58 protein-coding genes and 4 tRNA genes (2 of these 62 only partly in view) are annotated in these 57,671 nt (G+C 39.6%); 24 read left to right on the forward strand and 38 right to left on the reverse strand.

Annotated features, from left to right (window positions below):
- The 8 genes from fdh3B to HCCG_RS04670 all read left to right on the forward strand — a co-directional run.
- Positions 1-327 carry the 3' portion of a formate dehydrogenase FDH3 subunit beta gene (gene fdh3B, locus HCCG_RS04635; protein WP_014666500.1) on the forward strand. Its footprint begins 309 nt before the window's first position, so only the last 327 of its 636 coding nucleotides appear in the window; its start codon lies beyond the left edge, outside the window; it ends in the stop codon at positions 325-327.
- Positions 328-344: 17 nt separating this feature from the next.
- Positions 345-1,373, forward strand: a complete 1,029-nt coding sequence (locus HCCG_RS04640) for a formate dehydrogenase subunit gamma (RefSeq protein WP_015453324.1) — start codon at positions 345-347, stop codon at positions 1,371-1,373.
- Between the two features lie 44 nt (positions 1,374-1,417).
- Entirely contained in the window at positions 1,418-2,197 is a 780-nt protein-coding gene (gene fdhD, locus HCCG_RS04645) for a formate dehydrogenase accessory sulfurtransferase FdhD (protein ID WP_015453325.1), read from the forward strand.
- A gap of 110 nt (positions 2,198-2,307) precedes the next feature.
- Complete coding sequence (locus HCCG_RS04650) at positions 2,308-3,726, forward strand: TolC family protein (protein ID WP_002956281.1); 1,419 nt, start codon at positions 2,308-2,310, stop codon at positions 3,724-3,726.
- Between the two features lie 35 nt (positions 3,727-3,761).
- Positions 3,762-4,460, forward strand: a complete 699-nt coding sequence (locus tag HCCG_RS04655; protein WP_002956282.1) for an efflux RND transporter periplasmic adaptor subunit — start codon at positions 3,762-3,764, stop codon at positions 4,458-4,460.
- The gene (locus HCCG_RS04660; RefSeq protein WP_002956283.1) at positions 4,460-7,528 is read left to right on the forward strand and encodes an efflux RND transporter permease subunit; all 3,069 of its coding nucleotides are present in this window, start codon (positions 4,460-4,462) and stop codon (positions 7,526-7,528) included. The genes HCCG_RS04655 and HCCG_RS04660 overlap by 1 nt, the downstream gene beginning before the upstream one ends.
- A gap of 71 nt (positions 7,529-7,599) precedes the next feature.
- A complete protein-coding gene (locus HCCG_RS04665) occupies positions 7,600-8,373 on the forward strand; it encodes a M15 family metallopeptidase (protein WP_002956284.1) in 774 nt (257 codons plus the stop codon).
- Between the two features lie 182 nt (positions 8,374-8,555).
- The gene (locus HCCG_RS04670) at positions 8,556-8,759 is read left to right on the forward strand and encodes a hypothetical protein (RefSeq protein ID WP_002956285.1); all 204 of its coding nucleotides are present in this window, start codon (positions 8,556-8,558) and stop codon (positions 8,757-8,759) included.
- 7 nt (positions 8,760-8,766) lie between these two features.
- Here the strand turns inward: HCCG_RS04670 and HCCG_RS04675 are convergent, their stop codons facing one another.
- The 4 genes from HCCG_RS04675 to nrfH form a co-directional block, all read right to left on the reverse strand.
- Positions 8,767-9,162: a diacylglycerol kinase gene (locus HCCG_RS04675; protein ID WP_002956286.1), complete on the reverse strand. Its 396-nt coding sequence runs from the start codon at positions 9,160-9,162 to the stop codon at positions 8,767-8,769.
- Positions 9,163-9,185: 23 nt separating this feature from the next.
- A complete protein-coding gene (locus HCCG_RS04680; RefSeq protein WP_230197904.1) occupies positions 9,186-10,190 on the reverse strand; it encodes a hypothetical protein in 1,005 nt (334 codons plus the stop codon).
- Positions 10,191-10,323: 133 nt separating this feature from the next.
- The gene (locus HCCG_RS04685) at positions 10,324-12,174 is read right to left on the reverse strand and encodes an ammonia-forming cytochrome c nitrite reductase subunit c552 (protein ID WP_014667533.1); all 1,851 of its coding nucleotides are present in this window, start codon (positions 12,172-12,174) and stop codon (positions 10,324-10,326) included.
- A gap of 24 nt (positions 12,175-12,198) precedes the next feature.
- Positions 12,199-12,711 (reverse strand): cytochrome c nitrite reductase small subunit, encoded by a 513-nt coding sequence (gene nrfH, locus HCCG_RS04690; RefSeq protein WP_002956289.1) that lies wholly within the window; start codon positions 12,709-12,711, stop codon positions 12,199-12,201.
- Between the two features lie 126 nt (positions 12,712-12,837).
- Here nrfH and HCCG_RS04695 point away from each other — a divergent pair, with 126 nt between their 5' ends.
- Complete coding sequence (locus HCCG_RS04695) at positions 12,838-13,698, forward strand: polyphenol oxidase family protein (protein WP_002956290.1); 861 nt, start codon at positions 12,838-12,840, stop codon at positions 13,696-13,698.
- Here the strand turns inward: HCCG_RS04695 and HCCG_RS04700 are convergent.
- The 17 genes from HCCG_RS04700 to HCCG_RS04780 form a co-directional block, all read right to left on the reverse strand.
- Positions 13,691-14,026: a hypothetical protein gene (locus HCCG_RS04700; RefSeq protein WP_034548125.1), complete on the reverse strand. Its 336-nt coding sequence runs from the start codon at positions 14,024-14,026 to the stop codon at positions 13,691-13,693. The two genes, HCCG_RS04695 and HCCG_RS04700, sit on opposite strands and share 8 nt — an antisense overlap.
- 22 nt (positions 14,027-14,048) lie before the next feature.
- Positions 14,049-14,651, reverse strand: a complete 603-nt coding sequence (locus HCCG_RS04705) for a class I SAM-dependent methyltransferase (RefSeq protein WP_002956291.1) — start codon at positions 14,649-14,651, stop codon at positions 14,049-14,051.
- Positions 14,652-15,506 carry a methyltransferase domain-containing protein gene (locus HCCG_RS04710; RefSeq protein WP_002956292.1) on the reverse strand — a complete coding sequence of 285 codons (855 nt, stop codon included), beginning with the start codon at positions 15,504-15,506 and terminating at the stop codon, positions 14,652-14,654.
- 23 nt (positions 15,507-15,529) lie between these two features.
- Complete coding sequence (locus tag HCCG_RS04715; protein WP_002956293.1) at positions 15,530-16,552, reverse strand: polysaccharide deacetylase family protein; 1,023 nt, start codon at positions 16,550-16,552, stop codon at positions 15,530-15,532.
- A 9-nt stretch (positions 16,553-16,561) separates the two neighbouring features.
- A complete protein-coding gene (locus HCCG_RS04720; protein WP_002956294.1) occupies positions 16,562-16,891 on the reverse strand; it encodes a hypothetical protein in 330 nt (109 codons plus the stop codon).
- An 8-nt stretch (positions 16,892-16,899) separates the two neighbouring features.
- The gene (locus HCCG_RS04725) at positions 16,900-17,382 is read right to left on the reverse strand and encodes a hypothetical protein (protein WP_002956295.1); all 483 of its coding nucleotides are present in this window, start codon (positions 17,380-17,382) and stop codon (positions 16,900-16,902) included.
- A gap of 100 nt (positions 17,383-17,482) precedes the next feature.
- Complete coding sequence (locus HCCG_RS04730) at positions 17,483-18,007, reverse strand: hypothetical protein (RefSeq protein WP_002956296.1); 525 nt, start codon at positions 18,005-18,007, stop codon at positions 17,483-17,485.
- Entirely contained in the window at positions 17,959-18,372 is a 414-nt protein-coding gene (locus HCCG_RS04735) for a class I SAM-dependent methyltransferase (RefSeq protein ID WP_002956297.1), read from the reverse strand. Before HCCG_RS04735 ends, HCCG_RS04730 begins: the two co-directional genes overlap by 49 nt.
- 32 nt (positions 18,373-18,404) lie before the next feature.
- Complete coding sequence (locus tag HCCG_RS04740) at positions 18,405-18,941, reverse strand: class I SAM-dependent methyltransferase (protein WP_002956298.1); 537 nt, start codon at positions 18,939-18,941, stop codon at positions 18,405-18,407.
- Between the two features lie 11 nt (positions 18,942-18,952).
- Positions 18,953-19,249: a hypothetical protein gene (locus tag HCCG_RS04745; RefSeq protein WP_002956299.1), complete on the reverse strand. Its 297-nt coding sequence runs from the start codon at positions 19,247-19,249 to the stop codon at positions 18,953-18,955.
- A 26-nt stretch (positions 19,250-19,275) separates the two neighbouring features.
- Positions 19,276-20,283, reverse strand: coding sequence for a hypothetical protein (locus HCCG_RS04750; protein WP_015453330.1), 1,008 nt, complete (start codon positions 20,281-20,283; stop codon positions 19,276-19,278).
- Positions 20,284-20,358: 75 nt separating this feature from the next.
- The gene (locus tag HCCG_RS11520) at positions 20,359-21,027 is read right to left on the reverse strand and encodes a class I SAM-dependent methyltransferase (protein WP_002956302.1); all 669 of its coding nucleotides are present in this window, start codon (positions 21,025-21,027) and stop codon (positions 20,359-20,361) included.
- The gene (locus HCCG_RS04760; protein ID WP_002956303.1) at positions 21,020-22,201 is read right to left on the reverse strand and encodes a glycosyltransferase family 9 protein; all 1,182 of its coding nucleotides are present in this window, start codon (positions 22,199-22,201) and stop codon (positions 21,020-21,022) included. Before HCCG_RS04760 ends, HCCG_RS11520 begins: the two co-directional genes overlap by 8 nt.
- Positions 22,202-22,283: 82 nt before the next feature.
- Positions 22,284-24,158: a glycosyltransferase gene (locus HCCG_RS04765; protein WP_230197926.1), complete on the reverse strand. Its 1,875-nt coding sequence runs from the start codon at positions 24,156-24,158 to the stop codon at positions 22,284-22,286.
- Between the two features lie 100 nt (positions 24,159-24,258).
- Positions 24,259-24,335 (reverse strand) — tRNA-Arg (locus tag HCCG_RS04770).
- A 63-nt stretch (positions 24,336-24,398) separates the two neighbouring features.
- Positions 24,399-24,475: transfer RNA gene (locus tag HCCG_RS04775), tRNA-Met, on the reverse strand.
- A gap of 66 nt (positions 24,476-24,541) precedes the next feature.
- Positions 24,542-24,616: transfer RNA gene (locus HCCG_RS04780), tRNA-Gln, on the reverse strand.
- A 244-nt stretch (positions 24,617-24,860) separates the two neighbouring features.
- On the opposite strand from HCCG_RS04780, the gene HCCG_RS04785 reads away from it, so the two are divergent.
- From HCCG_RS04785 to glf, 6 genes are all read left to right on the forward strand, one after another.
- The gene (locus HCCG_RS04785) at positions 24,861-25,298 is read left to right on the forward strand and encodes a Dps family protein (protein WP_002956305.1); all 438 of its coding nucleotides are present in this window, start codon (positions 24,861-24,863) and stop codon (positions 25,296-25,298) included.
- Positions 25,299-25,444: 146 nt separating this feature from the next.
- A complete protein-coding gene (locus HCCG_RS04790) occupies positions 25,445-26,500 on the forward strand; it encodes a bifunctional 3,4-dihydroxy-2-butanone 4-phosphate synthase/GTP cyclohydrolase II (RefSeq protein WP_002956306.1) in 1,056 nt (351 codons plus the stop codon).
- 350 nt (positions 26,501-26,850) lie between these two features.
- Positions 26,851-27,768 (forward strand): DUF4422 domain-containing protein, encoded by a 918-nt coding sequence (locus tag HCCG_RS04800; RefSeq protein WP_034548134.1) that lies wholly within the window; start codon positions 26,851-26,853, stop codon positions 27,766-27,768.
- Between the two features lie 12 nt (positions 27,769-27,780).
- Positions 27,781-29,223, forward strand: a complete 1,443-nt coding sequence (locus HCCG_RS04805; RefSeq protein WP_002956309.1) for an O-antigen ligase family protein — start codon at positions 27,781-27,783, stop codon at positions 29,221-29,223.
- Complete coding sequence (locus HCCG_RS04810) at positions 29,213-30,316, forward strand: glycosyltransferase family 2 protein (protein WP_034548136.1); 1,104 nt, start codon at positions 29,213-29,215, stop codon at positions 30,314-30,316. Before HCCG_RS04805 ends, HCCG_RS04810 begins: the two co-directional genes overlap by 11 nt.
- Positions 30,317-30,339: 23 nt before the next feature.
- The gene (gene glf, locus HCCG_RS04815) at positions 30,340-31,437 is read left to right on the forward strand and encodes a UDP-galactopyranose mutase (protein ID WP_002956311.1); all 1,098 of its coding nucleotides are present in this window, start codon (positions 30,340-30,342) and stop codon (positions 31,435-31,437) included.
- 89 nt (positions 31,438-31,526) lie between these two features.
- On the opposite strand, the gene HCCG_RS04820 is transcribed toward glf, so the two are convergent.
- From HCCG_RS04820 to HCCG_RS04895, 16 genes are read right to left on the reverse strand one after another with little or no spacing between them, the layout of a single operon-like run.
- On the reverse strand, positions 31,527-32,327 hold the full coding sequence (locus tag HCCG_RS04820) for a HesA/MoeB/ThiF family protein (RefSeq protein ID WP_002956313.1): 801 nt from the start codon (positions 32,325-32,327) through the stop codon (positions 31,527-31,529).
- Between the two features lie 3 nt (positions 32,328-32,330).
- A complete protein-coding gene (locus tag HCCG_RS04825) occupies positions 32,331-34,691 on the reverse strand; it encodes a DUF7494 domain-containing protein (protein WP_002956314.1) in 2,361 nt (786 codons plus the stop codon).
- A 38-nt stretch (positions 34,692-34,729) separates the two neighbouring features.
- Positions 34,730-36,193, reverse strand: a complete 1,464-nt coding sequence (gene nuoN / locus HCCG_RS04830; protein ID WP_002956315.1) for an NADH-quinone oxidoreductase subunit NuoN — start codon at positions 36,191-36,193, stop codon at positions 34,730-34,732.
- Between the two features lies 1 nt (position 36,194).
- Positions 36,195-37,781 carry an NADH-quinone oxidoreductase subunit M gene (locus tag HCCG_RS04835; protein ID WP_002956316.1) on the reverse strand — a complete coding sequence of 529 codons (1,587 nt, stop codon included), beginning with the start codon at positions 37,779-37,781 and terminating at the stop codon, positions 36,195-36,197.
- Between the two features lie 5 nt (positions 37,782-37,786).
- The gene (gene nuoL / locus HCCG_RS04840; protein WP_002956317.1) at positions 37,787-39,658 is read right to left on the reverse strand and encodes an NADH-quinone oxidoreductase subunit L; all 1,872 of its coding nucleotides are present in this window, start codon (positions 39,656-39,658) and stop codon (positions 37,787-37,789) included.
- Between the two features lie 3 nt (positions 39,659-39,661).
- Positions 39,662-39,964, reverse strand: coding sequence for an NADH-quinone oxidoreductase subunit NuoK (gene nuoK / locus HCCG_RS04845; RefSeq protein ID WP_002956318.1), 303 nt, complete (start codon positions 39,962-39,964; stop codon positions 39,662-39,664).
- The gene (locus HCCG_RS04850) at positions 39,961-40,482 is read right to left on the reverse strand and encodes an NADH-quinone oxidoreductase subunit J (protein WP_002956319.1); all 522 of its coding nucleotides are present in this window, start codon (positions 40,480-40,482) and stop codon (positions 39,961-39,963) included. The genes nuoK and HCCG_RS04850 overlap by 4 nt, the downstream gene beginning before the upstream one ends.
- Entirely contained in the window at positions 40,475-41,179 is a 705-nt protein-coding gene (gene nuoI / locus HCCG_RS04855; protein WP_002956320.1) for an NADH-quinone oxidoreductase subunit NuoI, read from the reverse strand. Before nuoI ends, HCCG_RS04850 begins: the two co-directional genes overlap by 8 nt.
- A 9-nt stretch (positions 41,180-41,188) precedes the next feature.
- The gene (gene nuoH, locus HCCG_RS04860) at positions 41,189-42,178 is read right to left on the reverse strand and encodes an NADH-quinone oxidoreductase subunit NuoH (RefSeq protein ID WP_034548324.1); all 990 of its coding nucleotides are present in this window, start codon (positions 42,176-42,178) and stop codon (positions 41,189-41,191) included.
- A gap of 5 nt (positions 42,179-42,183) precedes the next feature.
- Positions 42,184-44,706: an NADH-quinone oxidoreductase subunit G gene (locus HCCG_RS04865; protein WP_002956322.1), complete on the reverse strand. Its 2,523-nt coding sequence runs from the start codon at positions 44,704-44,706 to the stop codon at positions 42,184-42,186.
- Positions 44,703-45,539, reverse strand: coding sequence for a hypothetical protein (locus tag HCCG_RS04870; protein WP_002956323.1), 837 nt, complete (start codon positions 45,537-45,539; stop codon positions 44,703-44,705). Before HCCG_RS04870 ends, HCCG_RS04865 begins: the two co-directional genes overlap by 4 nt.
- A complete protein-coding gene (locus tag HCCG_RS04875; protein WP_002956324.1) occupies positions 45,536-45,763 on the reverse strand; it encodes an NADH-ubiquinone oxidoreductase subunit E family protein in 228 nt (75 codons plus the stop codon). The genes HCCG_RS04870 and HCCG_RS04875 overlap by 4 nt, the downstream gene beginning before the upstream one ends.
- A gap of 10 nt (positions 45,764-45,773) precedes the next feature.
- On the reverse strand, positions 45,774-47,003 hold the full coding sequence (gene nuoD, locus HCCG_RS04880; RefSeq protein ID WP_002956325.1) for an NADH dehydrogenase (quinone) subunit D: 1,230 nt from the start codon (positions 47,001-47,003) through the stop codon (positions 45,774-45,776).
- Positions 47,000-47,743 carry an NADH-quinone oxidoreductase subunit C gene (locus HCCG_RS04885; RefSeq protein ID WP_015453343.1) on the reverse strand — a complete coding sequence of 248 codons (744 nt, stop codon included), beginning with the start codon at positions 47,741-47,743 and terminating at the stop codon, positions 47,000-47,002. Before HCCG_RS04885 ends, nuoD begins: the two co-directional genes overlap by 4 nt.
- A gap of 25 nt (positions 47,744-47,768) precedes the next feature.
- Positions 47,769-48,278, reverse strand: coding sequence for a NuoB/complex I 20 kDa subunit family protein (locus HCCG_RS04890; RefSeq protein WP_002956327.1), 510 nt, complete (start codon positions 48,276-48,278; stop codon positions 47,769-47,771).
- A complete protein-coding gene (locus HCCG_RS04895; protein WP_002956328.1) occupies positions 48,260-48,664 on the reverse strand; it encodes an NAD(P)H-quinone oxidoreductase subunit 3 in 405 nt (134 codons plus the stop codon). Before HCCG_RS04895 ends, HCCG_RS04890 begins: the two co-directional genes overlap by 19 nt.
- 240 nt (positions 48,665-48,904) lie before the next feature.
- Between HCCG_RS04895 and HCCG_RS04900 the strand changes: the two genes are divergently transcribed.
- Positions 48,905-48,982: transfer RNA gene (locus HCCG_RS04900), tRNA-Pro, on the forward strand.
- Entirely contained in the window at positions 48,955-49,170 is a 216-nt protein-coding gene (locus HCCG_RS11675; protein ID WP_230197905.1) for a hypothetical protein, read from the forward strand. The genes HCCG_RS04900 and HCCG_RS11675 overlap by 28 nt, the downstream gene beginning before the upstream one ends.
- 132 nt (positions 49,171-49,302) lie before the next feature.
- On the opposite strand, the gene HCCG_RS12520 is transcribed toward HCCG_RS11675, so the two are convergent.
- Positions 49,303-49,542, reverse strand: a complete 240-nt coding sequence (locus HCCG_RS12520) for a hypothetical protein (RefSeq protein ID WP_002956329.1) — start codon at positions 49,540-49,542, stop codon at positions 49,303-49,305.
- A 483-nt stretch (positions 49,543-50,025) separates the two neighbouring features.
- On the opposite strand from HCCG_RS12520, the gene HCCG_RS04915 reads away from it, so the two are divergent.
- From HCCG_RS04915 to HCCG_RS04945, 7 genes are all read left to right on the forward strand, one after another.
- Entirely contained in the window at positions 50,026-51,039 is a 1,014-nt protein-coding gene (locus HCCG_RS04915; protein WP_172583201.1) for a flagellar basal body P-ring protein FlgI, read from the forward strand.
- A gap of 54 nt (positions 51,040-51,093) precedes the next feature.
- Positions 51,094-51,465 (forward strand): hypothetical protein, encoded by a 372-nt coding sequence (locus HCCG_RS04920; protein WP_002956331.1) that lies wholly within the window; start codon positions 51,094-51,096, stop codon positions 51,463-51,465.
- Positions 51,458-52,513 (forward strand): sensor histidine kinase, encoded by a 1,056-nt coding sequence (locus HCCG_RS04925; RefSeq protein ID WP_002956332.1) that lies wholly within the window; start codon positions 51,458-51,460, stop codon positions 52,511-52,513. Before HCCG_RS04920 ends, HCCG_RS04925 begins: the two co-directional genes overlap by 8 nt.
- A 278-nt stretch (positions 52,514-52,791) precedes the next feature.
- Positions 52,792-54,153 (forward strand): L-serine ammonia-lyase, encoded by a 1,362-nt coding sequence (locus tag HCCG_RS04930; protein WP_002956335.1) that lies wholly within the window; start codon positions 52,792-52,794, stop codon positions 54,151-54,153.
- A 51-nt stretch (positions 54,154-54,204) separates the two neighbouring features.
- Entirely contained in the window at positions 54,205-55,518 is a 1,314-nt protein-coding gene (gene aroA, locus HCCG_RS04935; RefSeq protein ID WP_002956336.1) for a 3-phosphoshikimate 1-carboxyvinyltransferase, read from the forward strand.
- The gene (locus tag HCCG_RS04940) at positions 55,518-56,339 is read left to right on the forward strand and encodes a 4-hydroxy-3-methylbut-2-enyl diphosphate reductase (protein WP_002956337.1); all 822 of its coding nucleotides are present in this window, start codon (positions 55,518-55,520) and stop codon (positions 56,337-56,339) included. The genes aroA and HCCG_RS04940 overlap by 1 nt, the downstream gene beginning before the upstream one ends.
- Positions 56,340-56,433: 94 nt before the next feature.
- Positions 56,434-57,671: the 5' portion of a 30S ribosomal protein S1 gene (locus tag HCCG_RS04945; protein WP_002956339.1), read on the forward strand. 415 nt of this gene lie beyond the right edge of the window; only the first 1,238 of its 1,653 coding nucleotides appear in the window; its start codon is at positions 56,434-56,436; its stop codon lies off the right edge, out of view.

Below are 57,671 nucleotides of genomic sequence, written 5' to 3' on the forward strand. Positions count from 1 at the left end.
GGCTGTGGATATTGCTTGTATGCTTGTCCTTTTGGCGCACCGCAATTCCCCAAATCTGATGTATTTGGCTCACGCGGCTCAATGGATAAATGCACATTCTGTGCTGGTGGTCCTGAAGAGACAAATAGTGAGGAAGAATATCGCTTGTATGGGCAAAATCGCATTGCAGAAGGCAAAGTCCCTGCGTGTGCGGCGATGTGCTCTACAAAGGCACTTTTAGCAGGTGGAAGCGATGATGTAAGTGCGATTATCCGTGAGCGTGCTTTGAAAAAAGGGCTAGATCCTGCAAGGACACCGCATACTTGGCAAAAAGCCTATGGTGATTAATCTATAAGGAGTGATGAATGAAACATATCTTTATAGTGTTGCTTGGGTGTGTATTATGTGTGCTTAGTGCGTATGGTGCGGGAGATTCAGTGAGTGTGAGTGAGCCAAAGGGTGCGATTACATTTAAGACAAATACTGACATTTATGGGACTGCACAAATTGAAGCCATTAAAAATTGGGGCTTAGGCACAAATACGGCTGGGGTGATAGAATCTAGTGTTGTTGAAGGTAAAGGCGGGAGTATAGAGCCACTCACTCACGGCGAAGATATTAGTGGGATTCGTGGCTGGAATGGTTTAGGAGAGCTTTTTACAATTCTGCAAGAGCAGTATTTTGCTCTTATCTTTTTGCTGATTGTGATTTTTGTGCCAATGGCGTTTTATGGGCACTATAAGATTGTTGGGAAGCGACACTATTCACACGATAGTTTTTTGGTTGTTTTTACAAAATACAATATTATCGTGCATTGGTGTGCGGCAGTGCCTTTTGTAATGCTCTGTCTCACAGGGCTTATGATGGTTTTTGGTGATAAGCTTGGTGGTGGTGCGTTGATACGCTTTGCACGAGATGTGCACGGGTTTGCTACTTTATTTTTTGCTGTGTTTGGGACATTGATGTTTTTGATGTGGGCGAAAGATTGTCTGTTTAAATCCTATGATATTAAGTGGATGATGATTTTAGGCGGTTATTTAGATAAGGTTAATCGCGAAGTCCCCGCACATAAATTTAATGCCGGGCAAAAGATGTGGTTTTGGGTGGCTACACTTGGTGGAGGCGTGATGGTTTTCACCGGAGCAGTTATGTTCTTTCAATGCACGGATATTAATACCTTGCGACTTATGGCGATTTTGCATAATGTGCTTGGTTTTGCTGTCATTGCCCTTTTGATAACGCATATTTATATGGCAGTCTTTGCCATTGAAGGTGCTATGGAATCTATCATCAATGGCAAAATGGGTGAGGAAGAACTCTCTATGCTTCATAGCCTTTATTACAAAGATTTAAAGGCTCAAGGTAAGCTAGATTCTATGCGGTTTAAACATTAAGGGTTTGTGCCACAAAAAGAGTGTATGTTGCAAAAGGGCTTGTGTTGAAAAAAGTCGTGCATAAAATGCGTATGTTAAGAATCCATAGAGATGGCAGGGCGGAGACATTACAAGATGATGTCATTGAGGAGCAACGCATAGCCTTTTATCTTAATGGCACAAAGCTTTTATCGGTGATGAGTTTGCCTTATCACCAAGACGCTCATTTGGTAGGATTCTTGCTTAATGAGGGCGTGTTAGAATCTGTAAATGATATTGTCTCGCTTGAGATTGCCAAAGATGGCTTAAGTGTGTATATGCAAGCTAAGATTGAAGAATCTAAACTCACTCATCTCCATAAGGAAAAAACTTTAACAACAGGTTGCTGTGTGGGGGTGAGTGCGAATTTTGATGGTGAGATTGCACAGAAGTTTATCGCTTCAACAATGCGAGTGAGTGTGGATAGAATCTTTGAGTTGATTGACGAGTTTAATGCCCCAAGTGAGCTTTTTTCACAGACAGGCTGTGTGCATAAGGCTATGCTTGTGTGTGAAAAAACGCTTATATGCGAAGATGTGGGGCGACATAATGCCATTGATAAAGTCATTGGTATGGCAAGACTAAGTCATTTAAGTTTGCAAGATTCTATTTTAATAGTGAGCGGGAGGCTCTCAATGGAGATGGTGATAAAAGCGGCGATGAGTGATATTCCTATGGTGATTTCTCGTGCAGCTACAACGCATCTTGGCATTAAATCTGCTCAACTTTTAGGTGTCAGTCTTGTAGGCTTTGCTCGTGGTGATACGCTGAATCTTTACACACATACTTCACGCATTGTATGTTAGAACCCTCGGCGTTTTTACCTATTTTGTAAATAGTTGTATATACAACTATTTACAAAATTTGGCTAAAATCTCACTCCAAATTTTTATAATCATCACTTAGGAGTTATTGTATGATGAGAAAAAGTATAGTATGTATAGCATTTGTATTCGCTTCGCAGATGTTTGCGGAGATTCAAAATGACAATTTTGAATCTGAAAAAGTATATCGGTTTGAAGAGATTGAATCTACAAAAGATGATCTACAAATCCAAGGGAATAGTCAAGCCCCAACAAATAAAGGCGAGGCGGATAAGACTTCAGGGCGACTTTTTACTTTAGCTGAATTATTAGAGGGGGCAAAGAAAAACTACAATCTTGAGGCTAAAGAATTGGCAATTTTACAAGCCCAAGCGGTAAATCGTGCGGCTTATGGGGAGTTTTTACCCACACTTGATGGGGCATATCAATACCAAGATACAGATAATCCAAGTATGCGTCTAAAAGCTCATACAAGCAGTGCCAAGGCGAATTGGGAGGTTTTCAGCGGATTTAAGACTTATAATAAAGTTCGTGAGAAAGACTCCTTGTATCGTGCAAGTATTGAAGATAAGGAGCATACAAAAGATCAATTATTTTTAAATATCATTGAGCAGTATTATGGGTATTTTACCAACCGCGCACAGCTTTTAAGCCTTGAGCAGAAACGCACACAACTTGAATCTAATATTAAACGCGTGGAGCGTTTGTATAATACAGGGCTTACGACTATTGATGATGTAGAATCTTTGCGTGCAGAAGTCCTTGCCACAGAACACGAACTTGCTAATATTAAAATGGAGATTGAAAAAAATAAATTTATGCTTTCACTTTTATCAAATACTGAAGTAGAGGCACTAGAGCGTAAGACTATCAAAACGCCACTTTTTAAGCTTGATGAGAATAGGCACGATTTGAATATGCTGAATTTCCAAGCCCAAAGTGCTAAATATCAAGCAAGACAGATTAATTATTTACCGATTGTAAGCGTGAGTGATACCTATGTGATTAATAGTGATATTACTAAAAATGGCTCTCTTGCATTCAAGGACTTGCCACCGGGTATGAGTGCAAATGATATGCTTCCTATGATTCAGCGTTCATTCCCACTCAATCAAAATCAAATTATGATAAGTGCAACCATTCGTCTTGATGCCCTAACAATCTATCATCAAAATGAAGCAGCACGACTTGGCTATATGAAATCACTTAAAGAGCTTGCCTATAAAAAAGAAGAGCAGAAAAAAGATGAAAGAATGTATCGTAAAAGCCTAGAGATTGCCGTAGCAAAGATTAAGGCAAGTGAGGCAGCACTGCGTTCAGCAAATATTGCTTTTGACAATGTGGCTAAAAAATATGACGCACAGATTCTAAACTTTACGGATTATTTGCAGTCTTTGACAAAAAAGGTAGAGGCGGAGGCGACTTATAATCAGGCGTTAAATAACTATGAAATGCAAAAAGCATATTATATTTATTACAGCGGACAAGATTTGGCTCAACACATTGAATAAAATTGAGTAGTAAGCAACAAAAAAAAGGAGAAAAGATGAGAAAGATTCTATTGGTGGGATTAATGTTATTATCGCATATGTATGCGGGTGAAGATATATATGCGATTTTTAATGCTGAAGCGATAAAAGATGCGAATTTGAATCTCGCAACGAGCGGGATTGTATCAAATATTTTAGTTGATGTGGGGAGTGAAGTAAAAAAAGGAGATTTACTTCTCACGCTTTTTAACCAAGATATAGAATCTCAAGCGCGTTCAACAGAGCAGCAATATATCTTTGCTAAAAAACAATATGAACGATATCAAAGAAGTGGTGGAGCTGTGGATAGAAACACACTTGATAGGTATAAATCAGAATATAAAAAGCTTGAGGCGGACTATTCTTACCAAATGGCGATGTTAAGCAAAACGCAGCTTAAAGCCCCTTTTGATGGTGTAATCGCTTCTAAAGAGATTGAGCTAGGCGATGGTGTGAGTGCTAATAGCACAAAGCTTTTTAGGCTGATAACTAAAGATGTAAAGCTTGTGCTTGAGTTTGATTTTAAATATATTAGCAAGGTTAAGGTTGGCGATAGATTTGATTTCCGCATTGATGGGAGAAAAGAGGATTTGCATACAACTATTAGCAAAATTTATCCAACTGCCAGCACAAGCACACGCAAAGTCAAAGCTGAAGCCATAGTCCAAGGTGTGATTCCCGGGACATTTGGTGATGGCTATATAAGGACAAAATAATGTATAAGTTTGCCATTACTCGTCCCATTACAACTTTAATGTTTGCTTTTGCGATTTTGTTTTTTGGGTTTTTGGGTGTAAAAAAAATGCCAACTTCACTTTTCCCGGATATTGATTTTCCTGTGGCTGTGGTGATTACAAGTTATCCGGGAGCAAGTGCGGAGATTGTAGAGACAAAGGTAACTGATAAGATTGAAGAAGCGGTTATGGGGATTGATGGGATAAAAAAAGTAACTTCAAGCTCTGCAAGAAATGTAAGTATGGTTATTGTGCAGTTTGAGTTAGAAAAGCCCCTTGATAGTGCAGTGAATGATGTGCGAGATAAGGTGGGGTCTTTGCAGCTAGATTCTGGAGTAAAGACACCAAGTATCAATAAATTTGATAGCTCTTCTATGCCGATAGTTTCAATTTTTCTTACAAGTGATAAGGTGAGTTCAGCCGAGCTTATGCGACACGCTAAGGATAATGTTAAGCCATTATTGCAAAAAATATCTGGCGTTGGTGGCGTGGAGATGAGAGGGCATAGGGAGCGACAGATTAGAATCTTTGTAAGCCCAAGTATGCTAAATAAATATGGGTTAACTTACACAGATATTTCAAATAAAATAGGACTAGAGAATCTTGAGATAGACGGCGGTAGGCTTATTGGTACATTGCAAGAGTGGGTGATTACCACAGATGCACAAAGCACGGATTTAAGCGATGTGGGGAATATCCGCGTGGCTGAAGGCATTAGATTGGGGGATATTGCAACTATTGAAGATGGGATTGAAGAAGATAAGACTTTTGCGTCTTTAAATAAAACGCCCGGTGTGATTTTTGAGGTGCAAAAAATTTCTGGGGCAAATGATATTGCCATTGCTGATGCGGTGATGAAAGTGCTGCCACAGATTGAAGCTATCAGCCCTGATTATGAAGTAAGGGCATTCAAAGATACGACACAAAATGTTCGTTCAGCCATTGCTTCTGTTGAATTTGATGTGCTTTTAGGGGTATTTTTGGCGGTGTTTGTTGTGTTTATCTTCTTAAGAAGTGGGACGATTACGCTTGTATCGGCTATCAGTATTCCTATTTCTATTTTTGGGACTTTTGCTTTGATGAATTTTTTTGGATTTTCACTCAATATGCTGACACTTCTTGCGGTGGCTCTTGCTATTGGGATTATCATTGATGATGCGATTGTTGTGATTGAGAATATCCATAAAAAGCTAGAATCTGGTATGCGTAAGCGTGAGGCAGCCTATGAGGGTGTGCGTGAGATTGGCTTTGCACTCATTGCCATTTCAGCTATGTTGCTTTCAGTATTTATCCCTGTGGGAAGTATGAGCGGAATTGTGGGGAGATTTTTCCAAAGCTTTGGGATAACCGTAGCCGCAGCTATTGGAATCTCATATATTGTTGTTATTACCATTATCCCTATGGTTTCTTCAATTGTGGTAAATCCCAAGTATTCAAGATTCTATTATCGCACAGAGCCATTTTTTAAAGCACTTGATGGCTATTATGTCAAAACCCTTGCTTTTGTGTTGCGAAATAAGATTAAGGTGATTGTGGGCGTTATTGGCGTATTTTTCTTATCTATTATGCTACTAGCTAAGATTGGTATGGAGTTTATTATCCCTGATGATAAGAGTGAGTTTCAAGTCTTTTTGGAGACAAAGCCCGGTATTAGTATGAGTGCGATGAAAGAAAAAACAGGAATCTTGCAAGATATTGTTATGGCAAATGAGAATGTGGAATTTACTTCATTGCAAATTGGCTATACAAATGAAAAAAATATCTTTAAGGCTCAAATTTATGCGCGTTTAAAGCCTATTAAAGATCGGAAACTTTCGCAATTTGAAATTATGGCAGAGGTGGGCGAAAAGCTTAAAAGTAGTGAGTTGGCTAATGAGTTTGTCATCTCACTATCAGAAGTCTCCGATATGGGTGGAGGGGATAACTCCCCTTATCAAGTAGCTATTCTCGCACCAAGTGATGAAGCATTGCATAAGTCAAAAGATAATCTCATTGCATTGCTTAAAAATGACCCTACTCTTGCAGGAAAGGTAGATAATATCCATATCAATGCTGCGGATAACTTGCCTGAATATCGTTTGCGGGTGCTAAAGCAGAATGCTAGTCGCTATGGTGTGAGTGCAAAAGAGATTGGTAATGTCGTGCGAGGGGCATTCTCTGGGGAAGCGGCGATTGGGTATTATAAAGAGCGTGGGAAAGAGTATGATATTACTATACGCGTGCCTGATACAGATAGAATCTCCATTAATGATATTAAAAAACTGCAAGTGAAAAATGGCAATGGTGAGTTGATGTTTGTAGAGGGGCTTGTGGAGATAGAATCTACAACCGCTCCTTCAGTTATTACGCGTCTTGATAGGCAAAGATCGCTAACCGTGTATGCTTATCCTGTAAAGTATTCTGGAATCTCTTTGGGCGATATGATGAAAATTACCGCTCAAAAGCAGGGTGAGTGGCTTGAATCTGGAGCGACTTTTAGACTTCAAGGTGAAGCAGAAAACGCACAAGAAATGATGATAGCTTTTCTTGTAGCGGTTTTAACGGCTATTGTGCTTATTTATCTTATCCTTGCGGCGTTGTATGAGAGCTTTTTGCAGCCCATTGTTATTATGATGACCTTGCCTTTTAGCTTTTCTGGTGCATTTATCGCACTCTTTGTTGTGGGACAGCCTTTCAGTATGTTCTCGCTTATGGGGCTTATGATACTTATGGGGCTTGTTGGAAAAAATGCGACTTTACTCATTGATGTGGCAAATGAGAAAAGAAAAGAGGGGTATAGCACTGATGAAGCACTTATCCTTGCTGGAGAATCTCGGCTACGACCCATTTTGATGACAACGATTGCTATGGTGTTTGGAATGATACCTTTGGCTATTTCTGTTGGCTCGGGTGCTGGTATGAAGTCGCCTATGGGGATTTGTATTATTGGAGGGCTACTTTTCTCTATGTTTTTGAGTTTGCTTATCGTTCCTGCGTTGTATCGATTGCTTGTGCCAATTGATGATTGGTTGCAGAGATTCTATAAGCCTAAGGCGGAAGATAAGTTTTAACAAAAGGGTGTGATACAATATACAAAAACAAGTTATAATTGTGATATAAGCGTAGATTCTAGGGTGGGGATATGAAGCGAATAGCGTGTTTATGTGTATGTATGTGTGTATGGCTTAAAGCTCAAGAGATAGATGACAATCTCGCACAAGAGTGTGTAAAAAGGCATTACCCGCAGGTGGTGAGGATTGCCGATAATGAGGTGGTGCTTGAATCTGGGGCAAGATTTGTATGGAATGATGGCAGGGAGAAGGACTATGATGAGAAGATTCTCTCCCCCGATATGAATGATGTTTTTACCTATCCCTACCCACTCCAAGGCAATGTGCTGGATCGTAATAAAGATACTTCTAGGGTAAGGCATTTGGGATTTTACAAAGAGATTTATGGGCATTCAGCAGATGAGGTGAAAACTCATCTTGTAAAGTTACCGTGGTTTCCACATCGTTTTGAAAAAGGTTTTGTTGTTGTTACAACGCTTAATGGTGTAAGTGAGGCTTTTGCTCGTGTAATGCAAAGGCTTGAGAATATACCGCAGGCGTATTATCAGTTTTTGAGTGATCAAGATGCTTTTTATTGGCGTAATATCGCAGATTCTCCAAATCTCTCCCCCCATAGCTTTGGGATTGCCCTAGATATTAATACGCAGTTTTCAAAATATTGGCTGTGGGATAGAAAAGAACGCGATGAGTATAAGTATGAAAATCAGATTCCCCTAGAGATTGTTGAGGCTTTTGAGGTGGAGGGCTTTGTATGGGGTGGGCGATGGTGGCACTATGATACAATGCACTTTGAGTATCGCCCAGAAATTATTTGTTATGCGAGAAATTTTAAGTCAGTGCGGTAGAATCTGTGGTGTAAAACAATCTTATCACTTTAAGATTCTTATTTTGCTTTGGATTTGTGGTTAGTCATTAACTCAAGCGTAAGTTCGCTATTTTTTTGGTTTTTGATAAATATTAACTTTTGATTGCTCCCCCCCCCCCCCTGTTAGAATGACTCTTTATTTTATAAAAAAGGAGTTAAGAAATGGATATTGCTGTAAGGTTGTTTATTGTAATATCGCCGATGGTTATTGGGGCGTTATTTATTAAAATGGGTAACTTTCCACTTGTGGAAGAAATTGTGTATAGCTTGTTTTTGTTGTATGGCTGGGTAACTTTTGTCTATGTCCTTAATGTTTTATGTGAGATTCGCAGTCTTAAGGTTATCTGTGATAATACTAAAAAATAAATAGAATCTACAACACAAACCGCATAAGTAGGTAGCTGCCCCACACAAACGCTACAAATAAACACGCCATAAGCTGAATGGCACTGCCCATATCCTTTGCTTTTTTGGCTAGAGGATGGATTTCAAGGCTTGTAAAGTCAATGGCATTTTCAATCGCGGAGTTAATAAGCTCTACAATCACAGAAAGCACACAAGGCAAAATTAGCAAAATCAGCTCCTGCCAACTCTGTGCGAGAAAAAAGGCAGCAATGCTTAGCACAAGCCCAACGCTAAAAACTTGCCTAAAGCCCTCTTCTTCTTTCCAAGCTGCCTTAATTCCATCAAGTGAGAAAAAAAAGGCGTTATATAAACGCTTGAAACCTGTTTTACCCTTTTTATCATTGCGTTGATAGTTGTTTTCCATTTTGCACCTATTGCCTTTCTCGCTTATTGTGAGATAATCTCAAAAGTAAAGTTATCTGCAAGGTAAGACGCATAAGGATTCAGTAAAAACTCTTTGAGAGAGACAAACTCTTCTTGTGAATCTGTCTTGCGTTTAAATGAGAATCCAAACTCTTTGCTTTTGCCTAGCACTAAGCTTTCAAGGGCATTGCCAAGCTCTATGATTTCATTATGATAAGTCTCACCCATTATCAAACTTAGCCCGATTGTGGCTAACATATTTACATTTTTGGCATTTTGCTCAAATCCCTCTTGGCTGACAGGTAACCCTTGAGCATTGCTTTGCAGTTCATAATATTTATACAGATCTTTGCTTAAGCCATTGTCCTTGACTTTAAACATAACATTATCAAGGGCATATTTGTATTCTTCAAAATGCGTAGAACTCTCTTCATTCACAAATGCATCAAAATAGAAATCTTGCAGAATCTGAGCGATATTTTGTGTTTTAAAGCCCTCGTGCTGGTAGGTATCAACACCTTGTATTTGGTAGGTCGCATTCTTAGCTGTAATAGTGCATTGCAGGTTTTCAGAGAGCTTGTCATCATTTTGTTTGAGCGAGATATTACATTTCACATTGTTTGGAAAAAAAGACGAAAAAAGAGTAAGATTCTCTTGCAAATCCTTATATTCTTCATCAATATCTTTAACCCCAAGCGTTATATCTTTGATATTAAGTGATACTTGGAGTGAAGCATTATCCATAGAATCAATATCAAATCCCATATTTTTAAGTGTCAAAATCCCCTCTCCATCTGTGGCAACAATCTTTGGGCTATAACAGCCTATATTTACAAGCCCACTACAGGAGAAAGGCTCCCATTCTGTGATGTAGCCACTCTCTTGGACAAAAGATTCAAATTTTTCATTGAGTGTTTTTTCTAAATGCGACTTGATATCCTTTGTTTTGATTGAGAGAAACACACCCAAACCTAACGCAATTAATGCACCTAACCCCAAAATAAGAGCAATAAGCTTTTTGTTCATCATTTTTTCCTTTTGCTATGAAATATGTGGAATTTGCGGATTATAGCATAATAATCGTAATAAAAAGAGAAAGGATTCCTAGCCTAAGCCTCCTTGTCTTTTATATCAAGGCTAGGCTAGGAATATGAGAGAAAGATTATTTTGTGCTTATGGCACTTGCAGAAGTTTTGTCAATTTCACTGAAATTATAAGGCTTTGTATTTTTATCAAGCTCTAAAAGTTCTTTTGGAGCTTCGCCATTAACTTCGTGATGTTTGTAGTATCGCTCACCTGCTGTGTGTCCATTAAGATCAATTTTATACACAATCTCACCCGGATTAAACTTTTGAATCTCCTCAAAGCCAAGGTTTGAAGTTCTGAAGTTTTTAATGCCATTTTGATTAGCGATTTCAACAAGCTTTGTTTGCCCCATACGCGCCATTTCTACCGCTTGAAGTAGCATACGACTAGCTTCCCTTGGATTATGGAATCCTGTGGAGTTTTCCGCCCCGACAAAATCGCCTCGCATTTGCCCTTTTCTATGAAGTTCAAGTGGCTCGGCTAGGGCTTTTGAGATTTTAGCATCATCTGGTTTGCCATCAGTTTGATATGCAGGAAGTTTGCCTAGCTCTTCACGCAATTTCTTAATATCAAAAATAAGGCTTACAGTCGCATACTCCGCACTTCTCAAATCAAAGGCGACAGATTTTTGAATATCTGCAATTTGCTTTTTGAGATATTCTTCGCTTTGCGTGTGGCAAGTCTTACACGCAGAGTTAATATCAAAAAGTGGTGAAGTGATGTTGTGTTGCGTGATCTTCTTGCCACCCGCACCCTTGACATAAGGCATATGACAATCCGCACAGCTTACGCCATTAGCTGCGTGCACCCCACCGCTAAACATCTCATACTCAGGGTGTTGAATCTTAATCATAGAGGCTTTAGTTTCTTTATGTGTCCAATCCTCTTTAAATATTGGTCGCACCGCATCATAGTGAGCATCAAACATTTCAATTCTAAAAGATTCGCCTTTTTTCCACGCACTCCATGGGAATGTAAGATTAATACCATCTACTTCTATTTCAGTAGCTTTATTCCCATTTCTCCAATGTTCATACTCATCATAAGTTTTTTGTGTGCCATTCCACCATTTTTGGCTTTCGTCACTTGCAATACTCTCTCCCATAACCTTAACTTTCTCACCTGTGGGCTTGAAGTAGTATTCCACGTGGCATTGCGCACAAACAAGCGTTCTCATCTCTTTTCTGTCCGCTTTGATACCTTGAATCGGGTCTTTTTGGTAGCCTCTATCCACAAGTGAATTAATAAGGGCTGGACGCACCACTCTTAGGCTCATATCATCAGGATTGTGGCAATCTGCACAAGTAACACCCATTCTTTTGCCTCCGTGTGGTCCGCCGTGTTCAGCAGAACCCTCTTCTATGCCATTACGCGTAGGGACATTTTTAATCATTGTCCAATATTTTGTGCTATTAAATGCGGTGAAATCGCCTTTGGCTACATTATTGATAAGCCAAGGTGTCCAACCGCTATGGCAGTTCATACACGCAGCGGGTTGTCCGCCAAATTTCGCAAATCCGTGTGCGTTTAGGAAGTCTTTATTGTTTCTTGCTGTATCCATTTGATCCACTTGAATCCAAAAATGCCCCCTCTCTTCGTTAGCATCAAGGCTAAATGGATACCCAGCCCACAAAATTGTTAGCTGTGGGTAGCGGATAAGCTTTGAATAGGCAAGATTCCCACCAAAATTTGTATATTTTGGTGCTTCTGTTTCCACTTTGAGATACATATCAAGGTATTCTGGGAAGTTTTTACCCCAAAAGTCAAAAGTTGGATTCTCATCAGTAAGCTCCACAAGCTGTTTAGAGATGACACCAGTATTTCCCGCTTGTTTTGATGAAATATCTTGATTGAGCCATAAAAGCCCAACAATCACAACAACAGCTACAACAACAAGTATAGGTAGCATTCCTTTCTTTTTCTGCATTTTTTCCTCCTTTAGTAAGTTTATTTAAAATCCGCGCTTATGCCCCACGCCTTCGTGGCAAGATACACAGCTTAAAGCACTGCTATCGTGTCCGGGTATGGTTGTGGGATTGACCGCATTTTGGACATATTCAATATGACATCGCACGCAGTTGTCTTGCACCATTTGCTTACTTGCCTCGTTTGCACTAAGATTGGTTGGCAAAGATTCAAGTTCAAAAGTGAAAGCATAAGCGTGTCCTACACCACTTTTTGCCTTGGCAATCCATTTAGAAACAAATCCGTGTGGCAAGTGGCAGTCATTACAAGTAGCCCTTGGTTGCCCTGCAATCTTTTGTGAATGGGGCGCACTGAGATAGTCGCTATACACTTCATTCATAATATGGCAGTTATTGCACGCTTCTGAATCGTTGCTAAGATAAGACATTCCCTTTGCATTATAGAAAGTGTAACACGCTAGGATAAGTATTACAACGAGCAGAATGGCAAAAATGCTTGAGATGAGAGAGAAGGACTTTTTTTGTTGGCTTTGTTTCAATAGACCCTCCTTAAGTTGTTGCCTTATTTGTGTTACCGAGTGATAATTAAGAAAACACTCGTTAGAATTTTATTATTATCATATTGAAAATGATTTGATTTATATCAAAAACAAGGAATAGATGTTATGTTTTTTTATACAAGTTTAGAATCTCCACTTTTTAAGAATGAAAATGTATGTTTTGCCTTGAGCGATCGCTATGGTGGAGTGAGTGAAGGGGTATTTAATGGGCTAAATCTTGGCTATAGCGTGGGGGATTGTAAGCAAAGTGTAGATACAAATCATAGGCGTGTGAAAGAAGCGTTTGTAAAAACTTTTGGCAAGGCAGATTCTAGGGTTGGGCTTGGGGTTTGTGCAGCTGGTGAGAATGGAATGGATAGAGATTTTACTAAAAATGTCCCTATGTTTTATTGTCAGCAGATTCATAGCACAAAAAGTGTGGTTGTAGATGAGAATCTTGTTTCAAAATATGGGCGGTGTGATGGGAGGAGTATGTGTCTTGGGGAGGCAGATGCGATTATTACGCATTTGTCAAATGTGCTTGTTTTTGTTATGGTGGCAGATTGCAACCCTATTTTGCTTTATGATAGGAAAAATGGGGTTGTGAGTGTGATACACGCTGGGCGTAAGGGTGTGTTTGATGGGATTTTGCCCTTTGTTTTTAAGCGTATGAGTGAAGTGTATGGCACGAGGGTAGAGAATTGCCTGATGTATGTGGGAGCCTCTATCCGTTCGTGTTGTTATGAAGTGGGGGAGGAGATACGCACACAAGCGGAGATTCTGGGATTTAGTGATGTGTTTCAGGGGAAGAATCTTGACTTGATTGCTTGTCTTAAGCAGCAAAGTGAGAATCTAGGCTTGAAACCTAGTCAGGTGGAGATAAGCCCATTTTGCTCAAGCTGTGAGGGTGGGCTATACTCGTATAGGAGGGATCATTCCACAGGGCGATTTGGACTTTTGGCAATGCTAAAAAAGGGCATTATTTAAGCGTGTATATTGCTATGGCAGTGTGTCCTTTTGCATTGGGTGGGATTTTGATAAAAGATCTGCCGATAAATCCTGCTTTGTTGATAAATTTTCTTATATACCCTCTATCTATGAGCGGAGTTGGCAAAAAGAGCTTCGTCCACATTGTGGCTTTGTAGAAGTCAATATGCTCGGGCTGGACTTGCTCGTGGTAAATTTCTAGCAATGTAAGATTAAAGATTCTAGCTATTTCTTGGAGAGTTTTATCACTAAAGCGGGAGATGTGATGAGGCGGCATATTAAGAATGCCATTGACACAATATTGCAGGAAGCTATCTTCGCTTGGCACAGCGATGATTAGATATGGAATCTTATCTCGCCCCCCCCCCCGTTAAAATATCACTTTTTAAGCATTCAATTTGAGCTTGTATGAAAGAGTTTGGATTGCTCGTATGCTCTAAAACTTGGAAGCTACACGCGACATCAAAAGCTTGCGCGTGTGATTTTGCGTATTCTTCAACAGATATATTTTCAATTACAATTCCATTTTTTGCCGCCATTTGCTTTGCTTGCGTACTGAACTCTAAGCCGACATAGTGGGGCTTTGCCTCTTGTGGTAGAAAGTTGGCAAAGGCTGCTTTGCCACAGCCTACTTCCAAGACTTTAGAATCTTTAGCAATGAATTTTTTAGCAAAGTGATACTCGTGCTTTTCACTAAAATAATACCAATCAAGCTGATTTAGGGTGTTGTAGAATGTATCATCACCGGTGGGGATAGAGCCATCTTCACAGATGAAAAATCGCAAATCACAAGCCTTGCAGTGATGATAGAGTAAATCACTTGTGATGAGTGATTGTGTATCAACGCTAAGATTCCTTTGATACAAAGCGATTATGTCATCTCTCTTTACTCTTTGTGTAATATGCGTATCGTTACTATGGCAGAGTATGCAGGGATAAGGGGTTGGTGTCATTTAAAGCTCCTTTTTCTTTTTTAGGTTTCTTAATAACCTCACACAAGGTCTAAGCACAAATCGCACCATATTCAGCAAGGGGAATAAACATTTGCTCCCCCCCCCCGCTAATTTCACAGCTAGATTCACTCGCGTGGGTTTAGATTTATGATAGATTTGGACATATTCTGCCCCTTGTATATCGCCAATATGCGTAACACCCATAAGTGTGGCGATATGCTTAAAAGTGTAGCGGAAGTGAAAATGTTTTGGCAAATGGCAGTCAATCACAGGGTAAAAGCAATTCCCAATAAGTGCTTTGCTACCTATTTGTAGGCTTTCAAGCATTGTGTTAAATGTCTCTAGCACATCATCTACATGTTCTAGCACATCTGTTGAAATAAGGCAGTCGTAATAATCTTTTTTAAGCTCATCTACAAAGTGAATATTTGCAAAATCTGCTATACATTTTTTGCTATATTCGCTTGGAAATGGCTCGTATATATCAATCTCAATATCTGGGCAAATTTGTGCGATTTCTCGTGCTAGTGTGCCAAACCCTCCGCCATAATCACAAATGCGTTTAAAGCCTTGCTGTGAAATATATAGAGCTATGTTTTTGCGTATTTGCATTGAAAGATCGTGCGTTTCTATAAAAAGCCCATTGAGTAGCCATACAGGGTGGGCGTAAAATTGAGCGATTTTATCCCAATTTAAGTTTTTGTTATCACAGCCCATATCCTGCCAAGTTTTATTGAGTAGATACCAAATCTGCTCTAAGTCATCAGCAATGTTTGGATTCTGCGATTGTAGTAGTTGCTCTACGCCTAGTCTTTCCTGCTCTGTGAGATTTTTCTCTTGTAAGTTGATAGTCATTTTCTCTCCTTGTTTAAGTTGTATCAAGCTGTTACAATGCGTCTTTTACGAATCTTAAAGGCGGATTCTAGCATAAAATTTTCACTAAAAAACACACGAGGCAAAGCGTGGAGAGACTTAGTGTGTTGTGGATAAATAGTTCCGTGTCTTGTTGTGGTGGCGGTTTTAAAGCCTAGGTTTCGTATGAGTGAAAAATGATGTGGGCTTATCTCTACTCTACTGCCAAAAGGATAGGCGAAATGCGTGGGTGTGAAGTGAAGATTTTGTAAAAAAAGTTTTTGAGCTTTTGCTATGTCTTGTGCTATTTTATCATTGCTAAGATTATTAAAAATGGGGTGTGAGTGAGTGTGGCAGCCTATGGTGCAAAGTTGTCTTTGCCCCCCCCCCAGCATATTTTTAGATGTATTTTGTAACTTTTGAGCGTGGAGAAAGGCTATATCTTCCCAAGAGAGTGTGAGATTGTCATAATCGCGCGGATTATAGGAGATTCCAAAATTTTCAAGGGTTTGTTGGCAGTAGTCATTGATTTGTGCGATTATATCAGCTCTCATTGTAAGAAACATCGCTTCTTTTAGGGCTTTTGTTGAGATGTCATACTCCGCATTTTTATAAGTAATGTTATCGTGTGCTAAAAGATAATCTTCTAGCCCAAACCACCACATGTTATGGCTAGACTCTGGAAAAGAGGTGCAGATGTAAATGCAAAATGGGATATTGTATTTGGCAAAAATAGGATAGCCAAAAGTGAGATTATCCTTATAGCCATCATCAATGGTAAGGCAGATAAAATACTCTGGCAAATCATTATGTACTAGCCCATCATAGAGCTCATCAAGGCTAAGGAAGTGGTATTTTAGATCTAGTGCTTGAGTGATGAAAGATTCTAAAAATTCAGGGCTAACTTTCATATTTTCATTAGGCGAGAGTTTGTCTTCAAAAGGTGCGATTCTATGAAGCATTACAATCACTCCCTTGCCTTTAAAGAGATTCTGGATAGATTGAAATTGCGAAAGGCTGTTGCGTATTTTATTGATATAATATCTCAAGTTATGCTCCTAATATTTTTTGGCTACAAGTGTGATAAGCACAGGATAGCGTGGATCATTGTAGAAAAGCTCATCGTGCTTAAGCTCTTCAGCAGCGATGCCTTGCAACTCTGCTGTGGCACTCAAAACATTGCCATAAGTGCTAACCTCCACATTCCCTTCTCCAAAGACTTCTTCAAAATCCCTTTTAATCCCCATATCCGTAAAACGCCAATAATCTCCCCATCTCTCATAATCATATTGTGAAATCTGCACAAGTCCTACTACGGTTACAAGGGCGGTGCTAGATGGTTTTGCGGGTGGATTTATAGATTGATTTGTTGGGCTTGCTTCACACATTGGGTTTGTTATGCCCCCCCCCCCCCATTACTTTTTAGCATTAAATATATGCCCTTAATCGCCGCTTTATAATCATAGATGAAATTCAGCGTAACCGTGCAAACAAAGCAGTCTAAAATACCTTGTGGCAAAGTGCTATGCTCTGTAAGATCGCCTATAATCGTGGCATTTTTGTTGTCTTTGGTGTAGTGGAGAATCTCACTTTTGCTTACATTGTTCCCAAAGGCTTTTGTGTAGGTATTTTCGGCGATTTCACATACTCTACCTTGTATAAAATGGGCGTTTGCTGATAAAAAGTCATTGGTGTAGATTCTATCAATGGGTGTGCCACGATCAAAGCCAAAGACTTGTGAGATAGGCTTTGTGGAGCGGAGATTATGCCATTTTGGTGGGTGGCATAGGCGTTTATAGCGTTGCAGGGCTTTTGTTTTGCAGCGATTAGCAATCCGCCAAGGAAGTCTAAGCAGAGTGTATAAAATGCTTTTAGTCATACTATTCCTAGAATTTTGAAGTCAAAACAGTGTGGATTCTACATTGTGCAATCTTAAATATTCCTTGATAACTTTTGATGACTTTGGGGGAGTGTAGATTCTAGCTTCTTGCCTCCATATACAAGCTTGATATGCCTTTATATGCCGAGCCATCGGCGTTTATATCTAGCAAATACGCGTTAAAATTTGGGATTTGAGAGTGATTGCAACGCATTATTTGTATATCGCTAAATCCCGCTTGTGTAAGCAGTCTAGCAAGTGAGAATTTATCATACGCCCATTTATGCCGCTCACCAATGCTTGTGCGGATAAAGACTTCATCGCGTATGCTACGCGGAGCTAGAAAATACAGGGCTTTGAGATAGAGATTTAGAATCTTGTTTGTGAGTTTATCAAGGGTGATTTTGGATTGTAGGCTAGATTTTGCAGTAGCGTGGGGAGCTATGAGCCTTTCGCCTACTCGTTGCTCTATAAAATCTGCTTTTGTCCCATCTCTGCTTACTGCTACTTTGTGGAAGCACTCTCCCATCACCCCGCCACTTTGCATACGCACCATTTGGTCAAACATCTCAATCATCAGCCAATCATACTCAAATTCAAGCCTTTCAAATTCTTGCGTGGGCATTTGCTCCCCCCCCCCCAGTTAGAATCTCTCTTTTTAGAATCCATACTAGAATCCACTTTAGAATCCACAAGGCGTGAGAGTGTAGAGAGATAAACAGAGGCCAGATTTTCTAAATCTGGCACGACAAGACGCACAATGCCATTTGGCTTTAAGATTCTTTTGATTTCTTTAAGAATATACAGGGCTTTTTGCGGAGTTAAATGCTCTAAAAAGTGGCTACTATACGCTACATCAAAGCTTTTATCAGCAAAGGGGAGTGTGCCAAGCAGATTTACTTTTCCCACTCTTTTATCAATTGGGCTAAAGTCAATATTGACCCAATCAGGATGGATTCTACTGCCACAGGCAAAGTTTAAACGCTTCATTCTATATCCTTTATGTCAAATAAAGCTTGGCATTATAACCCCATTTGATTTAATTTTTCACAATCACTCATCGTTTTAGAGATAAAGCGTTTTTTAAGAATCTTAAAAAGCCCTCTGAGTGCTAGTTTGATAACCCATTTAAAATACAAAGGCGAGATATAGACTTGACTAAATAAATGCAAGCCCCCATAGGAGCAAAAATGTAGATTATGGGCTTTGGCGATGAGTTTTAGGGATTTGTAGGTATAAAAGCTAATATGCTGTCCGTGTGAAAAGCCATAATACCACCACGCATTTGCTCCGCTAGATTCTGGAATAGGGCAGGGGAGAAGTTCGGTAGAGAAAAGTAGGTTGGGACAGATTTGTAGCATAGAATCTATTTGTTCTCTAGGATTTGGCAAATGCTCAAACACTTCAAAGCAAGTTGCCAAAGTGGGCTTTCTATCCTGTTGCCACTCAAATCCTCTTGCGAAAAGATTTTCACAATATTCATCACTCCAATAACTCTCTATCCCCACATCACGAAGCAGTCGCACAAGTAGCCCACTCCCACCGCCAAAATCAAGCAAACTCTTTTCACTTACCCCCCCCCCGTTAAAATCTCACTTTTAGCCATAGCAAAAAAAATCGTTGCTACGCAGGATACGATTTTATACAAGTAAAGATTCCTAGCTACTATGCCTGTGTCAGTGATATTGATCGCACTTTTGTAAGCTTGTGGTAGCCAGTGAGCTTCATCACAGCTTAAAAATCCGCAATTTTGGCATTTGTAAAAAGGCTCATTGAATGTGTGCAAAATCTGTGCGTAAAAGGCAAACTGACTTTGTTCGCCACAGATTTTACAAGGGATATGGTGTTTGCTGTGTTGTGTTTTCATTTTGTCTCCTTTTGTTGATTAAAATGTTAGTTAAAATCTTTACAAGTATGCAAGGGCAGGTGCTTAATGGCTTCAAACCTCTCATCGCCTTGCAAAAATGAGAGATTGCCAAATATGTCGCGACTTTGCCTTGCGTGGTGCGTGAAGCAATACTCTTGCAAAGGGGCAGTGGTAAATGCAAGTTTGGATTCTAGGCTTTCGTGGATAAAAAATACATTTGTCCCGCTAGAATCCGCCCCCACAAACACATATCCTTTCTTTTTGCCAAGTGCGATTAAAGCCTTTATGCTTGCACCAAAATATAACCCACTATGATGCACACTAAATCGCTCAAAATCCGCCCTGTATGGCACACTGACACTAAGATTTTCCCCAAATATCGCATTATACTCCACCACCACGATAGCAGGTTTTACACACTCTATGGCTTCCCATACAAAATAATCCACCCCATCAATATCAATGCTTAAAAGTGCAACATTATCTAGCTTTCTAGAATCTAGCCATTGCTTGATTAACGCATTGATATTTTCTCTTGTGATAAAGGCACATTGTGCTTCTATATCGTGCTTCCAATACAGCTCATCTTGCTTGATAGATTCTATATGCTTAGCATTGCCGTCCATAATAAGCCCCATAAAATTGCGTTTTTTCAAAAGATAACGCGTATTAGATTCTGTATAATCTTGCACACCAAATTCCACAAAAGCTCTGGGGTATGGAGAGTGGCTAGAATCTAGATCTAAAATTTCAATAAGCAAGTCTAAGATTCCATCTTCGCCATTTTGTGAATACGCACTAAACTCAAAATCCCTAATATCCACACCCATAGCATTTGTATTCTCATAATGGTTCAAATTATCTACTGCCCCCCCCCCATTAATTGCTACTCTATACAGCTCTTTGTATAGCCTTATGTGCTGCTTTGCTAGAAGATTAGTGTGTAGCATAGTGAGTTGATCAAGTCTAGAATCTAGCCTGTGGGTGAAGTAGATTCTAAGCTTTGCTAAGATTTTTTTAAGAAAATTTTTCATTGTTGCTCCTTTTTTGAATAGGCTAGAGCCTTTATCTCATAGCTGAAAATTTGCGGACTTGGTGCGTGAAAAGCACTATTTGTGATGCGATTCCAAAAGGCAAAGTTTAGTTTGTAGAGTTTCAAAAAGATTTTGCGGATTATTCTTTTTACCCCCCTTTACCCCTACAAGCGCGTCTTTATCTATAATCTCTATATGGGCAAATCCTGCCATTTTTAGCACATATAGTAAGCTCCCGGCTGTAAAAAGGGTGTTGTGAGTAAAGTCCTCATACGCCCAGTAGCAGCCTGTGTGGCTCTGTGCATTTGGCACTGCTATAAACATTTTTCCACCTTCTTTCAAAATATCATTCTTAAAATGAGCAAGAATTTCTATCAACCGCTCCTTTGGCAAATGCTCTAAAATATGCGTAGCAATCACTAGGTCAAACTTCTGTTGCGGTCTAAAATCAAAGATATTTTCACATACCATAGCTTCTATGCCTACGCTTTGCACATAGGCGATGGCTTTGGGATTTATATCAATGCCAAGCAGTTGACATTCGCCCCCCCCCCCCCCATTAGAATTTGTAAAGTTAAAATTACGCTCTTTAATCGCTAAAAGGTTTTGCCCAAAGCCACAGCCGAAATCTAGGATTCTAGGTTCTTTGGGTAGTTGGCACATTACTTCCTTAAAATATGTTGGCAGACTCGCTCTCTTGTAGGTTTCTGGGCTTACACCCCTTGCTTCAAAATATTCACTCATTGTCGCTCCTTTGTGTGTAAATTTGATCTATGACATCAATAACCTGCTTAGGCTGTATGTCGTTAATATTTAGCGTGCTTTTGTAGGCAAAGGCATTGCTTAGTTCCTTGTATCTGGCGTAATTTGCCGTGATATATGGGTGAAACACAGGGTAGTATTTATCCCTTATCTCTTTGGGATAAGGGATAAATCTCCCTAAATGGTTGCCGTTAGACACGACGATAATTATCGTCGTGTCTAACAAGGCTGCCAAATGCACCGTGCTTGTTTCATTCGAAACAAGCAGGTTGCCGTTATACACGAGACTCACTAGCTCTGCTAGAGTGGTTTTGCCTGTGAGATTGTAGATAGATTGCTTGTAGTCCTTAACCTTTGCTTGTAGTAGTTGCTCTAAGTAGAATCCAGATTCTATATCCGCATTGCCTCCGCAAACAAGGAGATTATGCTTATAAACTCGCATTAAATGCTCCCCCACTTCTGCGAAATGCTTCACACTCCACCGCCGATACTTCGCACTAGCCCCTACAAAAAGAATGCTATAAGGTTGCTTGTAGTGTGGGGGCGTGGGGGAGAGCAGATGGAGCTTTGGAGAAGTGTTAAGGGGCTTTTGCAGTAACTGCTCAAAAAACTCTTTATTACGATAAAACTCAAAGAGAATTTCTGGGCTACTTGGGGTGAGAGTAGAGTAGATTCTATCGTGCCTTGCCTTTTTGCGTGGAGAGAGATTGACATCATCGCCTTGTGGGGCGATTTTGCTTAGGGCGTTTATATGTTGGGCAAAGGTGGCATTGAGCTTATCTCTAGAGTGCTGGGGATTGATGAGTAGCTCATAGCCTACCTGCTTGATGTGGCGTAGGACTTTAATCTTATAAAAAATATGCCTTGCTTGAAAATCTGCTGTGCTAATCCACACGCATTCATCGCAATATGCACTATCAAAGTATTCATACAAAGACCTCCAAGCACTATTGCCAATAAGCGTGATGTGGTAAGTAGGGTAAGCAGCTCTTGCTTCACGCAAAAATGCACGGAAAAGCAGATAATCGCCTATGGCATCGGTGCGGAGGATAACAATGCTTTTTTGCCTATGAAACTTTGGCTTTGTGTAGGCAAGGATATTGACACAAATATCCATAACAGGCACTAAAATTGATCGCAAAATGGACTTTAGCATTATGCTGCAAGTCCTGTGCTAGAGATATTGGAGAAGAAGTTGTGTTGAGAATTGCGGTGTGCTTGAGAGAGTGGGATAACTTTTAAGAATCTATGATTGCTCCCCCCCCCGCTAGAAATTTATAAGTATCAATGTATGTATTTGCTATGTTTGTAGATTCAAATCTAAAGGCGGATTCTCTGGCATTTTGGGCAAGTGTGGCGTAGGCTTTTGCATCTTGGGCTAAAATCCACTTTATCCCTTGTGCCAAATCGCTTGGGTTTGTAGCGAGATAGCCATTGTACTTATGGGTAATCATATCGCCATTGCCGCCGATGTCAAAGGCTACTACCGGTGTGCCACAAGCTAGAGATTCCATAATGACATTGCTTAGATTTTCTGCCAAGCTTGGAGCGACAAATATATCACAAGCATTAAAGGCAAAGCTCAGGGCGTAGTCATCGTGGAGAAAGCCTAGTGCGTGAGCTTCAATCCCTTGAATCTGTGGGGCATACCCACCAAAGACAAGCAGCTCACATTGACTTTTAAGATGTTGCGGGAGGCTTTCTAATGCGGCTTTTAGCTCATTAAAGCCTTTTCTTTCAACGTTAGCCCCACCAATCGCACCAAAGCCGATATAAAAAGTAGGCTGTGTAAAAATATGGGGGAATAGTGCGTGTAGGGTGTGCTTGGCAATGGAGATAAGCCAAGTTTTATCTACTGCCCCCCCCCCAGCTAATTGTGCGTAAGCATTGATATAAGCATTGGCGACTTTTGACGATTCAAAAGCTTTTATCGCAGAAGAGCGGGCGTTTTTTGAAAGGTTTTCATATATTGCACTTTCACAGCTTAAAATCCACTCCATACCCTTTGCTAAATCGTTTGTGTCATAACACTTAGCCAAATAGCCATTGTGTTTATGCGTGATAATATCTTTTAGTCCGCTTGTATCAAATGCTACCACCGGTGTGCCACAGCTCAAAGCTTCAAGGGCAGTTTGCCCAAAGGATTCTACATAGCTTGGCATAATAAACACATCACTTGCACTATAAAGCAGAGCTAGGGCAATATCATCGTGCAATGCACCTAAAAAATGCGTAGGCATATCGTGTAAAACTTCGCCTTCACTAGAGCCAAAGACAAGCAGCTCACATTGACTTTTAAGATGTTGCGGGAGACTTTCTAATGCGTCTTTTAGCTCATTAAAGCCTTTGCGTGGCGTTGAAGTAGCCCCTATGGCACCAAAACTAATCATCTTTTTTGGTGTATGGATACGCAGCATTTCTCGTGCTAGGGATTTTTGTATCGGGCGATAAATGCGTGTGTCAATGGGATTTGGGAGATTGATGATGGGCTTAGAGCCTAAGAGGGCAGAATCTTTCGCGCTTTGTGCTATCCAGCGAGATAAGCCATTGATGGTAAGATTATTGAGTTTGGCATAGGTTTTTGCTTTACGCTTAAATGTCCAAAAGCTTAGGTCAAAGGGAAGGGCAGATTGTAACAAGGGGCAGCTTTTACAACGAGTGCCAACCCCTACACAGGCGGCTGCCACTATGTGGCAGCCGCCTGTGTAGGGGTTGGCATCGTGTAAGCTCCATAGCATTGGGGCTTGTATGGATTGTAAATCTTTGGTGCTAAAAAAGCCATTTTCCACCCAGTGTAAATGCACGATGTCTGGCTTTAGGGCATTTATCGTTGAGATAAGCAGATGATTGCTTGGGGTAAAAATGGGGATATTAGGCGAGAATAAGTCTTTTACTCGTTTTGGGTAAGCCATAAGTGGAAGCTGGGAGAGAAAAGGGCGGATTTTAGCGACAAGCTTTTGGAACTTTGTTTGGGCTAGTTGCTGCACTTGTGGTGTGTCGGTGGTTTTGTTTTGCGTGATGATGATAGAATCTACCCCCGCTTCTAGCAGGGCTTTATGCAGTCTTATACAAGCCCTGCCCGCCCCACCATTATCTTGACTCACAAGATGCACGATTCTCAATACAGCCCTCCAAAAGCAAAGTTTAGTTTCAATTCTAAGTAAAATTGCATTAAACAACAAATTCTACATTTTCTTTATAGTTTTTTTGAAGTGGTACGCCCAAGAGGATTCGAACCTCTGACCTACGGCTTAGAAGGCCGTTGCTCTATCCAGCTGAGCTATGAGCGCATATCTAAATTTGCCATCAAGATTCTATGTTGTAAAACACAAATTTAAAGACTTAAAACAAATTGGTTGCGGGAGAGGGATTTGAACCCCCGACCTTTGGGTTATGAGCCCAACGAGCTACCGGACTGCTCTATCCCGCGTCAAACTAACACTACATTTTACAAAAAGTGCTAGAAAATTGTAAAAAACATGTGAGTTCAAAGAAGTGGCTGGGGTAAAAGGATTCGAACCTCTGAATGCCTGGACCAAAACCAGGTGCCTTACCGCTTGGCGATACCCCAATGAAAAACGAGACGCAATTCTAGCGAGTTTGCTACGATTTGTCAAGGGAATCAAGTCGCCAAAGCCAAAATTGTGTGGAGATATTTTATAAGACTCCAAGGCAAGATAGAAACTTAGTTTGATATTTACCATAAGTTGCTCCATATATTTTACAATGGGCACCATTCCTTTAAAAAATGTAGTAATGTATAGTGTGATAAAGCTACATCAAATAAAGGAAAATTCAATTTCAAAGGAAATAAGATGAGTAAAGTTGTAGAACTTTTAAAACAGATTCAGGCGGACGCATCAGTGTTTTATGTCAAGGTGCATAATTTTCACTGGAATGTGAAGGGTATGGACTTTTACCCTACGCATAAGGCAACACAGGAGATTTATGAGCAGTTTGCTGATGTTTTTGATGATGTGGCAGAGCGTGTGTTGCAGCTTGGTGAAATGCCTTATGTAACGCTTGCAGATATGCTAAAAGCAGCAAAAATTAAAGAAGAGAGTAAAACAAGCTTTTGCTCTAAAGAGATTGCTCAAGCGGTTTTAGCTGATTATGAGTATTTTCTCAAACTCTTTACCGAGCTTTCAGCCCAAGCAGACAGCCAAGGAGATAAGGTCAGTGCGGCGTATGCTGATGATAAGGTAGGAGAGCTACAAAAAGCGATTTGGATGCTAAAATCTCAACTCGCATAAGATTTTAATTCCCTAGAATCTGCCTTTGTGGTTCTAGGGCAAATTAGCTTTTAAAGAATACAAACTCTAGCTTTCATTATATCCGGCAATTTATTTTATTTTTATACAATCACAGCATTTTAAGATTCAAAAACCAAGGATAGCCAATGTATCAAATGCGTATGAAAGACGCCATAGAGGCGATTAAAAAAGGTGAGATGATTATCATAATGGACGATGAAGACAGAGAAAATGAAGGTGATTTGGTAATGGCTGGAATCTTCTCAACCCCGGAGAAAATCAATTTTATGGCACAAGAAGCAAGGGGACTAATCTGCGTATCTATCACGCAAGAATTAGCCCATAAGCTAGACCTGCCCCCAATGGTAAAAAGAAATGATAGCAACCACGAAACCGCCTTTACCATATCCATTGACGCCAAGGAGGCAAAGACGGGGATTTCTGCGTATGAGAGAGATTTAACAATCCGTCTTATGTGCGATAGTAACGCAAAGCCAAGCGATTTTGTGCGTCCGGGGCATATTTTCCCACTCATTGCTAAGAGTGGCGGCACACTTATCCGCACAGGGCATACAGAGGCGAGTGTAGATATTTGCCGCCTAGCTGGGCTTGCTCCAATAAGCGTAATATGTGAGATTATGAAAAAAGATGGCACGATGGCAGGACGGGGGGATAAATTCCTGCTTGATTTTGCTAAGATTCACAACCTAAAGATTCTCTATGTCAGCGACATCATTCAATACCGCTTAAATTTTGAGAATCTCGTGCGTGAAACTTCGCGTGAAAAGGCGGTGTTTATGGCACAAGAGTGTGAGAAAATCACATTTTTAGATCATTTGCAAAATTGCCATATCGCCTTTAGCTTTAGCCCACAGGCTACAATGCCGCTCATTAGATTTCACAATACAAGTAGTGATATTGCTCTTTTGACAGATTCTAGTGAATGGCAAGCCCTGCAAAAAAGTATAGAGTTGCTATCCCAGCAAGGTGGCTATCTTGTATGCCTTAATAGTGAGAATATGGCAAATAGTGGGAATATTGCAAAAAATTGTGGCGATATTAAAGACTTTGGAATTGGCGCACAGATTCTAAAATCACTTGGTGTGAAGGATTTTGTATTGTTAAGCTCCAATTATGCAAATAAAAGCTATAATGCCTTAAGCGGTTTTGATTTGCATTTGCAAGCAACTATTGAAGTGTAGGAGAACGATATGTTGAAAAAAATGTGCGGGGGGGGGGGGCAACCTTATAGCTTAGAATCTAGTAGCTTCATTCAAACTTCGCTTTTTCACACTTATATTCAAAATATACAAACTCAATTCGTCAAGCAAGGCTCAAAAAATATAATATTTTCCCTCTTTTTCTACTTGCTAGAGCCCAGAACTTGCCAAGAACTTTCATTTATCAAAAAGTCATCAGTTTCTAAAAATTATGGACAAAAACATACATTCACTTTTGTTTTGTCTTCTCATTCTATTTATCTTCCCTTGTTTCTTTTTAGGTTGTTGTGGCTTTCATATATATATGAAAAATGGTAGAAGGGAGAATGTGTATGAAGTGTCAAATACTTGTGTGTTACCACAAGCCAAGCATTATTGTTGCCAATGAATGTTTGCAGCCTATTTTGGTTGGGGCATCAAATGCAAAAGAAGAGAATGTGAGTGAGCTAGAAAATCTGTGTAGGCAGGCTGGGGTAAGTTTATGGCGTGATGATAGTGGAGAGCATATCTCTTGGCTTAACCCTCACTTTTGTGAGCTTACAGCGATGTATTGGGCTTGGAAGAATTTAGATTGTGATTATTATGGATTGTTTCATTATAGGAGGATTTTTGACTTCAAAGATTCTTTTGCTTTGGAAATGCCAAGAAAAGAGAGTATCAATCATAAAACAAATATTATGGACAAGTATCATCTAGATTCTCAAAACATTGTAGAGGCTTGCAGAGACTGTGATATTCTCCTGCCAAAAAAAGTTATTGATCACGGACAGAGAAAAAGAGCGGAGGATTTGTCGCTGTATGAGTTATATGATACTGTCCATCATATACAAGATTTGAATGTTTGTTTGGAGTATATTGCCTTGAAGTATCCTCAAATGTATGCAACTGCCCTGCAAACAATCCACCACAAGCCTCTGTATTGGCATATTGCAAATATGTGTATTATGAAGAAGCAATTGTATTTTGAGTATTGCCAGTGGGTTTTTGATATTTTATTCGGGGTGCAAGATAGGATTCCTTATTACTCTTATGATAGCTATCAGGCAAGAGTTTTCGGCTTTTTGTCTGAGCGACTTTTGAATATATGGATAGAGCATAAGAAGCAAACACAATCAAGTCTAGTTATTAAAGAGTTGCCATTGGTATTATTTAGATTGAAGTCTAAGAAAAAATGGCTAGGCTGGGTGCAAGATGGCAATGTAAGGCGGTTTTTTGTTTGTAAGATTAGGATTTTGAAAAAGCGATTGTAAGAGAGGTTTGGTGTGGGTAGAAGATTAGAGAATCTTAGACAATTATATATGTATGACACGCATTCTTTCACAAAGGCTATAAGTTTTATCTGCTGTATGCTTGTAGCTATAGCTATCGCACTTCTGCCTTTTAGCTATGGTGTTGTTTCTATTAGGATTCCAATTAATCTTTTATACACTGCTCTTATACTGCTTGTTGTGCTGTGCCATAGGCAGTTTGAGTTTGTAGATATAAAAAATATGGCTTTTCCTTTGATTTGCTATGCTGTTGTAGTGTGTATGGCATTTATTTCACTCGTGTTTGCAGCTGATAGTAGCTCAACCTTTCGTGCCATACGGCAGTATTTGCTGGAGCCATTGCTTTTTATGTTTTTGGCATATTATGTGGTAAAAGGGCTTGGCAGAAAAGGACTTGTCTATTTCTTTTGTGCTGTTGTTTTGGCGTTGTGCTATCATCCTATCATAACCATCTATGACTTTTTGTCTCATAATGGAAGTTTTGGTTATTATCGTGCTATGCTGCCTACTTACTACGCTCCAGCTACGGTGTATGTATTTTATCTCATTGTATGTTTTAGTTTTGTGTTTGGTATCTTTTTGTTATCAAGAGATGTGTTAAAAATTGCATCTTTTATATTCGGCATAGTATGTATTTTTGCTTTTTTATGCAATGGCGGACGCTTTGCTCTTTTGGCGTGTATGGCTATATGTTTTACTCCTTTTGTGCTGTGTCAATATAGAAAAAAAGCAAGAGTTTTATTTGGTGTGAGTTTGTTTTGTGTAGTTGCTGTATGTGGTGTATATGAGCTTAGTCAATCTTGGCATCAAAGATTCAATTTACATAATATAGCACAAAATTTTCATCAAGTATGGAGTAGTAATCCTGCTGAGATGGGTAAGTTTAGCAATGCTTGTAGCAACAAATGGCTTATGTGTTCTACGCATTCTATGGATACAAATTCATCTATTAAGATAGAGGAGTCAAGCCTTATTAGAATCTCTATGCTAAAATCCACACTTCTTGCCATAGCAGATAATCCTTGGCGTCCAAATGGGTATCATTTCCAGCAGTTTCCTTATAATATCCAAAATATATTTGCCATTGATTCTCCTAAACATCCCTTTTCACTCACAAAGATTGATGATAATAGACTTATATCAGCCCACGCACACAATCATAATTATATTGTTTCTATATGGTTTGAGCTTGGAGCGATTGGTTTTGGTGCGAGTATGCTCTTTTTTGCTTATTTTATTTGGAGTGGATATAGGGAAAAGATTAGATGTAGTATATATGGCAAAGGAGATATAAGAGATATATTTATGTTGAGCGTGAGTATTATGCTCGTAGCTTTATTTGTAAGTAATTTGTTTGATTGTATCCCTATACGAGATGGAACTCTTGTGCTGTTTATATTGCTTGGTGCATTTATGGGAGCAAGATATGCAAGATAGGGTGCTTGTATCTGTGATTGTTCCTTTTTACAATGCTGCTGCTTACTTGGAAGAGTGTTTAGATTCTATCTTGGGGCAGAGCTATGAGAGGCTTGAGATTATTCTTATTGATGATGGGAGCGAAGATACGAGCACAGAGATAGCTCAAAGATATGCTGCAAAAGACGATAGAGTTTGCCTTATCAGGCAGGAGAATATGGGAGCTGGTGCAGCTAGAAACAAGGGTTTGGAATCTGCTTCTGGCGAGTATGTTTTGTTTTTTGATTCTGATGACTATATGAGTGAGGAGGCAATATATAGTCTTGTGGATAGAGCCAAAGAGATAAACGCACAAATTGTCATTGGTAGAAGCAGGGAATATAGGCTAAAGGATAGTACTTTTGTGGATATGGATTGGGCGTTGCGATTTGATCTTTTGCCTACAAAGCCTGTATTTAATTATAAGGATATGGGGGATCATATTTTTGGGTTTTGCGTTGGCTGGGCGTGGGATAAACTCTATAAAAGAGATTTTATTATGAGCTGTGGATTGAGGTTTCAAGAGATTAGATCAAGCAATGACTTGTATTTTGTCTTTTCTTCACTCGTAGAGGCAGATTCTATCAGTGTTGTGGATAGGGTGCTGTTTTGTCATCGTACACAAAATCCTTATTCTATTGAAAATAGCAGAGATAAAGTGCCACTTATATTTTTTGAGGCTTTGTATGCTTGGCGTTTGAGGCTTATTCACAATGGCACTTTTGAAAGGGTGGAAAGAAGTTTTGTGAATTGGAGCTTGAATTTTTGTTTGTGGCATTTGCAGACATTGGGCGATAAGGCTCATTTGCAGGTGTATAAAGCACTCAAAAAAGAGTTAAAAAACTTAGGGATTGCAAAAAAGCCAGAAACATACTTTTTGCAAATAGAAGATTACAATAAGATGCGTTATATTTTATCTATCCCGCTTATGCTTCACAAAAAATGCAATCCTTCTAGAATCTTAAGTTTTAAAAAGTTGCTATGTCATATTCATCGTGCGCGGGGGGGGGGGGTAAAAGTAGTCTTATTACATTATTTGGTTTTGTTGTGTATCGCAAAGATTAGGAGGGGGTAAGAATATGAGAAAAAGGAGAAAAAATGTTGTATCAAAATGTAATTGTAGGGGCAGGGTTAGCAGGGCTAACATTAGCAGAGAGATTGGCAAATATAAAGGGCGAACAAGTCTTGATTATTGATAGTAGGGAACATATAGGCGGAAATGTGTATGATTATGATGAAAATGGCATTTTGGTGCATAAATATGGCACACATATCTTTCATACAAATGATAAGGGAGTGTGGGATTATCTTAATCAGTTTAGTAGATTCTATCCTTATATACACAAGGTACAAGCTCTTGTAGATGGGGAGCTTGTGCCCGTGCCTTTTAATCTTAACTCCCTTTATATGCTATTCCCTATCTCTATGGCACAGGAGCTAGAATCTATACTTTTAAAACATTACACCTATGGGAGTAAAGTCTCAATGCTAGAGATTCAAAATACCCCAGAACTTAGCTTTTTAAGTCAATATATCTATGAAAAGATTTTTTTACACTATACGCTTAAGCAATGGCAGTGTAAGCCAAATGAGCTAGATTCTAGCGTGTTTGAGCGTGTGCCTATCAGTATCAGTAAGGACGATAGGTATTTTTATGATAAGTATCAAGGGATACCTATGCAGGGCTATACAAAAATGTGTGAAAATATGATTGATAATAAAAATATCAGTGTAAGGCTTAATACAAAATGGCAAAAAGTAAGGGAGGATATACAATATGAGCGTTTGTTTTTTTGTGGAGCAATTGATGAATTTTTTGACTATGAGCTTGGGGAGCTACCTTATAGAAGCCTAGAGTTTGAATTTATGCGTTTTGAGAAAGAGTATTTTCAAAGTAACGCTGTGGTAAATTACCCAAATAACTATGATTATACACGCATAGGTGAGTATAAATATTTTTTAGATACAAAAAGCAAACATAGCATTGTGAGTTTTGAGTATCCAAAAGCATATTCTCAAGGAGATGAGCGTTATTATCCTATACCTAATCAAGCAGCTCAAGTGTTGTATCAGTCTTATAAGGCAATGGCAGAGAAACTTAAAAATGTATATTTTGTAGGGCGACTTGGGGAATATCGCTACTATGATATGGATAAGGTTGTGTCTCGTGCACTCACACTTTTTGATGAGATATGAAGCTTCTAAAAGAGGCGAATAATGCAAGTCTATTTGCAAATGTTTTTCAGTATAATTTTCATTTTTTAGATTCTAATTGCCAAAAATATTTAGAGACTACATTCTTTTTGTGCATAGCTTTGGAGCTGTGTAATACCATTTTCCCCGCAAACGCGACATTGCGGATTTCTTTTTAACCCAACTTTGCGAAAAGCCATAGAGAGTGAATCAAAGCTTAAAAGCTGATTGTAAAGTGGTTCGCCTATGCCTGTAATGATTTTTAGCACTTCTGTGGCTTGAATGCTTCCTAGAATCCCAGCTACCGAGCCAAATACTCCCGCTTCCGCACAGCTTGGCACACTGCCTTGCGGTGGTGGGCTATCAAAAATGCACGCATAGCACGCACTTTCTTTTGGCTTTATGCTCATACTCTGTCCGCTAAATCGCAAAATCCCCCCGTGCGAATAGGGTTTATTGAGTAGCACACACGCATCGTTTATGAGAAATTTACTCGCAAAGTTATCGCACCCATCAACAACAACATCAAATTGAGAGATAATCTCAAGGGCATTATGTGAATCTAGCATAGATAAAAATGGCGTGATAGTTACATCGGGATTCATAGCTTGCAACTTTTTTTGAGCGGATTCTACTTTGGGAGTGCCAAGATCTGCAGTGGAGTGCAATATCTGCCTTTGCAAATTGCTTAAATCTACATTATCAGCATCAATAATGCCTATTTCCCCAACCCCTGCTGCGGCTAGATAATATGCCACAGGGGAGCCTAGCCCCCCAGCCCCCACCACAAGCACTTTAGATTCTAAAATCTTTTCCTGCCCCTTGAATCCACACTCCCTTAAGCTAAAGTGCCTTGCATAGCGTCTTAATTGCTCTTGGCTAAAGTTATACATTGACTAATTGCCTTTAAGAATATTTAGGGCTTGTGCGCATAGGCTTTTCCACGCACCTTCATAGTTGATATTCACGCATTGTTCAAAGGCTGCTTGAGAATCTTGTCCACTTGTTTTTAGCACAGATCCTTTGAGATAGAGAGCCTTTTGTTTATTGTCATCATTTATATCTTTTTGTAAAAGCTTATCCAGCACATTGATGGCTTCATCAAATCGTTGTGTGCGGATATAGCTCTGTGTTAGAGCAAAATCCACATAAGGAGAATCTGCTGTGTCATTTGTGAGATTCTGCAAACGCAGTATATCTTTAGCATAAATTTCAATGTCTAGCTCATCTTTTTGAGATTCTGCGTTTTTTAGTAGGGCAAGATTGACTTGAAGCATTTTTGGATTATCAGCTTGAGTTTCTTTTAAAAACGCATAAGTTTGGAGCATTCCCTCTTTGTCATCAAGGCTTGAAAGGGTATTAAAGAGTGTAAAGCCCACGTCATAATACTGCGTCTTTTTAAGACTTTTAGCCAAAGTGAGTGTATCTCGTCCAGCACGAGCTGTGCTTTTCTCATCGCCAAGCTTGGCAAAATTAAGCGTATCTCTGTAAAGCCACGCAAGTTTTTGCTCTACATCTTTGCTTGATTGTGCCATATTTTGCGAGATTTGTGCGGCTTGTTTATTGAGTGCTAGGGCGTAAAGGCAGTCAAAAAGTGGCATTTTCTCACTCTCTTGCAATGAGGCGTTTGGATATTGTAAATAATAGTTTGAAGCCTGTTTGCAGTCATTGTCTTTTAGACTTTGGTGCAACAAGGCATTATAAGATTCACCAATGATAGGATCATTTTTAAGCATATCTTTTAATGCCAACACTTCTTGGTATTTGCCCTCACCAAAAAGCGTTTGGGCTTTGAGTGAGAGAGCTTTTTCTTGTTCGGGTGAATTGGCGTAATTCCCAATAATATAGTCATATTTTTCGATTTTAGAATCTGCACTTTCATCTTGGGCTAGAGCAAAAAGTAGCTTATCGTCCCTATCTTTAACTTCTTCAGCTTTTGGACGATGCTCAAATTCTTGCAAAAACATCTTATTAATCCTGTGTGCGTCCTGCGTGGCGTTTGCCCCTTGATACCAAAGACTAACATTGTTAAGTAAATCTTCCGCGGAGACATCGTCATTTGGGAGATTGTCATAGAGATATTCCCCAAGTTGTGCGGCAATGAGAAAAAGCTGCTCTTCAGCTATGAATTTTAAAAATTCATAGGATTTTATTGGATATTTTGTAATATAGCTTGGATTGACTTTAAGCATAGTTTCTAGGAGCTTTTGGGCTTGTTCTTTATCGTGATTTTGCAGACGGAATTTACTCCATTCAATGGCTATGGCACTCGCACTATCAAGGTCTTTTGCTTCTTGGTAAGCTTGGGCAAAGAGCTTTGAGGCAACACTAGAATCAGAGCCTGTATTGAAATTTTTTGCTAAAGCCATTTTTGAGAGTGGCATATAGCGAGATTCTGGATATTCGCTTATGGTGCGTTCAAAATAGTATTTTGCCTCATTTGGAATCTTCATATCCGCATAGGCATTGCCAAGATAATATAAGACTTCTGGAACATTAGAATCTGTGGGGTATTTTTTAATCCATTTTATTCCCATATCCACAATCATATCGCTGTTTTCAACAGAATCAAAATGCTCTAATGCCCTTAGGCGATATAGCAGTAAATCTTTGGTAAAAATGGTTTGAGGATAGGCAATGAGCGTTTCATCTATGGCTTTGACTGCTTCAATATGGTTGTGATTGTTAATGAGTGTTTTAATGTGATTGTAGGCTTCAAAGTCCTCACCCTCATCATAATGCAAAGGACCCCTATCTATATCTAAATCTTTAAAAAAAAGCTCTTTGTTTTTTATGATTTTGATGGGAAAGTTTAGCCCTTTTGGCTTTGCCTGATTTGCGTAGTCATTCAAAAAAGGGATTATTTCTTTGTAGCCAATAACTTGCCACGAAGTGCTTAACTTTGGTTGTTCTTTTGTAATGGGGGTTTGTTTTTTTAAATCGCTTGGTGTAGCAAAGAGTTTGATTTTATGCTTTGGCTCCACATAGAGATAGAATCTCCCATCTACCACACGACTCCAAAAGCGGAAAAAAAGTGTCTCTGTCGGGGAAAAACTCGCAATAGGCATTCTATCAAGAGTGCAGACAATATGTGTTACTTCGCCTTGTGTGTCGTGATTTTCTTGGCACTCTAGCGGTTCTTTATGGGCAATATTAAGGACAGAAAAATGCTCTTTTAATTCCTTGCCGTAGTTTATGGTAACATCTAAAGCAAATAAAGGCACACAGCATAATAGCACCACCCATAATATCCGCACTTACACTCCTAAGGTGGCTAACTTTAAGCCACTAGATTCTAATATATTTTAAGATAGTATGAGATAATATCAAGCAAATTTTGGACCATAAACATACAGCCCACACTCATAATCGCACAAATGCCGATAGCAACCTTGTTTGAAAGCTCAAGTGGTGGCTGATAATCCCCAATGCCATTTGAATCTTTAGCAAAAACATATACTACAAGCTTAAGATAATAAAAGCCCGCTATGGTGCTATTTGCCACCATTACCAAAGCTAGGAATATATAATCCGCACTCAAGGCTTCTAAAATCAAATACATCTTACCCCAAAAGACAGAAAATGGCGGGATTCCAGCAAGGGCAAACATAAAGAGACTTAAGAAAATGGCTAGGGTTGGGTTTGTCTTTATCATTCCGCTAAAGCTTTTAAAGGAGTGATTGTATTTAGAATCTGCACTAAGCCATAAGATTCCAAACGCTCCAAGGTTAGCAAAAAGGAATAAAATCCAGTATAAAAAGACAATGCTAAAGGCTTCCTGCGTGCCAATGAGAATAGCAGCTAAAACAAAGCCAGAGTGTGAAATTGAGCTATATGCAAGCATTCTTTTGACATCTTTTTGGGCTAGGGCTATGAGATTTGGTAGGGTTATACTTAGCACCACTAGTGTGTATAGCGTGTATTCCACAAAGGGGCTATGGGATTTTAAGAATATGCTAAATACGCTTATAATTACACTAAAAGCGGCAATCTTTGGCACAATAGAAATAAATGCGGCTAAAAGTGAGTTTGAGCCTTCATATACATCAGGCACCCAAGTATGAAAAGGCACCATAGAGATTTTGAATCCAAAAGTAGCGATTAAAAATGTGAATCCTGCAAAAACAAGGATTGAAGGTTCATAATTATGTTGGAGCAAAAACTTTGCGATACTCACAAGATTCACACTACCCGTTGTAGCATATAAAAGCATCGCACCAAAGGCGTAAAATGCCGTAGCTAAAGCTCCCATAACAAAATATTTGATTGAAGCTTCAAAGGCGACTTGCTTATTATGCAGGGCGATTAAAGCATAGATTGATAAAGAGGCGGTTTCTAAGCCAAGCAGGATAAGGATAAGATTCTGACTTGACACCATAAAGCTAAAGCCAACTAATGCAAATAATAAAAGTGCGTAAAACTCCGCATTTTGTGTCTCATCAAAGGCATTTTGACGCATAAAAAATAGCAGTAGTATAAGCGTGGTGATAAGCATAATAATTTGAGCAAGGAGCGAGATTCCATCTATAAGCAGCATACCAAAAAAGCCCGGGGCAAAAAGCGGATTTGCCTCAAGGATAAGGAAGCCAAGATTGACTATGACAAATAAAAGGGCGATTGTAATGTATAAATCGCGAGATTTGATTTTATTAAACACGCCAACGCCAAGCAGCACAATGCCGCCAAGCAGGGAAATACTCATAGGGATTAGGAGTGATATATTGAGTTGAGTGAGTGAAAAACTCATAGATTCTGGCATTTTATTCTCCTATTCGTGGGATAAATAGCACCCCATCATCATTGAAATCTTGCGGAATGTTACCAAGGGGATATTCTAGCTTTTCTTCGGCATTATCCATTGTATTGTCTGTGGCGGGATTAGTGAGCTGAATCTTTGCGGCAATAACTTGACTAAGTGTCTCTGCACTTGTGCTAATAGGCGTAAGCAGGGGCTTTGGATACACACCTAGCCATATAATTATCACAAGAATGGGGATAAAGACAATTTTTTCTCGTAAGTTTAAATCTTTTAATGTCGTGTATTTTGGCAGAGCAGAGCCAAAAAAGACTTTTCTAAACATTGTAAGCATATAGATTGCTCCCACAAAAAAGCTACTGCCTGCTAGAAAAGCAATGATTGGATTAACTTGAAAAAATCCATATAGGCTTAAAACTTCGCCTACAAAGCCCATTGTGAGTGGTAAAGCAAGAGAGCACATCATCACAATTCCAAATACGCTACTATATTTAGGCATACTATGGGCTAGTCCTTGCACATCTTGTAAATCCTGCGTTTGTGTGCGTGTTTGCAAGACTCCAACAAGCATAAACAACGCCCCCACAACCACGCCGTGAGCCACCATAAAAAACACCGCTCCACTTAAGCCCTCTGTATTAAGTGAGAAGATTCCAAGCACGATAATCCCCATGTGTGAGAGAGAGCTATACGCGAGAAAGGTTTTAAGATTTGTTTGAGCAAGGGCTATAAACGCACCATAAACTACCATAAACACGCAAACAAGCCCAATAAATAAGGAAATATTACTACTCGTAAAAGGAAAAAGTGGCAATACAAGTCGCAAAAGCCCATAAGTCCCCATTTTGCTTAATACCGCAGAGAGTAAAACCGAGCCAACAAGTGGAGCTTGAGTATAGGCGTGTGGTTGCCAAGAGTGAAGCGGAAAAATAGGAATCTTAACTGCCATACCAATAAAGAAAGCCACAAAGAGCCATTTTTGCGTGTCTATATCAAGTGAGATTTGATACCAATCAATAAGATTAAAGCTCCAAGCCCCCATAATAAGAAAATATTGATAAGCAAAATACAAGATTCCAACAAGCATAATTAAAGACGCCCCAAAAGTGTAGAGAAAATATTTGATTGAAGCATAGATTCTTCTCTCTCCGCCCCATACACCGATAATATACAGCACAGGCAAAAGTGAAAGCTCCCAAAAAATATAAAACATCATCACATCAAGTGCGCTAAATACGCCCATTACAATGCTTTCAAGGAATAAAATGGCGATAATAAGCGGTGTCCTTAAATATTTGAAAAAATAGAGTGTAAGGAGCGTGATAAAGGCATTAAGCGTAAGTAAGAAAAGCGAAATACCATCAATCCCCACAAAATAGCTGATATTATAAGAAGAGATAAGTTCATAATGCGTAGATAACTGAATCCCGCCATAATTAACATTAAATTCATTCCATAGCAACACCACAAACAGCAACTCAAGTATGCCAACAAGAATGGCAAAAATACGACTATTTTCACCCTTTAGCACATAAAGCAAGAGTGCTGCAAAGGCTGGAAAAAATATAACAATATTTAAAAGATAATTCATCTATTTTACCTCCACATAAAGTAAATGCCACACGCAAAGAGCATAGCACAAAGCCCAAGGCACATAAGTAGAAGCATACGGGAAAGTGAGCCATTTTGTAGAAGTGAAAGTTTAAGACCTAGAACTCTTATAAGTAATGCTAGAGAATCTACAAATCTATCAATACCCCCAAATTCAACCTTTTGCCACAGAAAGTGAGCGCATTTGTAATAGGGCTTAATGAAAATTATCTCATACAGCTTTGGGATATAGTATTGATTGCTTAGAATCTTATATAAAAAGTTAGATTCCCAAAAGGCTGAAAATCCACCACGAGCATATTTGATAATAGCAAATAGCACACTTAAGCCCACGAGCCCCAAAGTCCCGCCAATCAGCAAGATATGTGTATCGTGTGAAATCTCAAGTGAAAAAGCAGGAAAGGCATTTTTAAGGAAAGATTCAAGCACCCCGCCAAACCCAGCGATAATGGCTAAAATCATCAAAGGCAACATCGCAAGAAGCATATAGGAATACGCCTCGTGGGGATGTTCGTGGTGATTTTGCTTAACAAAAAAGACAAGCATAAGCAACCTAAAGCTGTAAAATGCGGTAAAAATCGCACTTAAGAGTAAAACTATCCAAATAATATTGTTATGAGTGAAGGCAACTTCTAAGATTAAATCCTTTGAAAAGAATCCTGCAAAGGGGTAGATTCCAGCTAGGGCAAGAGAGGCAATAACCATCATAATCATCGTGTAACGCAGACTTTTATGCAGTCCGCCCATTTTTGTAATATCAAGCTTATCATTCATCGCGTGCATAACATTTCCAGCACCTAAGAATAAAAGAGCCTTGAAGAAGGCGTGTGTGATAAGATGAAAAAGTGCTATGGCATACGCTCCAAGCCCAGCAGCTACAAACATATAGCCAAGCTGCGATAGGGTAGAGTAGGCAATAATGCGTTTTAAGTCCTTATTGACAAGTGCCATACTCGCTCCAAAAAACGCCACAAACGCCCCAAGTGAAGCGATGAAAAAGCCAACATCAGCAATCATCTCATACAAAGGAAAGCACCGCACCACGAGATAAACCCCAGCGGTTACCATCGTAGCGGCGTGAATGAGCGCAGAAACCGGTGTGGGTCCCTCCATCGCATCGGCTAGCCAAGTGTGGAAAGGGAATTGTGCGGACTTACCCATAGCTCCTACAAAAAGCAAAGCCCCAATCCACATTAATGTGCTTGTATCAAAGTCATTTGATTTAAGTGCTAGGAATACTTCATCATATTTCAAGCTTTCACAAATATAAAAGATTAAAAATATTCCCATAATTAGGGCAAGATCGGCGATTCTATTCATCACAAAGGCTTCAATGGAGGCAAAATTTGCACTTTTTCTTTCATACCAGAATCCAACGAGTAAGTATGAGCATAGCCCCACACCTTCCCAACCGGCAAAAAGCCCAAGGAAATTATCACTCATTACGAGCAATAGCATTGAAAACACAAAACCGCTTAAGTAGCTAAAATAGCGGTTAAATCCAGAATCTTGCTTCATATAGCCAATGGAATACACAAACACCATAGTAGACACAAGGCTCACAACCAGCATCATACTCGCACTCACACTATCAATCATAAAGCCAAATGAGCTGTAAAAATCCCCCGCTTCAATCCAATCTAAAAAATCAATATGAATCACAATGTTGTTATGATAAATTTCCCAAAAGATAAGAATGGAAGCACATAAAGAACAGAAAAGTAGCAAAGTAGGCACAATCCCAACAAGCAAAATCTTTCTTCTATGCCCTAAAAACGCGGCAAAAACTGCCCCAGCTAGTGGAGCGAAAAGGGCTAGATAAGTAAGCCAAATGAGTGTTTGAGTGTCAAGTCTCATAATTTATCCTTTAAGGCTTTTAAGTGTGTTTATATCAAGTGTATGGTGCTTTTTATACCAAATGACGACAAGCCCAAGCCCCACGGCGATTTCAGCGGCGGCAATGGCAATAATAAAAAGCGCGAAAATCTCTCCATTCAAGTCGTGTAAATACGAGCCAATGGCAACAAAGCCGATATTGACAGCATTTAATAGAATCTCTGTTGAAAAAAACAGCATAAGGATATTTTTTCGCCTTAGGATTCCAAATAGCCCAATGCAAAACAGCAGAGCGGATAAAAGTAGATAGTGATTAAGGCTTATCATTTTTGCTCCTTTTTAACACTTAGAACTATGCCTGCAACCATCGCTACAAGCAACATAAGTGCGGCAAGTTCAAAGGGGATGAGGTATTGCGTGAAAAGCACATAGCCAATTTTTTGAATATTACTCATCTCAGCAAAATCAAGCAAATTTGCTGAATCTGCGATAGTCTCAAGCTGATTGCCAAGTAAAGGCAGCCCAAACATTATTACTAGCACCACGCATATCCCCACACACAGCACAGAGACTACCCATTCATTCTTGCGAGATTCTATAACATCTTTTGAAGTGTCAAAAAACATCATCGCAAACGCATAGAGTGCGATCACAGAGCCACCATACACGACAATTTGCACCGCCCCTATAAACTCCGCCCCAAGTGTAAAAAAGATTCCAGAGATGAAAATCATTCCACCTGCTAGGGCAGTCATCGCATAGATAATACGCGATGAACTCACCACAATAAGAAAGCTGACAATACATAATGTGCTAAAAAGATAAAATGAAATACTCTCAAACATTAGCACTCTCCTTTGGATTATTATCATTTGTTGCACTTTGTGTATCGCTAGGCTTTGTAGAATCTTGCAAGGCTTGTTGTGTATTTTGTGAATCTTGTGTGGATTCTTGTTTTGTAGAGTCTAGCACATAGCTTAAGGGAGTTTTTATCATACGCTCATCGGCATTGTAGGACACAGAGCCAAAGCCACCATATTCTATGAGTGAAGATTGAGATTCTAAAAGTTCAGGTTTGAAGCCAAAATGCGCTCTTTGCACACTTGCATTCTCAAAGCCCTTGCCGTGTATGATAGCAAGTTCGGGGCAGACTTCAGCACATAATCCACAATAAATACAACGCCCAAAGTTGATACTATAATCTAAGATTTTTTTACGCCCATCTTCGCCCCTATCGGTAATAATGCGTATGCAGTTGCTCGTGCAGATTTTTTCACATAGCCCACAGCCGATGCAGCGTTCATTTTCAGATTCTAAAAGTCTTTGTAATTTGTGAATGGCTCTGTATCGTGGGCTTAAGGGATTAGATTCTAATGGGTATTGCACCGTAACATTTGGGGAGAAAAACGCACCAAGTGCGGTTTTTAAGCCACTTAACAAATCAAGGCTAAAGCTTGTTTTGAAAGTGAGTGCAACGCGTGAGAGAAAAAGCTGTTTTTCACGCTTATTACGGGGCGGTAAGATTCTGTATTCTGTTTTCATAGCACACTCCTAGAGAAGTAAAATACAACCAGTGATAAGCACATTTAAAAGTGCAAGGGGAAGCATCACTTTCCAGCACATACGCATAAGCTGGTCAGGTCGCACATGCGGGAATGAAGCTCTAACCCACATAAACAAAAAGATAAAAAAGCATACTTTTAGCAAAATAGCAATGCCACCGGGGATAAAGCCTAAATCATTAAATCCACCGCAAAAAATAAGGCTTAGAATAAACGCAGTGGCGAACATATTCGCATACTCGCCGATGAAAAACATACCCCATTTTAGCCCACTATACTCACTTGCAAAGCCAGCTGTAAGCTCTGCTTCGTGTTCAAGCAAGTCAAAAGGTGTGCGGTTTAGCTCCACATACGCAGCAATAAGAAAAAGCACAAAGGCAAGGGGCTGTTTAAACAAAAGCCAATCAAATATGCCGCCTTGCTGATAGTTATTAATATCCACAAGCGATAAGGAAGCTACAATCATCAAAGGTGCTAGGAGAGATAGCATAGTAATCACTTCAAAGCTCAAAAACTGCAAAGCCGCCCTTGCTCCGCCAATAAGCGACCATTTATTCCCAGAGCTTAGTCCAGCAAGAAGTGGTGCGTAAATCCCACAAGAGCCAACCGCTAGGATAAATAAGATTCCAACATTAATATCAGCAATAATAGGGCGAATCGTGTAGCCAAAAAGCTCAAATTCAGGGAAAAAGGGTATAGGTGCCATAGCGACAAAAGCCGTTATAGCGGCAATTGATGGTGCTAAGATAAATATGGGTTTTATGGCATTTTGCGGGATAATATCCTCTTTTGTAAAAAGCTTAATCCCATCGGCAACAACCTGCAATAAGCCATAAGGTCCTACATAGTTTGGTCCAATGCGTTTTTGAAAAAAGCCCAAGACTTTGCGTTCTAAATAAGTGCCAAACCCAGCTAATGCTGAAAAAATAAGCAAAACAACTAGAATCTTAAGAATAGTTTCAATTATGCCACCAGTCAAATCACTCATAACGCACTCCTTGTAGGCTCGGATTCAGGCTTAGATTCAGCCATTTTGCCGCTTAGCTCGGCTTTCATTAACTCCACTTTAGCCCATTGATTTTGAGCAAAGATTCTATCCGCCCCTTCAAGCATAGGATTGATAAGAAAATATGGTTCGCTCAAGCGATGATCTATGTATAACACCCCGCTTACTTGCGTTGTAGAATCCCAAAGCGTGATTAAATCTCCCTCTTTCATACCTAGCTCTTCAAATAACGCATTGCTCACATAAATGCCTATTTTATTTTGTAAATGCACACTTGAAGCGGTGTAGGCGTTAAATTGCGAGGGCGAGTGGAGTTTGTAGGCATTATAAGTTTGATAATGCGGTAGCTCTAGCTTATTAGATTGAGATTCTGCTAGTGGTGTTAGGGTGATTGATTTGAAGCGATAGCCCCGCATATCAGTGCCATCATTGGCAAACTTATTTTCAAAGTCATCAAACTCACAGCCACAAATAAGGCTTGTGTAATCAATGAGATATTCCCCCTTCATACCAAAGGCTTTAGCAATATCGCTTAAATCATAGCCTTTAAATGTAAGGGCAGGTTTTAAAGGCAAGATTCTGCTATCAACGCTTGTATAAGTGCCCTCCATTTGATTGATAGCAGGCAAAATAAAATCAGGCGATTGTGTAGGGCATTTTTGGCTATCATCTATACTAACACAATCAGATTCGCATACAAAATCCCCGCTTGTGCGGTAGCCTATGCTGTATGTAGAATCTGCTCTTTTTGGGCTAAAATCACAAATCATCGCTAGTCCAAGGGCGTTGGCAAATGGTGGAATGAGTAATACTTTTAACGCCCCTTTATGCTCTAAGATTCCAAGAATGTGAGCTAGAATCTGTGCTTGTGGATTTTCATATATTTCTGCTCCAAGCACAAGCAGTGGGGTATTTTGAAGTATTTGCTTCAGTGTGTCAAACTCATTGATATTGGCTTCAAGCAAGGCTTGAAACTTCACCTCTTCTTTTGTCTCTTTTATTATTTCTGTAATCTCTTGCTCTATCTCCTCTCCTGCCTCATTTGTGCTTGTAATAGTCTTTTTCACTTCTCTTTCAATGGGCGTTGTAATGGTGATTTTACTTTCAAGCAGGGGTGCTAGAATCTGCCGCAATGTGTGAGATTCTACATCTTCATTATTTTCTACATTTTCTAAATACGCAAGGGCAATCGCACCAACAGCAACGCCTAGGGCATCCTCACGATAGGCAATGTGCGTGAGTGATTTGCTTAGGCTTGTCATCAGCGTATCATTGAGCGGGTGCATATAGATAGCGTTAGAGCATTTTTGGAGTTTAAGTTTATTATTTAGCATATAGCGTAAGGTCGGCACTTGGTAGTTTATCGCGCTGCCTAGGATAATGACATTTTGTGCGTTTTTAAACTCATCTAAATGATTGAGATTTGTCTTTTGAGCGTGTGTCAAAAAGGCATTAATGAAGTTTTTAAAATCTAGGGCTTCTTGGTTGTGAAGTGTGAGATTCTGTATCTTAGCGATGTGATTTAGCACAAAGGCCTCTTCATTTGTTGTTTGATTGCCTACATTAATAGAATCTGCGTTCTTAAAGGCGTTAATAGCAGTTTGTAGATTCTGCTTAGGCTCCGGGCTTGAGCTGACATCATAGGCATAGCGTCCCGCCCCACAAATGGGATTAAAGTAGAAGTCATTTTTTACGCGGAAAATATGCGGTGTGCCAAGGCTATCATTATGACGGACATCATAGGTGATTTTACAGCCCATAGGGCAGTGCGGACAGGTGGAATCTATCTTTTTGAGTTCCCACGCATTGGCTTTGTATTTAAAGTCATTTGTGCTTAATGCCCCCACAGGACATACGCTAATGCACTCTCCGCAGTCAAAGCAAGGCGTTTCGCCCACAAATGCGATTAAAGCCTTTTGCTTTCTAGCCCACACGCTTAGGGCGTCCTTTGGCATTTTCTCTTTCCATACTGCTGTGTCAAGCACCTCTAAATCCGCCTTTTGTGCTTTTAAGTTATTCTCCCCTAAGTTGTCCTTACAGGTTGTGGCACATCGCTCACACATAATGCAAAGATTAGGGTCATAGACGACTTTTGCCCAAGTTTTATGGGGCTTGTCATTTTCTCTAATGTGATAATTTTGCGAAGTAACATTCATTTTAAGCGTGTAGTTTTGCAGCTCACATTCCCCACTTTTATCGCACACACCGCATTGCAGTGGGTGATTGACATCATAGCTTTGCATAATAGCATTGCGTTCTTCCATAATCTCGGGCGTATGGGTAAGGATATTCATACCATCTTTTGCCTTTGTGTTGCAAGAATAGCTGCGTTTCCCATCAGCGTCTATCATACAGAGCTTACACGCCATAGTAGGAGAGCAACCAGAGAGATAGCAAATCGCTGGAATCTCAATGCCCTCTTTACGCGCGATATTAAGGATACTCTCTCCCTCAACGCAAGAGATAGCTTGATTATTGATTGTAATGGTAATTTTACTCATAATATCACCTCTACTTTTTTGTAAGGATAGCCTAGATTGACATTAGACACATCAGGGAGATATAAAAGGGCGATTGTGCCTTTGAGTGAGCTATCATATTGACATTGCGTTAGAATCTGCTGGGATTCAAAGCCTAGTGTAATGCTTGTTTTATCCTGCAATTTGAATGCTGGAGCAAAAAGCGGTGGTGCTTTAAGCAAGGGTGAATCTATTGTGCTAGCATAGTCGTGCTTAGGCATAACGTAGATAAAATTTCCATTAGATTCTGGGAGCTGCTCACAGGGTGAGAGATTAGCCTCCACACTTTGACTTGGGCTAATAGAATCTATGAGTTCAGGCATAATAATTTCTATATTTGTGAGTTTGCTTAAAAGCCCAAGTATATGGGCAATATCCTTGGCATTTGGGTGCTGGGCTAGTTCAGAGCCTAGCACAAGAGCAAAGCTTGAAGGGTTGAGAAAGATTTTAAGTTTTTCTAGCTCTTCTTCTGCGAGATTAGATTCCGAAGAGAGAAAGCCCACATCAAGCTTATCAAGCATACCATTAAGCTTTGATGTAAGGGCAGAATCTATCCCATTTGGTTGAAATACAGATAAAAGCGTGTGGGCTAAAAGCCACGCTACACCAAACTCCGTGCCAATCTCATACCTAGCAAAATGTGTAATTTGCTCATTGTTTTCAAGCAATGGAAGCGGATGCAGAATAAAAAGCTTAGAATCCGTATCTATCTTTTCCCATAAATAGCCAAAGCTAAGAAGTGTTTTGTGGCTTGTTGGGCTTGTTTGTATGGGCTTATTTGAAATATTGCTTAAGATTCTAGCAAAGGCTTTCATTTTGCCCTCCTTACAACAATACTCCAATCCACTTCATTAAATCGCAAACTATTCAGCAACTCATCACCACGATTAAGCACACAATCAATGGCTTTTTGAACATTATTAAAATCTCTCACTTCAAAGAGAAATATCGCCACTTCTCCTTGAGAAAGCTCATCGCACAACTCACTTAATCGCTTTTCAAAGTCATTTGCCAAATGTCGCAAATCATATCGTCTCATATCGCTCCTTTTACCTATCCACTTCGCCAAATACGATATTTGTTGAACCAATAATTGTTGGAATATCCGCGACATAATGTCCTACTAAAAGCTCTTGTAACGCTCCTGTGTGATAGAAGCTCGGTGTGCGGATTTTGAGCCTATGCGGAGAGGGCATTCCTTGAGAGTTGATAAAAAATCCTAGCTCCCCTTTTGGAGATTCAGTTGGGACATACACTTCCCCAACAGGCGGACGCATACCTTGTGTAACAAGCACAAAATGCTGCATTAAAGAATAATTTTGCGTCATAATATCTTCTTTTGGTGCAGAAATATAGCGGGCATCTTTTGCCATTATCTCACTTGGTGTGCTTGGATACATAGTCATAAGCTGCTTAAGAATCTTAATAGATTCATAAATCTCTTCAATATAGAGTTGATAACGCGCATAGCAATCGCCCTCATTTGCCACAGGCACTTCAAAATCAAGCTCATTATAAAGCTCATAAGGATTATGTTTGCGAATATCCCACTTAATCCCACTGCCTCGTGCCATAATCCCACTTAAGCCCCACTGCTTAATAAAATCTTGTGAGACTACACCCACATCTTCAAGCCTTATACGCCAGATTCTATTTTTATCAAGCAATCCACGCACAAGATCAAGCGTTTTAGGCACGCTTTGGGTAAATCTTTCCACACTTTGTAAAAAATTATGTGGCAAATCAAGTGGCACACCGCCTATGCGGATAGCATTATGCGTAAGCCTAGCCCCGCAATAATCCTCCATCAAATCAAGTCCATATTCACGCTCAATAAAGCAATACAAAAAGATGGACAACGCCCCAACATCCATACCGTGAACGCCAAGGAAGAAAATATGCGAGATTATGCGATTAATCTCTAAAAGCATCGTGCGAATAACTTTAGCACGCAGTGGCACTTCCACGCCTATAAGCTTTTCAACCCCTAGAGCAAAGGCGTAGTTGTTACTTGTAGCAGCAATGTAGTCTAGCCTATCGGTTGTTGGCATAAACTCATTGTAAATCATATTTTCAGCCATTTTTTCAATACCACGATGAAGATAGCCAATATCGGGTGTAGCTTTGATGATTTTTTCATTTTCTAGCTCAAGGATAAGGCGGAGCTGTCCGTGAGCTGAAGGGTGCTGTGGTCCAAAATTGATCACCATTTTGTCATTTTCTTGTTCAAAAAAGATATTTTCAAAGTTTGGTTTAAGTTTGGTGTAGTTTTGCTTCATCGGCGTTCCTTCAATTCCTTGCTTGACTTAAAGGATTTCAGCAGGGCTGGAGCTTTAGATTCTTGATAGCGAGATTCAAAACTAATGGCAGAGAAGTTTTTATCATCATTTCTATCAATCCTTGCACTATCGCGTTGCTCTGCTCCAATAATTTCTCGGTATTCCTTGCCAAAGATTTTATCCACTTCATACCACGCAGCATATTCATCACCTTGCAAAGGGTAACTTTTAAGCAAGGGGTGTCCTACCCAATCTTTTGGCATAAGTAGCCTTTGTAAATAGGGGTGTCCATCAAAGATAATCCCAAACATATCAAAGCACTCTCTCTCGCTCCAATTCGCACTTTTAAAGAGTGGTGTGAGCGAAGTGATATGTTCCCCTTTTTTGATTTTTGTTTTTATTTTAAGACGCTTAGAGCTTGTATCCTCAAGCTTAAGAAGCAGGTAAAAAAGCTCAAATTCATTATTTTCCTCTAGCTTATCAATCGCACTCATCTCTGTTAAAAAATCATAGCCCAAAGCGTATAGCTCTTTAATGAGTGGTAGAATCTGTGTGGATTCTACCCAAAGTGTGATGAGATCATTTTGGATATAGCTTTGTGTGATAGGTGTATGCAGGGCTTGAAGAAAAGATTCAAACTCACCTAAAGGGAGCATTGGCGAAGTCGGCATTACATCAAAGCGGTTTGTGTAATATATGCTTTTTTGTGCGTTAGCCTTAGGGGGATTTTGTCGTATCATTTTGCACCTCTTGTGTATTTGGCTTTCATACAAGTCGCTTTGGTTTGATTTGCGGGATAGCTTTTTGTTTGCGGATTTTTTGCTGAAGTACCATAACTGCGTATTGCAAAGTCTCTGGTCTAGGCGCACAGCCGGGCAGGTAAATATCAACGGGGATAATCCTATCCACCCCTTGAACGGTTGAATAAGTATTAAACATTCCGCCCGTATTGGCACAGCTCCCCATAGAGATGACCCACTTTGGCTCGGGCATTTGGTCGTAAAGTCGGCGGACAAACTCGGCGTGTTTTTTTGTTACCGTCCCTGATATAATCATCAAATCCGCCTGTCTAGGCGAAGCACGAAAGATTGTCCCGAATCTATCTAAATCAAAGCGGCTGCCACCTGTCGCCATCATCTCAATCGCACAGCACGCCAAGCCATAAGTAAGCCCCCAAAGTGAATTGCTTCTCCCCCAATTCAGTAGCTTATCCACACTGCTAAGGGCGATGGGAAGTCCCGCACTTTGTGTATAATTTACTTGATGCTCTGCCACGATAACGCTCCTTTCTTCCACGCGTAGATAAATCCTACAACCAAAAAGGCAATAAAGCTTAACATTTCAAAAAACACAAAATTCCCAAGCCCAATGTATGTGAAATATTTAAAATCTATCGCCGAAGGAATCATAAAAATCACTTCAATATCAAAAAGGATAAAAAGCAGGGCAAGGATAAAAAAGTGCGTGGAGATTCTATTTTGCTGCTTATTTGGGGTAGGACCGCACTCGTAGGTTGAGAGTTTGAGCTTTTCCCTATCCTTTTTTGCCATTTTTCTTGAGATAATGCGTTGCAGTCTTAGTGTGAGTGTAAAAGCAACACTTGTCAGCACAAACAGCACAAAAACGCCAAAATATGGATGTTCAAAGACAGAATGACTCATCTTGTTCCTTTTTGTTGTTGTAATTTGTGTGCGATTGTAGTGTATAGATTCTAAAAATCAGTATGTTTGGTTAAAAAATACTTTACAAATATTAAAAAAGAGTTACTTTTTTACTCCCAAAACTATGTGCGATTATTGATTTAGGTAGATTCTACACAGCGTTGTTTAATTGCTTAAATGTATCAGTCTGTTTAGGTATATTAACAAAATTTGATATAATGCCGCCTTTGCTTCTTTTGGCGGAGTATAGCGCAGCCTGATTAGCGCGCACCCTTGGGGTGGGTGAGGTCGTGGGTTTGAATCCCGCTACTCCGACCATTTCTTTTACTTCAAGCCTTAATAGAATCCTAAAAAATATTTTGTGGTTTTATGCAGATAGTAGCAAAGATTTTATCTGTTTTGATTTAAGCTTATCAGCCCAAGCTAATGGACTAATGAAAAGAAATAAACAAGGTGGGCTTGTTATTGGTGCAAATAAAACTGGTGGAATGGGGAAAGCGTTTTAGTTTTGTTTGACACATTCCTTAATTGTTTCTAGTGATGGCAACTCTAATTCCGCATTCTTTCCTTGTGAAATATCAATCATTGATTGGATAGATATATGATAAGGATTTTTAATTTGCCATACAGAAACTTTGTCATTTTTTTGTTTGCTGCTTTATGTCATCAAGCCCCTCGAGATACTTGTTGTTAGACTGGGTGTTTTTGTGTTCTTCACACAGCTTACCATTATTTGCAAGAAATTTGTGGTAGTTTTCTTGCATCAAAATCAAGTCCTCATATAGAGGATTTTGCTTCTCCTTTAAAAGGGCTATTTCCTCACTAATTGCTTTATCCATATTTTCTGTTTTAATGCCATCTTGCAGTGTTTTAGGCATAATTATGTTCTCTAAAAATAATTTCTAAAGCTTCCTATCTCTTTGCTTCCGAAGATGAAGGCATCATTAGAAAGGTTGCTACAAGAAAAAATCCTATCAAACCAAAAAACACCCACACAAAAGCTCTAATCTTTTTTTTGTGCAGTCTTCTTATCACTGCTCAACACATCTGCTAAAAATAAAGTCTCTAACCAACTCATTTTCTTATCTCCTTTTTGTTTTTACTTAGCGATATTATATACACAATGTAAATGCAGATTCAAATAAAAAAAAGAAAACACAGCAAGAAAGCAATATAAATGATTAAAATCCGAAAGAATCTAGATTCTAGGAATGCAAATTGCTTTAAAATCTCGCAAAATATGTAAAAGTGTATAGAATCTTAAGTAGCAAGGACGCGAAATGAGACAGGTTGAGCTAAGTCAATTTAGGCTAAATCAAAGGTTAAACCAAGTAAAACTAAGCAAGATAAAACTCGTTCTTATAGCCTTTTGGCTGATGTTTGGAATCTCCGCTCTATATGGGCAAAAAATAAGCCAAATCGCCCAAGTTGTCGGCATTAGAGATAATAGCCTTGTAGGCTATGGGCTTGTGATAGGGCTAAATGGTACAGGCGATAAGAGCGGATCAAAATTCACAATGCAAAGTATTGCCAATATGCTGGAAAGTGTCAATGTCAAGCTTTCAGCAAATGATATTAAGTCTAAAAATGTCGCCGCGGTTATGGTAACGGCTTCTTTGCCACCTTTTGCACGGCAGGGCGATAAGCTTGATATTTTAGTCTCTTCCATCGGTGATGCGAAATCTATTAGCGGTGGCACACTTGTGATGACACCCCTTACCGGAGTTGATGGCAATATCTATGCTCTAGCTCAAGGCAATATCACAATGGGAGAAAGTGGGAGTGTATTATCGGGTAGAATCATAGGTGGGGCGAGTGTGGAGCGTGAGATAAACTATAATCTTTATAATCAAGAAAATGCCACTCTAAGCCTTAAAAGCTCACATTTACAAAATGCCATAAAGATTCAGCAAACGCTTAATAGCGTGTTTTCTGATGCGATAGCGGTGGCTGTGGATGCAAGGACTATCAAACTTAAAAAGCCAGAGAATCTTAGTATGGTGGAGTTTCTAGCCCTTGTGGAAGAAGTAGAGATAGACTACTCACGCAAGGAAAAAATCATTATAGATGAGAAAACCGGCACGATTGTAGCGGGAGTTGGCATTAGTATTGATCCTGTGGTGGTAACGCACGGCGATATTACGATTAAAATCTCTGATGAGATTTTAGAAGATCCAGAGGCGACAAAGCTAGATAATGATATTTTAATGAGTAAGTCCCAAGGCACAATCGCTAGTGTAAATGGCACAAAGCCCACGGTTTCAAGCGTTGTTAAGGCTTTACAAAAAATGGGTGCGACACCTAAAAATATCATCTCTATCCTTGAAAATATTAAAAAATCCGGTGCATTGCGTGCGGATATTGAAGTGATGTAAGATTTGAAGCTAAAGGCTGAAATCAAGTTTTAAAATGATATAAGGAGTGAAAAAATGAATGTAGATACTTCTATGGCGTTAATGAATTTTCACAAAGCTAAAGATTCTAATAAATTGCGTGTAGATTCAGCGGATTTACAAGGGGAGGACGCAAAACTAAGGGAGCAGACAGATAATTTTGAATCTTTGCTTTTAAAGATTATGTTAGAACAAGCGATAAAAAATGATGATACACTTTATCCTAAACAGGCTGGGAGTGATATTTACCACTCAATGTATATTGATAACTTAAGCCAAGAGCTAAGCGGGAGCTTTGGGTATAGTGAGCTACTTTTTAACTTCCTAAAAGAGCAGCAAAATCAAGGCAAGGTAAAGCCAAATCCCACCACAAAACTAACTAATGGAGTAAAGAATCCTTATGGATAATCAAAATATCATAAGCCCAGAGATTTTACAGCATTTAAGCAGTGATGATAAAAGTGTCCTGCTTGAATCTTTAGCCACACTCATACAAAGCACCTATGGCACAGAGCAGGAGTTTAAAAAGCTTCAAAGTGATTTTAATGCGTTAAAAGCCTTGTATGAGTGGGTTTTAGAGCTGATACCTCAAGCGGTGTGGGTGCTAGAATCTGATAAGAGTGTGTTTTATCAAAATGAGCACGCAAATAAGCTAAAATCAATGCTACCAAGTATTATCAACCTGCAAGAAGGCGAACACGAGGTGGAATTTGAAGGGCAGTTTTATCTCTTACAAAATAATAGAAAAAATGATAAACAAGTGATGAGTGCGACACATATCACTAACCAAAAGCGACAAGAGCGACTAGCCTCTATGGGGCAAGTCTCCGCACATCTAGCACACGAGATACGCAATCCAATCGGTTCAATCTCACTTTTGACTTCAAGCCTACTTAAAAGGGGTGATGAGCAGATAAAACCGCTTGTGTTTGAGATGAAAAAGGCACTTTGGCGAGTGGAGCGACTCATCAATGCGACTTTGCTTTTTACAAAAGGTGTGAATCCAAATAGGCAGATTCACGCTCTGATTGATTTTGAATCTGATTTATATGATAGTGTTGGGTATTATACTTATTCAAAGCCTATTGAGTTTAGTTTTAAGCTTTGTGATGGCGATGTGAGTGAGATTCTAGCGGATTTTGATTTATTAAGTATTGTGCTACAAAATTTCTTATCAAATGCCATTGATGCTATTGAAGCGGGGGAGTGTGAAGCGGGGCAAGTGAGTATTACTTTTAGCGATGAGAGTGATTTTTGGTGCTTTAGTATCAGTGATAATGGCGTGGGGATTAAAGATAAAAATATTTTGTTTGAGCCATTTAAAACAACAAAGCTAAAGGGCAATGGGCTTGGCTTGGCGTTGTGTCAGCAGATAGTGGTAGCACATAATGGAAGCATTGAATTACAAGATTCACAAGAGACAAAAACCTTTTTTGTTAAAATTGCCAAAAACTAAACTTTATATTGTTATAATGCGTGGAAACAGCAGAAAGTAGAATCTGCATTGTCTTTTTAGTGCTTTCAAGGGAGTTTGATTCTTGTGCGTCGTCATTTTGCAAGTGTGGATTTTGCAGGTTTGGACTAGTGCTTCGCACGAGTGTGGCTTTGCCACTGCATATATCTCAATAAACTTCTCGCACAAGAATCTGCACAACCCTTGAAATTATCTAAAAATACTTCCACAGTAGACATTTTGGATTTTTTAGAATCTAGTATCTTCTAAAGGGTGGCAATATGAGCAATCTTAGCATTTTCAAAATCGGTGTAGGTCCTTCAAGCTCTCATACACTTGGACCGATGTTGGCTGGGAATTTATTTTGTGAGCGAGTAGATTCTAAAAGAGAATCTGTAAAAAGAGTGGAGATTATTCTTTATGGCTCTTTGTCATTGACAGGCAGGGGGCATTTGAGTGATAAGGCTATCCTTTGGGGCTTAAGCGATTTAAAAGCACAAACTATCACCGCAGAGCTTCAGCATAAGATCATAAATGACTGCTTACAGGGGCAGATTCTAAATCTGTGTGGAAAAAAACAAATAAGTTTTAACTATGAAAAGGATTTGATTTTTTCACAAGAGTTTTTGCCACTCCACGAAAATGCCCTAAAAATCACCGCTTTTGATGAAAATGCTAAGATTATAGAATCTCAAGTGTATTATTCCACAGGTGGCGGATTTGTCGCTACACAAGATGAGCTAGAGTCTCATTTACAAGGGGGGATTAGAGCAGAATCTCACTTTGCCTTAGAGATTGATAATGCTTCACATTTATTGGAGCTTTGTGAAAAGAAAAATAAGAATCTCGCTCAAATATCGCTAGAGTATGAGTTGCAGTTTCACACACAAGAGCATATCTCACGCTATTGCCAAGAGATTTGGGGGGTGATGGAAGATTCTTATCATCGTGGGTGCAATCCACAAAGTTTAGAATTACCCGGCAAAATACACTTACACCGCAGGGCAAAGGGGCTAAGTGAGCGATTAAAACCAACGACTGATCCTTTTGGGATTATTGATTATGTTTCATTGTATGCTATTGCTATTGCTGAAGAGAATGCTGCGGGGGGCAAGGTTGTTACCGCACCGACAAATGGGGCTTGTGCGGTGATACCTGCTGTCATTTTATATCTTAAAAATCATACCATAGGCTTTAATGACAAATTGATTGAAGATTTTTTGCTCTCTGCTATGCTGATTGGCTCATTGTATAAAAGGAATGCGTCAATTAGCGGTGCGGAAGCTGGGTGTCAAGCGGAGATTGGCTCGGCTAGTTCTATGGCAGCAGCCGCTATGGCAACAACCCTTGGAGCAGATGCAAATAAGGCGTGTAATGCTGCGGAGATTGCTATGGAGCATCATTTGGGGCTGACTTGCGATCCTGTAGGTGGGCTTGTGCAAGTGCCTTGTATTGAACGGAATGCCTTTGGGGCGATTAAGGCTATTAGTGCGGTGCGGATTGCGATGGGTAGGACTTCTAAGCCGATTGTGGGGCTTGATGAGATTATCTCTACAATGTATCAAACCGGCAAGGATATGAATCGCAAATATAAAGAAACCTCGCTTGGTGGCTTGGCAAAGACGCTTTCAAGCGTGTGCTGATGTGATAAAAATGGGCTGAAAAATATAGAATCTAGAATCTAAGGGGAATATATGCGTATTACAAAAATTGCAGCGGCAAAGAGATTTGAGCTAGAATTTGATAGTATTGCCACGGATAAGTCAATCTCGCATCGTGGGGCGATGTTTGCCCTTTTGGCAAATGCGCCTTGTGAGATAAAGGGATTTTTAGAAGGGGAGGATACGCTGCATACTTTAGAGATTGCTAAGAATCTAGGGCTTGTGGTGGAAAAAAGGGGGGATATACTTCACCTTACCCCGCCAAAAGGAGGGTTGCAAGAGCCAAAGCAAGTGCTTGATTGTGGTAATGCAGGGACAGGAATGCGGCTGTATGTGGGGCTTTTAAGCGGAGTAAAGGGGCATTTTGTCTTAAGCGGTGATGAGTATTTAAATGCACGCCCTATGGGGAGAGTGATTGAGCCTTTAAGTGCCATTGGGGCGGATATTAGGGGGAGAGAGCAGAATAAATACGCTCCTTTAAGCATACAAGGAGCAAGGTTAAAAAGTTTTAATTATCAAAGCAAAATTGCTTCAGCTCAAGTCAAAAGTGCGATGATTTTAGCCGGATTACGCACAGAGGGTAAATGCAGATTCTATGAGCCGCTTTTAAGTCGCAATCACACGGAGAATATGCTCAAAGGTATGGGTGTGAAAATACAAGGGCGTGAGATTCAAAGCGGGACAAATGCGGTGGATGGCTATGAGGTGGAGTTTGAAGGCTCTTGTAAAAAATTAGAATCTTTTAAGCTTGAAGTCCCAGCCGATCCTTCAAGTGCGTTTTTCTTCGCTGTGGCGGCGTGTGTGCTAGAATCAAAGGTGCTGTTAAAAAATGTGTTGCTCAATAAAACGCGCATTGAGGCTTTTAAGATTCTAGAATCTATGGGGGCAAAAGTGAGCTATAATGTGAGAAGCTCACTATATGAAGAGATTGGCGATATTGAAGTGCAAGGGGGGCGATTACAAGCAGTTCAAGTGGATAAAAATATCGCGTGGCTTATTGATGAGCTTCCAGCTCTTGGTGTGTGTTTTGCTTTAGCAAAGGGGCGGAGTGAAGTGCGGAATGCTAAGGAGCTAAGGGTAAAAGAGAGTGATAGAATCCTAGCTACTATTACAAATTTGCGTGCTATGGGAATAGAATGTGAGGAATTTGAAGATGGCTTTAGTGTGAATGGTGGGGAGTTAAAAAGAGCTAGAGTTAGCTCTTTTGGCGATCATCGCATTGCGATGAGTTTTGCTATCGCCCAGCTTGTGTGTGGCGGGGAGATTGAAGATAGTGCTTGTATTGATGTGTCATTTCCAAATTTTTTAGAGCTTTTAGGGCAAATTACTGATGTGGAGAATATATAATGGAAGTAAAACTTGCGAAAAAATACGGATTTTGTTTTGGTGTAAAAAGAGCTATTAATATTGCTGAAAAAAACAAACACGCCACGACTTTTGGTCCGCTTATTCATAATGCCAAAGAGATAGAGCGACTGCAGAAAGATTTTAATGTAAGTTTAAGTGAAACTTTAAATCAAGCTCAACAATTTCAAAGTATCATTGTCCGCACGCACGGCATTACAAAGGGTGATTTAGAGACTTTAAAAAATCAGCAGATTCATATCGTTGATGCAACCTGCCCCTTTGTAACAAAGCCACAAAATATTGTGGAAAAGATGTCAAATGAGGGCTATCAAATTGTGATTTTTGGCGATAGTAATCACCCAGAAGTAATGGGTGTGGCGAGTTATGGTGAAGATGTGATTATCGCAGGGAGTGTGGAAGAGCTAGAAAATGTGAAGTTTAAGAAAAAAGTAGCCCTTGTATCCCAAACAACAAAGCAACCTAAGCTTTTTGGCGAGATTACGGCGTTTTTAGCAACAAAAGTGAATGAATGCCGCGTGTTTAATACTATTTGCAATGCGACTTTTGATAATCAATCTGCGGTTGATGAACTAAGCAGAGAAGTAGATGTGATGATTATCGTTGGGGGGAAAAACTCCTCAAACACAAAGCAGCTTTTAAAAATCGCACAAAAATATTGTGAGAATAGCTATTTGGTAGAAGATGAAAATGAGTTAGAAAGGGCGTGGTTTGAAAATAAGAAACTATGTGGAGTGAGTGCGGGAGCTTCTACTCCGGATTGGATTATTCAAAATGTTGTGGCAAAAATAGAACAAATTTAAGAATCTTTTATAACACAATGCCATTCTTAAGCTATGGCAAGGTTTGCTTTGGTAGAATAAGCGGATTTTAATTTTAAAAAGGTAAAGGGCGTCAATGTTAGTAAATTTGGATAATGTAGTCTTGGAAGGCGAAGAAGATTTTGCGGCTATGCTTGAGGCAAGTGAGCGTAGGGTTGTAAGTGGAGCAATGCAGACAGGCGAGATTGTAGCGATAAATGATGAATATGCTATGGTGGCTGTGCCGAATGAAAAGATAGAGGCTTCGCTGCGACTAAGTGAGATTCAAGATGAGAATGGAAAACTGCTTTTTAACAAGGGCGATAAGATTGAGGTATTTGTAACTTCTGGGCGAGGCAGACCAAGTGCGTCTTATAAAAAGGCGTTGAAAATGCACAAGATTGTTGAGAAAATCGCGGAGTTAGCAGATGATTATAAGGATAAAGTCATTGAAGCAAAAGTTATTAAGAAAAATAAGGGTGGCTTTATTTTGGAATATGATGGTGTAGATGTGTTTATGCCACGCCGAGATTCTGCTGTGCGCGAAGATGATAAGGCTATTGGTAAAACTTACAAAGTAGCGATTGTGAATCTTGATAAAGAGAATAATTCTATTGTGGTTTCACGCAAGAGATTTTTTGAGCTTGATGATGTGAATCGTCAAAATATGAGTAGTAAGTTCCTTGAAAATGATGGTGTGCAAAATGGCGTAGTGGCTAAGATTGCTCCTTTTGGTATTTTTGTTGATATTGGTGGGATTGAGGGATTGGTGCATTACACAGAGCTTAGCCATAAGGGACCTGTGAATCCGGCAAAGAACTTTAAAGAGGGCGATGCTGTTGTTGTCAAAGTGCTAGGCTATGATGAGAAAAAACGCAGACTTTCACTCTCTATGAAAGCCTTAGGTGATGACCCTTGGAAAGAGATAGAAAAAGAGCTTGAAGTAGGCTATGCGATTAAGGTGAGTGTAAGCAATATTGAAGCGTATGGGGCATTTGTAGATTTGGGAAATGATATTGAAGGATTCTTGCATATCTCTGAAATTTCTTGGGATAAGAATATCAAGCACCCTTCGCAATATTTGAGCGTGGGACAAGAGATTGATGTTGAGATTATTGAGATTGACACAGAGAGTAAAAGACTGCGTGTGTCATTGAAGCGTTTGCTTGATAAGCCTTTTGCTAAGTTTGCCAAAACGCACCAAGTGGGCGAGGTTATCAAGGGTAAAATCGCTACGCTAACTGATTTTGGAGCTTTTGTAAAGCTTGATGGCGTTGATGGATTATTGCATAATGAAGATGCGTTTTGGGATAAAGAGTTAAAATGTAAGAATGA

The organism is Helicobacter cinaedi CCUG 18818 = ATCC BAA-847 (genome assembly GCF_000155475.1).
In the GTDB taxonomy this organism is placed as follows: Bacteria; Campylobacterota; Campylobacteria; order Campylobacterales; family Helicobacteraceae; genus Helicobacter_C; species Helicobacter_C cinaedi.

Excerpts from the sequence above, each read along its gene's own strand:
- HCCG_RS04640 (WP_015453324.1), top strand. The coding sequence starts at position 345 with ATGAAACATATCTTTATAGTGTTGCTTGGGTGTGTATTATGTGTGCTT.
- HCCG_RS04650 (WP_002956281.1), top strand. The coding sequence starts at position 2,308 with ATGATGAGAAAAAGTATAGTATGTATAGCATTTGTATTCGCTTCGCAG.
- HCCG_RS04655 (WP_002956282.1), top strand. The coding sequence starts at position 3,762 with ATGAGAAAGATTCTATTGGTGGGATTAATGTTATTATCGCATATGTAT.
- HCCG_RS04660 (WP_002956283.1), top strand. The coding sequence starts at position 4,460 with ATGTATAAGTTTGCCATTACTCGTCCCATTACAACTTTAATGTTTGCT.
- HCCG_RS04665 (WP_002956284.1), top strand. The coding sequence starts at position 7,600 with ATGAAGCGAATAGCGTGTTTATGTGTATGTATGTGTGTATGGCTTAAA.
- HCCG_RS04670 (WP_002956285.1), top strand. The coding sequence starts at position 8,556 with ATGGATATTGCTGTAAGGTTGTTTATTGTAATATCGCCGATGGTTATT.
- HCCG_RS04675 (WP_002956286.1), bottom strand. The coding sequence starts at position 9,162 with ATGGAAAACAACTATCAACGCAATGATAAAAAGGGTAAAACAGGTTTC.
- HCCG_RS04680 (WP_230197904.1), bottom strand. The coding sequence starts at position 10,190 with ATGATGAACAAAAAGCTTATTGCTCTTATTTTGGGGTTAGGTGCATTA.
- HCCG_RS04685 (WP_014667533.1), bottom strand. The coding sequence starts at position 12,174 with ATGCAGAAAAAGAAAGGAATGCTACCTATACTTGTTGTTGTAGCTGTT.
- HCCG_RS04695 (WP_002956290.1), top strand. The coding sequence starts at position 12,838 with ATGTTTTTTTATACAAGTTTAGAATCTCCACTTTTTAAGAATGAAAAT.
- HCCG_RS04705 (WP_002956291.1), bottom strand. The coding sequence starts at position 14,651 with ATGACACCAACCCCTTATCCCTGCATACTCTGCCATAGTAACGATACG.
- HCCG_RS04710 (WP_002956292.1), bottom strand. The coding sequence starts at position 15,506 with ATGACTATCAACTTACAAGAGAAAAATCTCACAGAGCAGGAAAGACTA.
- HCCG_RS04720 (WP_002956294.1), bottom strand. The coding sequence starts at position 16,891 with ATGTGTGAAGCAAGCCCAACAAATCAATCTATAAATCCACCCGCAAAA.
- HCCG_RS04725 (WP_002956295.1), bottom strand. The coding sequence starts at position 17,382 with ATGACTAAAAGCATTTTATACACTCTGCTTAGACTTCCTTGGCGGATT.
- HCCG_RS04730 (WP_002956296.1), bottom strand. The coding sequence starts at position 18,007 with ATGCCCACGCAAGAATTTGAAAGGCTTGAATTTGAGTATGATTGGCTG.
- HCCG_RS04735 (WP_002956297.1), bottom strand. The coding sequence starts at position 18,372 with ATGAAGCGTTTAAACTTTGCCTGTGGCAGTAGAATCCATCCTGATTGG.
- HCCG_RS04745 (WP_002956299.1), bottom strand. The coding sequence starts at position 19,249 with ATGAAAACACAACACAGCAAACACCATATCCCTTGTAAAATCTGTGGC.
- HCCG_RS04750 (WP_015453330.1), bottom strand. The coding sequence starts at position 20,283 with ATGAAAAATTTTCTTAAAAAAATCTTAGCAAAGCTTAGAATCTACTTC.
- HCCG_RS11520 (WP_002956302.1), bottom strand. The coding sequence starts at position 21,027 with ATGAGTGAATATTTTGAAGCAAGGGGTGTAAGCCCAGAAACCTACAAG.
- HCCG_RS04760 (WP_002956303.1), bottom strand. The coding sequence starts at position 22,201 with ATGCTAAAGTCCATTTTGCGATCAATTTTAGTGCCTGTTATGGATATT.
- HCCG_RS04785 (WP_002956305.1), top strand. The coding sequence starts at position 24,861 with ATGAGTAAAGTTGTAGAACTTTTAAAACAGATTCAGGCGGACGCATCA.
- HCCG_RS04790 (WP_002956306.1), top strand. The coding sequence starts at position 25,445 with ATGTATCAAATGCGTATGAAAGACGCCATAGAGGCGATTAAAAAAGGT.
- HCCG_RS04800 (WP_034548134.1), top strand. The coding sequence starts at position 26,851 with ATGAAGTGTCAAATACTTGTGTGTTACCACAAGCCAAGCATTATTGTT.
- HCCG_RS04810 (WP_034548136.1), top strand. The coding sequence starts at position 29,213 with ATGCAAGATAGGGTGCTTGTATCTGTGATTGTTCCTTTTTACAATGCT.
- glf (WP_002956311.1), top strand. The coding sequence starts at position 30,340 with ATGTTGTATCAAAATGTAATTGTAGGGGCAGGGTTAGCAGGGCTAACA.
- HCCG_RS04820 (WP_002956313.1), bottom strand. The coding sequence starts at position 32,327 with ATGTATAACTTTAGCCAAGAGCAATTAAGACGCTATGCAAGGCACTTT.
- nuoN (WP_002956315.1), bottom strand. The coding sequence starts at position 36,193 with ATGCCAGAATCTATGAGTTTTTCACTCACTCAACTCAATATATCACTC.
- HCCG_RS04835 (WP_002956316.1), bottom strand. The coding sequence starts at position 37,781 with ATGAATTATCTTTTAAATATTGTTATATTTTTTCCAGCCTTTGCAGCA.
- nuoL (WP_002956317.1), bottom strand. The coding sequence starts at position 39,658 with ATGAGACTTGACACTCAAACACTCATTTGGCTTACTTATCTAGCCCTT.
- nuoK (WP_002956318.1), bottom strand. The coding sequence starts at position 39,964 with ATGATAAGCCTTAATCACTATCTACTTTTATCCGCTCTGCTGTTTTGC.
- HCCG_RS04850 (WP_002956319.1), bottom strand. The coding sequence starts at position 40,482 with ATGTTTGAGAGTATTTCATTTTATCTTTTTAGCACATTATGTATTGTC.
- nuoI (WP_002956320.1), bottom strand. The coding sequence starts at position 41,179 with ATGAAAACAGAATACAGAATCTTACCGCCCCGTAATAAGCGTGAAAAA.
- HCCG_RS04865 (WP_002956322.1), bottom strand. The coding sequence starts at position 44,706 with ATGAGTAAAATTACCATTACAATCAATAATCAAGCTATCTCTTGCGTT.
- HCCG_RS04870 (WP_002956323.1), bottom strand. The coding sequence starts at position 45,539 with ATGAAAGCCTTTGCTAGAATCTTAAGCAATATTTCAAATAAGCCCATA.
- HCCG_RS04875 (WP_002956324.1), bottom strand. The coding sequence starts at position 45,763 with ATGAGACGATATGATTTGCGACATTTGGCAAATGACTTTGAAAAGCGA.
- nuoD (WP_002956325.1), bottom strand. The coding sequence starts at position 47,003 with ATGAAGCAAAACTACACCAAACTTAAACCAAACTTTGAAAATATCTTT.
- HCCG_RS04885 (WP_015453343.1), bottom strand. The coding sequence starts at position 47,743 with ATGATACGACAAAATCCCCCTAAGGCTAACGCACAAAAAAGCATATAT.
- HCCG_RS04895 (WP_002956328.1), bottom strand. The coding sequence starts at position 48,664 with ATGAGTCATTCTGTCTTTGAACATCCATATTTTGGCGTTTTTGTGCTG.
- HCCG_RS12520 (WP_002956329.1), bottom strand. The coding sequence starts at position 49,542 with ATGCCTAAAACACTGCAAGATGGCATTAAAACAGAAAATATGGATAAA.
- HCCG_RS04920 (WP_002956331.1), top strand. The coding sequence starts at position 51,094 with ATGAATGTAGATACTTCTATGGCGTTAATGAATTTTCACAAAGCTAAA.
- HCCG_RS04925 (WP_002956332.1), top strand. The coding sequence starts at position 51,458 with ATGGATAATCAAAATATCATAAGCCCAGAGATTTTACAGCATTTAAGC.
- HCCG_RS04930 (WP_002956335.1), top strand. The coding sequence starts at position 52,792 with ATGAGCAATCTTAGCATTTTCAAAATCGGTGTAGGTCCTTCAAGCTCT.
- aroA (WP_002956336.1), top strand. The coding sequence starts at position 54,205 with ATGCGTATTACAAAAATTGCAGCGGCAAAGAGATTTGAGCTAGAATTT.
- HCCG_RS04940 (WP_002956337.1), top strand. The coding sequence starts at position 55,518 with ATGGAAGTAAAACTTGCGAAAAAATACGGATTTTGTTTTGGTGTAAAA.